The organism is Mesorhizobium humile (assembly GCF_033977215.1).
Lineage (GTDB): Bacteria > Pseudomonadota > Alphaproteobacteria > Rhizobiales > Rhizobiaceae > Mesorhizobium > Mesorhizobium humile.
In genome coordinates, this window is the sequence record NZ_JAVIIV010000007.1 from 1 (window position 1) to 55,817 (window position 55,817).

The window sequence follows — 55,817 nt, forward strand, 5'->3', positions numbered from 1 at the left end:
TTGCCAACGATGCGCTCGAGGTCGGCGAAAACGCGGTAGCGACGCTCGGCGTGGAGCTGGTCGATCGCATCCTCGAAGAACCGCTGGTAATTCATGGTGGACTCCTTGTGCCGGACACCCGCCACCGGTCGCGGCAGGTCTCGTCCCTCGAACGTCACCATACTCGGCTTGCAGGGCTCAGCTTTGAGCCACATCAATTTGCGCCTCGAACTCAGAACGAGCTGTTTTCGCCGCGAATATCCCTGCGAAAACTGATTCAAATCAAAGCGTTCGTCGGCGTCTCGATCCACGATGACCGGATGTGGAATCCAATAGCAAGCGCCCCCTTTGGCCGAAGCCTCGAACTAGCCGTTCTAGATGAGGATGGCCTGCACGCGCTTGTTTTTCCTTGCGAAAGGGGTCGGGAAGGGTGGGTGGACGTCGCTACGCATGTTCGTGTCGACATCAGGCCGACCCACTGGCGAGACTGGAATCCAAGAGAGCGGCGGGCGAGCTTGCTGCGAGACCTGTCCTGAGGGTTGCCTCAAAGCGCAACATCAACCACCAGTGCGACCTACCTTAATGCTTGGGCTCGGCTATCAACGCCATGCGCACAAGGTGCGAGAGGCTGCCGGCACCCATCTTGCTCATGACATTGGCACGATGGATTTCAACCGTGCGCGGGCTGATCCCGAGATCGTAGGCAATCGTCTTGTTCGGTAATCCGGAAACAAGCCCGTCGAGCACCTGGCGCTCGCGCTCCGACAGAGTGGCAAGGTTCTTCCGGATCTCAGTTGATTGCGGGTGCGCGGCGACAGGCTGGCTGCGGTTGTCCAGGGCCGAACGCAGCGCGTCGATGAGAACCTGATCGTCGAAGGGCTTTTCGATGAAGTCGGCGGCGCCCTCCTTCATCGCCTGGACGGCCAGCGCGACATCGGCGTGCCCCGTCATCACAATCACCGGCACGTTCAAACCGCGGGACTTCAGTTGCCGCAGGAACTCGATGCCGTCTATACCAGGCATGCGCACGTCGGTGACGATGCAGCCCTCGACCTCCTTCGGCTCTGTCGCCAGAAATGCGGTTGCCGACTCGTGGAGTCGCACGGCAAAGTCGGCTGTCGCGAGAAGAAAGCCCAGCGATTTGCGGACGTCGACATCGTCGTCGACAACATGCACGACATCACTGGCCACTGGCGACCTCTTCCTTTTCCACCGCGCGCAAAGTGAAGCGGAAGGCGGTTCCGCCGCCTGGCATCGACTCTGCCCAGATATGACCACCGTGCGACTCGACGATAGTGCGACAAATAGACAGCCCCACGCCCATCCCCTGCTTTTTCGTGGTGACGAAGGGCTGGAAAAGCTGGGCCGAAACCTCCGGCGCCAGCCCCGGACCGGTGTCGACCACGCCAACCTCCGCCATCCCGTCATGCCGAGCGGTGGTAGAGACGCGCAGTTCCCGGCGCGACGCGCCCTGCATGGCCTCCACGGCGTTTCTCATAAGGTTCAGCAAAACCTGCTCGATCTGGATTCGATCGGTCAGAACGAGTTCGGCCGCCGGATCGAGATCGTAGGTGACGCGGACATTGGCCTCCCTTGCGCCAACCAGAGCGAGCGATGAAGCGTCTTCGATAAGCGTTGGCAGGCGTTCGACCTGGCGCTCGCTTTCGCCCCTGGCGACGAAATCCCTGAGACGACGAATGACGTCGCCGGCACGCAAGGCCTGCTCTGCAGCCTTTTCGACAGCCTCTCGCAACATTGCGGCGTTCTCGTCGTTGCTCTTCTCGAGCAGACGGCGGCTGCCTTTGAGGTAGTTGGTGATGGCTGTCAGCGGCTGGTTGATCTCATGCGCCAATGTCGAGGCCATTTCGCCGAGCGCCGTGAACCTTGCCATATGAAGCAGTTCCTGCTGTTGTTCCTGCATCCTCGCTTCCGTTCTATGGCGGTCGGTCAGGTCGCGACAGAAGCCCGTAAAGAAACGGCCCGTTCCCGGATGCATTTCGCCGACGGCGAGTTCCATTGGAAAGGTAGATCCGTCCTTGCGCATCCCGGTTACCGTACGGCCGAGTCCGATAATGCGGCGTTCTCCCGTCGTGAGGTAACGCTGCAGGTATGTGTCGTGCTCTTCCCGATATGGTGAGGGCATCAGCATCCTGACGTTTTGACCAATGACCTCGCCGGCCTTGTAGCCAAACAATGTCTCGGCCGCCGTACTGAAGGATTGGATGTTCGCGCTTTCGTCGATGACGATCATTGCATCCGGCACGGTCGCCAGGATCGAGCGCAAGTGGTCCTCACGCAATTGCAGCGAAGCATTGGCGAACGACAGGTCGCTGACGTCGGTGCCTTGAACGAAGATAGCAGTGATCCTGCCATTCTCGGCTCTGATGGGTTGATAGACGAAGTCCAGTATGCGTTCTTCCGCGAGGCCAGTTTCAGCGTTGTGCAGGATGATTTTGGCGTTGCGGCCAACATAAGGCTCGCCGGTGTCGCTCACGCGGTCGAGCAATTCGAAGTAACCCTGACCCTCAAGTTCCGGCAGGGCTTCCCGAACTGGCTTGCCGATAACCTGCCGGTGACCGATCAGGCGCTGGTAAGCGGCATTGGTCAATTGAAAAACATGGTCCGGCTCGCTGAGCAGCGTCATGAAGCCCGGAGCCTGATCGAACATCAGCGCAAGAAGCTCATGCTCCGGCTGATTGTCGTGCTCCAGCGGTTTGCCGTCCGGCGGAGCGGGTTTGGCAGCGGTCTCGGGCGAAGCTTGCCTCTTGTTGCTCACGAAGCAGTCTCCGGATCGAGGAACAGCATCAGCCGCTGATCTAGCACTGATCCGCCGGCCCGCCAAACGATCGCGTGACGATTTGATCGGTATCAAGGCATTGCATCCCCGCAGAGTGCAAATGACGGGACATTACGCGTCTCCAGCGAGGTGCCCGCATGTCCTACAGAACGATCGTCGTCAACTTGGCCGTCGACACGAAACCCGCGCCAATTGTGAAGCTTGCGGCCGAACTGGCGAAGCGTTTCGATGCCCACCTCATCGGCCTGGCGGCAGCGGACGTCCCGCCTTTGGTGGCCACGGGTGAAGGCCTGGTCTACGAAGGCGAGGTCATGCAGATCCAGCGCACCGAGATCGAGAAGCGCCTTGCCGAATTGCGCGACATTTTCGAGGAGCTTGTTCCCTCCTCGATCAACAACGAATGGACGCAACATATTTGCGGTCCGACCCGCGCCCTGGGCGTGGCGGCGCGTTCGGCCGATCTTATCGTGACTGCGAACGGCGGGGAGGATGTCTTCCGCGCCGTCGATATCGGTGGCCTCGTGCTCGGCGTCGGCCGCCCGGTGCTTATCGCCGCTGAGAATGCCGAACACCTCCTTGGAAAGACCGTGCTGGTCGCCTGGAAGGACGGTAGGGAAGCGCGAAGAGCCTTGTCGGACTCCTTGCCATTCCTGGCCACGGCCAATGAAGTGGTTGTCGCCAGCATGGAACCTCACTCGAGCGAGGATGTTCGAAACAGCCTGGCCGACGTCGCGGTATTTTTGGAGCAGCATGGCATCACCGCCCGAACCGAGGTGATCGCAGGGGACGCGGAGGGTGACAGACTGGTCGCATTTGCACGCTCGATCCATGCCGATCTGATCGTTTCCGGCGCCTACGGGCACAGCCGATTGACGGAATGGGCCTTCGGCGGCGTCACGCGCTCGCTGATCGGCCAAAGCGGCATTACTCGCCTGCTGTCGAATTGATGTGCCGGCGATGGCGACCCGTTCGGCAGACGACAAGGACCGGCCGTCAGCCGGGGCAACCGGACAGCAATTGATCGATCGCTGGAGAGCTGGCTGTCGAGCACGCCTACTGGTCGTTCGGGGCAGATCAGTTGGTCGAGCAGTTGGAGACCTCTACCTCTGGTCTTTTGAGCGTCGATGCAGCGACCCGGCTTGCCAAATTCGGGCGAAACGCGCTGACCCAGCGCTCAAGCGGATCTGCATTCACTGTCTTCGTTCGCCAGTTTCGCAGCCCACTGGTCCTTATCCTTGTCTTTGCCGCCGTGGTTTCGGTGTTCGTCGGCGAGGGTCACGAGGCCGCGATCATCGGCGCTATCGTGCTTGCCAGCTGTATTCTCAGCTTCACGCAGGAATATGGCGCTTCCCGCGCCATGGAGGTGCTGCAGCAGCGTATCTCCCGCAAGACCACCGTGCTTCGGGATGGCTTCGAGCGAAGTGTGGATGTCGAGACTATCGTTCCCGGCGACGTCGTCTGCCTGTCAGCCGGCAATCTCATCCCCGTTGACGGTGTGATCCTGGAGTCGCGGGATTTCAATGTCAGCGAATCTGTTCTTACCGGCGAGACCTTTCCCGTTGTGAAGTCCGCTGGCCAGTCGGCGCCCGATGCCGGCATTGCGCAGCGGACAAATGCGGTCTTCACCGGCACGTCGGTCCGCAGTGGAACGGCAAAGGTGCTTGCCGTTGCCACTGGAACCCAGACTGAGTTCGCATCGATCGCCGAGGCCCTGAAGCGACGCATCCCGGAGACCGAATTCGCGCGCGGCATCAGAATGTTCGGATATCTGATGACCGAGATCATGCTTGTGATCGTCGTCCTGGTGTTCTTCGCCAACGTGACGCTCGAGCGGCCGTTGATAGAGTCGCTGCTGTTTTCGCTCGCCCTCGCGGTTGGCCTGACACCCGAACTGCTTCCCGCAATCATCAGCGTCACCCTGGCGAGGGGCGCACGGACCATGGCTGCCAGCGGTGTCATCGTGCGCCGTCTGGATGCGATCGAGAATCTCGGCAGCATGGACTTGCTGTGCACGGACAAGACCGGAACGCTGACGGAAGGCGTCATTCACCTCGACGGATCGTTCGACGTCGAGGGCAATCCTTCGAATGAAGTCCTGCTTTGGGCACGGCTCAACGCTACGCTGCAGACCGGATTGAAGAACCCTTTGGACGAAGCAATAACGACAGCGCAGCCTGGCCAGGAAGATCTGTCCCATTTCACCAAGATCGACGAGATCCCATACGATTTTGTTCGCAAGCGGTTGTCGGTGGCTGTTCGGGACGAGGCGCGCGAACAGACACTCATCACCAAGGGAGCCATCCAGAACGTTCTCGATGCGTGTTCCTTCGTGCAGGGGCCGCACGGTTTGAAATCCCTGGACTTGTCGGAGCGCGAGGCTGTCGATGAGAAATTCCGACGCTGGAGTGCACAAGGATATCGAGTTCTTGGCCTTGCGATCCGACGCTTTCGCAACAAGGCTGGCTTCAGCCGCGACGACGAGACCGAAATGGCGTTCGCGGGGTTCCTGCTCTTTCTCGATCCGCCAAAGGAGGGAGTGCGGGAGACACTGTCGGCGCTCGTCGATCGAGGCATCGGGGTAAAAGTCATTTCCGGCGACAACCGCTACGTGGCGGCGCATCTGGCCGACGCTGTAGGCCTCCGATCCGACAGGATCATGACCGGCGAAGATCTCTCGAAGCTGACGAAAAACGGCCTTCTCGCCGGCGTGCGCAAGACCGATCTTTTCGTCGAGATCGATCCGAACCAGAAGGAGCGCATTGTCGAGGCGCTGCGCCGCAGCGGACACGTCGTCGGCTATCTCGGCGACGGCATCAACGACGCGCCGGCGCTTCATGAAGCCGACATTGGCATCTCGGTCGATACGGCTGTCGACGTGGCCCGCGAGGCCGCGGACATCATCCTGCTCAAACGCGACCTGGGCGTTCTGGTCAAGGGCGTTGACGACGGTCGCAGAACATTCGCCAACACGATGAAATACATCTCCATCACGACCAGCGCGAACTTCGGCAACATGATCAGCATGGCGGCCGCGTCCCTCTACCTGCCGTTTCTGCCGCTGCTGGCCAAGCAGATCCTGCTGAACAACTTTCTGGCGGATATCCCCGCGCTCGCGATCGCGAGTGACAACGTCGATCCGGATCAACTCCGACGCCCCCGTCATTGGGATATTCATTTCGTCAGACGGTTCATGATCAGCTTCGGGCTCGTCAGCTCGCTCTTTGACTTTTTGACGTTTGCCTTCCTCCTATACGTGGTGCACGCAGGGGCCTCGACATTTCAGACCGGCTGGTTTGTGGAATCCCTGCTGACGCAGCTCTTGATCCTGCTCGTCATTCGTACCCGGAAAACCTTCTGGACGAGCCGCCCCAGCCGGTTGCTCGCGGCGCTCGCATTAACGGTCGGCGGTATCGCTATAGCGGTTCCCTACACGCCCGTCGCAAATTGGTTGGCCATGGTGCCTTTGCCCCTGCCTGTGCTTTTGGGGTTGCTCGCGATCACGGCTACATATGTTCTTGTGTCTGAGTTGACCAAGCATTGGCTCTTCGACCGCGGAAACGGCAGCCGGCGCGGACGAGAGAATCCACACCGGGACCGGGCCACAAGCAAATCGGTCCGCTCGGCCGGCTGAACCAGGTGGGAAGCCGGCAAGCAAGGGAGAGCATTACGGTGTCAGCCTCCGATGGCGGTCTTGGTGACGTTCACGCCGAGGTCATAGACAAGCTGGCCCCCATAGTAGCCAGTTATCGTGACCAGGGCCGCGCCGGCTATTTCAACGGCGGGAATGGCGAGAGCCAACGTTCCCAGTTCGCGATTTCGTGCCCACAACGCGAGCCGGATGACGCCCCAGGTCAGAAAGGTGAAGGCGCTGATCGTGCCCAAGCTCTCATGCATCTCCGCTATCTCGCTGCTGAAACCGGCAGCCTCGGCGTAATCGAGGGCCATGCCGCCGAAGAGCCAGGTGGCGATGGCGAACAATCCGGCGGCGACGGCGACAAAGGTGGATATCGTTCCTACGCCTGATCGCATCGTTATGGCATTTCTGCCGCCAAGCGCGGCAAGATCGATGATCACGAGCGTGTAGATGAGCACGATGGGGAAATGCACCAGAATGGGATGGACGTGCTGAATCGCGGGCATCCGAAATGTCTCCGGGGAATGAGGGCAGGTATGGAGTTCAAGTGTCGATCAATCGTCGCTGTCGCCGAATTCCTCGTCTTGGTGACCGGCACGAGCGCCGGACGCGGATTTGCCGCCGTCACACTCGTCATCGCCGACGCCTTCGACGGACTTAGGCCCGGTGGTGCTCATCATGGGGATGGCCTGGAGGTCGATGGTTGTCGCAGTGGTCGACGCGGCCGCGCATGATGTCTGGATGGATTCCGCGGCGGCAGGTAGGGAAAAAGCGGTGAGCCCCCCAAGGGAGACGAGCAGGACAGGGAGATTGCGCATGGTTTTTCGTATCCTTCTTCACACCCGTCATCGGGCGCGATGGCCTTGATAGAGGCCTTGTGCTTGCCGCCGGCTGACGATGACTGACAGCGTTTTGACAGCTTCGGCATGCGACAGCTCTCTTCCATGAAAACCGCTTTGATACGCCTGGCGGCTCTGGGGGTGGCCGCGCTCGTGTTGGCCTCGCCGCTGGTCGTCAGGGCACAGGATGACGATGATGACCACGATCGGGCGCGCGATCTCCATGAGCGCGGCGAGATCGAGGGCCTCGCCGACATCATGGCCATTGTCCGCGCCAAGGCCCCCGGTGAGATCGTCGCGGTCGACCTCATTCGCGCCGGGGACAAGTGGATCTACAGGTTCCAGGTGGTTGCGGCCGATGGCCGGCGCAGGATCGTTGACGTTGATGCCGGCGCCGGCGGCGTCTTGCGCAGTGAAGGTGACCATAAATGAAGATCCTCGTGGCGGAAGACGAACCGCGCATCGCGGCCGATATCGCGGCGGTCCTGAAGGCCTCGGGCATGGCCGTCGATATCGTCGGCGATGGCGAAGCGGCCTGGTTTGCAGGGGATGTCGAGAACTACGATGCCGCGATCCTCGATCTGGGATTGCCGAAGCTTGACGGCCTCACGGTGCTGAAGCGCTGGCGTGCCAATGGCCGGCGCTTTCCGGTCTTGATCCTGACGGCGCGGGGACTGTGGACCGAGCGGGTGGAAGGCATCAATGCCGGCGCCGACGATTACCTTCCGAAGCCCTTTGAAATGGAGGAACTGCTGGCGCGATTGCGCGCCATCCTGCGCCGTTCGAGCGGGCAGGCGGCTCCGGTGCTGAAATCGGGCCCCTTGCTGCTCGACACGCGCCAGATGCGCATCTTGCTCCGCGGCATCCCCGTGGCGCTTTCGCCGCTTGAGTATCGGCTCCTCGCGTTCCTGATGCATCATGCAGGCCGTGTCGTTGCGCCGACTGAACTGGCGGAACATCTTTACAGCTCCGAGCATGATCGCGACCCGAATACGATCGAAGTTATCGTTGCGCGGCTTCGGCGGAAACTCGGCAGCGATATCATCGAAACCCGGCGCGGCTTCGGATATTTCGTGCCGGACGGGCCCGGCTGATGCGCAATTCGATCCGCCTCAGGCTTTGGTCGGCCGCGGCCATATCGATCGTGGTTGCGCTTGCCATCGCTGGCGTCGGCCTGCGCTATCTGTTCGAGCTCAACGTCGAGCGGCGGGTCGTCAGCGAGCTGACCGTCGACCTCAACGAGCTGATCGGCGCGACGAGCTTCGCAGCCGATGGCCGCCTGTTGGTCGCTTCGACGCTGTCGGACCAGCGCTTCGCCAGCCCGCTATCCGGGCACTACTGGCAAGTGGAGGATCTGGCCACGCACAACCTCGTTCGATCGCGTTCGCTATGGGATGCCACGCTTGCCTTGCCTGACCTGGCAGCTGGCGGCGAGCTGCGCAAGGAAGAGCTCAACGGGCCGGGGGGCGAGCTCACCGTTGCCGTTGTGCGCACGATCACCGATGCCGACGGGCGGGCGTTTCGTGCCGTCGTGGCGGAAGACCATCGCAATGTGGAAGTCTCCGTAGGCGAATATGTCCGTGACCTCGCGCCGGCACTCATGGTGCTCGCGCTTGCCCTGATGGGCGCGTTCTTCATCCAGATCACCGTCGGTCTGGCGCCATTGGAAGGCCTGCGGGTCGCCCTCAGAGACGTGATCGCGCTGCGCAAGGCTCGGCTCGACGTGGCCGCGCCAAGCGAAGTGCAGCCACTCGCCGACGAAATCAATCGCTTGCTCGCCGCCCAGGAGAAAGCCCTCTCTCGCGCGCGCTCGCGCGCCACTGACCTGGCGCACGGCCTCAAGACGCCCCTGCAGGTGCTGTCCGCCGATATCCGGGCGCTGCGCAAGAAAGGCGAGACCGAGCTTGCCGACGAGATCGAGAAAAGCGCCGGCGCGATTCGCCGCCACGTCGAGCGGGAATTGGCGCGCGCCCGGTTAGCGCCTGGCGTTTCGGGCGATGCCGCGTGCCTTGTCCGAGAAGTGGCGAAGGGCGTCGTTGCCGTTGTCAAACGTACGCCAAGGGGCAGGCAGCTGTCATTCGCGATCGATGCCGCCGAGGATTTCATGGCGCCGGTCGAAGAGGGCGATCTATCTGAGATTCTCGGCAACCTGGTGGAAAACGCGACGCGCTTCGCGAAATCCCTGGTTCACGTAAGCGCATCCGCGAGCGCTGGCGAGACGATCATCAAGGTCGTCGATAATGGGCCGGGCATTCCCGAGGCCGCCCGGCATGCGGCGTTGTTGCGTGGCGTTCAGCTCGATAGCAAGGGCGGCGGCAGCGGTCTCGGCCTGGCGATCGCCTCGGATATCGTCGAAGCCTATGGCGGCCGCCTCGAAATGGCGAATGCCAGCCCTGGTCTGGCGGTAACGATCTACCTGCCTCGGCATGGTTGAGACCTCAGGCAAAACCGGGAAAATAGTCGACCTTTATCTTCGAACGGCTGACGCCCATGGCCAGGAGCTTCTGGCGCAATGCCTTGACCATCGCCTGTGGGCCGGAAATGTAGAAGGTGCGTTCGAGATAATCGGGCATTGTCAGCCGCACCAGGCGGGCATCGATATAGCCGGGATATTGGCCGCGCTCAGCACCTTTGGCCACGGCATGAAACGTCCTTATCCCCAGTTCGCGTCTCGCCAAGCCAAGCAGGTCGCGATAGGCGATGTCGTCTTGTCCCTCTGTTCCGTAGAGGACGACGATCGGCCGCACTTCCTTGCGATCGACAAGATACTGCAACATCGAGCGGAACGGCGTGATGCCGATGCCGCCCGCCAGGAAAGCGATCTTGGTTTTCGGGTCGGACGGCAACGTGAAATCGCCGGCAAGTTGTGAAGCGTGGATCGTGGCGCCGGGCTTCATGCTGCCAAGCGCCTGCTTGAAGGCGCTCGATTGTGGATAGAACTTGACGCCCAGCCGTACCGATTGCTCGGTAGGCGATGAGGCGACGGTGAAGTAGCGCCGGTTACCGCGATTGTCGGAACGGTCGAGGCCAAGCGTCCATTCAAGGTACTGGCCTGGCTGGAAGGCAAGCTTTCGCGGTGACCTGAAGATGAAGTCGTAGCTGTCGGCGGCGGTTTGCTCGATGCGTTCCAGTGTCAGCACGAAGCGGCCTTTCGGACCGACCGAATAGGCGAAAAGATTGCCTGCTAGAAGCGCAAGTTCGGGCGTGAAATAGAGCGAGCCGACATGAATGTTGGGCGCAAACAGGAACCCGACGATGGCCGCAAAGGCGATCCGCGGCCAGCGCTGTGCGGGCGCCGTCAGTGGCTCGGTCAGCATCACGAAAGCGAAGAACAATAGCGGTGACGAGCTCAACGTTTCCTTGAAGGCAGTGCCATATTGCGCTGGCTGGGTTGTGGCCAGGATGGTCACCAGGGCCACGGCCACAAAAGTCGCGACGAGATCCAGGCGACGCAGCTTTCGGACAATAAGAATGCCGCCGATCACCACCAGGGGAAGCAGCCAGGGGTTGCCACCGACCCACCATGTGGCGGGCTGGTTCAGCAGCAATGCCGACAGCGCCACGCCGACGGCCGCTGGATTGAAAAGGTGCTTTCGACCAACGGCCAGGATGTATTTCGATGAGATCGCCCAAACAGAGGCGAAAGCAACTGCCGCGATACCCTTCAGGTCCGTGACGGCGACCGGATCGAGGATGAGGGCCAGAATGAGCGCGGTGATATAGACGGATTCGCTGTTTGCCGGGACCTCGAAGACCAGCGCGAAAGCCTTGTTGGTGAGCCAGCAGGCGCCGACTGCCAGGGCAGCGCTGAAAGCGAGTGCAAGCGGATCATGCGGCACGGGCTTGACGAAGCCAAAGGCGAAGGCCGTGCCCAGAAGCACCATCAGATAGTAGAGCACCAGCCGGTACATGGTCAGGTGATCGAGGAACCGGTCGACTGCCTTGATCATGGTTCGCAAAGGTCTCCGAAGCCGCTTGTCGGCGTGGCGCGGCCGTTGATGTCGACGAGATATCCCTCCAGCCCCGGAGTCTGCTCGATGAACAGAATGCCGTCCCGGCCCATGGCGAAGGCAGCGGTGGCAAAGCGATCGGCTTCAAGCACGTCGGATCCGACGACCGTCAGGCTGACGATGTCGGACATAGCGTCGGAAGGCTCATGGGGGTTGTAGATATGTTGGCCGCGCGCATAGGTGCCGGAAGTGGCGACGCCGCGACCGCGCGGATAGACGACCTTGATGATCTCATCCGTCTTGAAGGGGTTGCGGATGCCGACGCTCCAGTCTCCGCCGGACGCATTCCTGCCGCAAGATTGAATATCGCCACCTGCCTCGATGAAGAAATCGCCGGTCCCGGCCTTGCGAACGATATCGGCGGCATTGCGGATGGCCCAGCCCTTGACGATCCCGGAAGGATCAAGCGAACCGTCGGCCCTGCGGATGTCGAAATATCCGCCCGTCTCGTTCCTGGTCCGCTCGGCCAGCGCCAGCACTTCCATCATCTCGCCGCTCCAATCCTTGACCGGAACGTCGCCCCGGTTGATGGCGGAAATCTCGCTGTCGGTCCTGTATGTGCTGAAGCGCCGATCGATTTGCTCGAAATAGTCGAAGACGGAATCGACCAGGGCGCCACGCGCGCCACCAATGTCGACCGTGATCGGCATTCCCATCAGGATCCGCGTTTCACGCATGGCGTCAGGAGGAAGCCTTTTTCAGGGCGCCGCCGAGCGACTGGATGAAGGCTTTGCTGGTCAATGTGGCCCCCGAAATGATGTCCACATCGGCGCTTTGCGCGCTGATCGCTTCGTCACGCAGCATGGGCAACGCCTGCCGGTTGATGTTGACGGAGGTACGACGATCATTGGGATACTTGAGTATTTTGAGCGCCGTGACACGGCCGCCCTGAACAAGTGCCTGGATCTGAATGATGCCGTAGTAGGCGTCGGCCGAAGGGCCGGTGTAGACTCCGTCGGTATAGCCGTGTGTCGCGAGCTTCATGCCCGTATGGATGGCGCGCACTGGAGGATAGTCCGGCCGCGGCTTCGGGATGGGAATGTAGACGGCAGGCGTGATGGCGAATGACGGTGTCTGCAGCGGCGCGGCGTTTGCTCTCGGGAGCTCCACTTTTGGCTCCGGCGGCGAAGGCGGTGGCTGTGTGACTTCCGGCTGGCTATCGGCAACGATGGCCTGCGGCACCGTGGCCGCAATCGTCGCGGGGGTATCCTTCCAGGCCTCGACGGTTGTGCGTGGCGCCGGCGCCTTTGGTACGTCCGACTGGGGAATTACCGGCTGGGTCGCCGCCGGCGCCAGGACCGGATCGGCAGTGGGAAGCGGAGTGACCCGCGGCAACGCAGTCTGCTCCGCCGCGTTGGCCCCTTGTGTGTCGATCAGATCGCTGTCGGGAAGCTTGCCCGTCTGATCCCAGACATAAGCCCCGGACGAGGCGATCACGAAGAGAGACAAGGCGATCTGTTTCATAAGTATTGTTCCGGTTTCGAGCGCGCTGCGGCCGAGCCGTTGCGTGCATGTTGGGAACAATATCTCATGGGCTAGCTGACAACTGGCTGTCAGCGCGCCTTGGCTTGCGAGAAATACCCGATCGGCGAACTGGGGGGTCGCTATTTGACTTTGATCAAGGCATTTGCTCGGGTCCAGGGGCAGTGAACGGTTGGACTGCCTTTCTGTGCTTGCCGATATGGACGCCAACCATGACCGAACCGACAATTGTTGCTTTGCTCAGATGAGTCGTCTTCATACCGAAAATCACCTGGTTTCACGCATCGGCTGGTTACGCGCCGCGGTGCTCGGCGCAAACGACGGCATCGTCTCGACCGCCAGCTTGATCATTGGGGTCGCAAGCGCCAATGCCACCACCGCCAGCGTGCTGGTAGCTGGCGTTGCGGGCCTGGTGGCAGGCGCCATGTCGATGGCCGCCGGCGAATATGTATCCGTCAGTTCCCAAGCCGACACCGAGCACGCGGATCTCGCGCGTGAACGGAAGGAACTGGCGAGCCAACCCGAGTTCGAGAGGCAGGAGCTTGCCCAGATCTACATCGATCGCGGTGTGGAACCTCAGTTGGCGTTGCAGGTGGCTGACCAGTTGATGGCCAAGGACGCGCTTGGCGCCCACGCCCGTGATGAGCTTGGTATTTCCGAGACAACCGCGGCACGACCGATCCTGGCCGCGCTGGCGTCGGCAGCGGCGTTTTCAATCGGCGCGATCATGCCGCTGGCGATGGTGCTTCTTTCACCGCCCTCCCAACTTGTTGCCGTCGTTTCGATCGCATCGCTGTTGTTCCTGGCCGTGCTCGGCGCAATCGGCGCGAGGGCTGGCGGCGCCAATGTACTGAAAGCCACTGCTCGCGTCACTTTTTGGGGAGCGCTGGCAATGGCATTGACCGCAGGCATTGGAGCAATATTCGGTACCGTCAGCTAGGCGCGAAGCAATTCCACGAAATGGATAGCGCTCCTTGATCGAGATCAACGTCGCATGCCGCCTGAGATGGCAATGAATTGTCATCTGAGGAGTATGACGACATGAGCTTTCTCGAATATCTGATCGGGGTTGACGCCAGAACTGCCTTGATGGGGCGCATGATGCAGAAGATGGGCGTCGACAGGCAGCTGAAAGTTGTGGCGGATCACGCCGCCGTCACCAGTCGCGCCGTGGATCGGTGCCGGTCTTGCGGCCACCAGGACGAATGCGCGATTTGGCTCGACGAAACCCCGCATGTGGATCATCCGCCGGCCTATTGCCGCAACAGCGACTTGATCGCTCGGCTGCAGTCTGTCCGCTGATCGAGCATCGGCGCTGAGCGCAATGGGGAGCGTGGCGAAGCGCCTGACCGCGCTCTTACCGGCGCGCCATCGTGCGCGGGCAGGGCGCCACCGTCGCCTTTGTCGGGATTACCGCCGCCACGGGGTCGTTTTGGATTCTGCTGGGCAAGCGGCTTCTCGGAGGCAGGAGGATCGCCGATAGGGTGGCGGGCGTGGCGCTTCTTGGATTTGCCCTGCTCCTGCTTCGACCACTGTTAGCCGCGGCCGCGCTCTAACGCCCGACGGGAAAATCCGGGCCATATCTATCTCGGCGCGATGATCGCAGCGGAGCAATAGCCCGAAGGGCAAGGCGCATGGCAGACATCGAGCGATCAGCCTGCTGCCACGCTCGTCAGGAGACGAGCACGACCGAGAACGGTCCGGCACAGAAGAGCTTGTCGGTGACTTTCTTGACCCCGGCAACGTTCTCGGCGGCAACGACTGCGGCCTGTCGCTGGCGCTCGTCGAAAATGGCGCCGTTGAGCTCAACCTCTCCCTCTTTGACGGTAACGCCGATAAGGTCGCCACCGACGCTCCAGGATTGCCCTCTCAGCTCGGCAAGAATGTTCCTGCGTATGACCTCATCATCGATAGTCGCCGCGCCTGATTTGGGCAGAGTGTGAAGGAGGGTCCGCATCAGATCGGAGCGGCTGACGATGCCGACAATGTTGTCCGCATCAACGACGGGCACGTTCTTGATGTCGTGGGTTACCATGAGTTCGACGAGCTCGGCGAGCGAGGCGCCAGGCGCTGCAGAAACGACGCCAGTTGTCATCACCTCGTCCACCCGGCGTCCATTTGAACGAACATACTCGCCGGCCACTTTGCCGGGACCGACAAGAAATTCGAGCCAGCGAGGCCGCGCGCGTCGGGTGCCGAGTTCCCTACGGCGCAGAAAATCGCCTTCGCTGATGACGCCGACCAGCGATCCATCGTCTCCCACGACCGGGAGGCAGCGGATATTCCTGGTCAGCATCAGATCGGCCGCTTCGGCGACCGAGGCAGAGGTGGCGATCGTGATCACCGGCGTCGCCATAATGTCCTGAACTTGCATGGAAATCTCCCGCCTTTCGTCAGTCCTTTTTCCGACGTCGAGAGCATCGGCGCTTTGATCCATATCAGTTTGACGGCCGGCCTTCGCTGTCTCGCCCATCGGGCTCGATCAATATCCGCTCAGCGGCTCCATCGAGATCCTCGTACTGGCCGCTGCGCAAGGCCCACAGGAAGCCGGACAGACCGAGCGCCCCCAGGAACAAGGCTACCGGAATGAGATAGACGAGCGTGGTCACGGATGGGCCGCTCCAACGAGGTCGGTGCGGCGCCTGGCTGGGACCGCTTCAGGTGCCGTCTTCGCCGTTGCCTGAAGCCGCATCGCATTGGCGATCACGATCAACGAGGAAGCGCTCATTGCGATCGCCGCGATGAGCGGCGTCACGTGGCCCAGAACCGCGATCGGAACGGCGAAGGCGTTGTACACGATCGCAATGGCGATGTTCTGGCGAATGAGCCGGCCAGCCCTGCGCGAGACGTCCATCGCCAAGGGGACCGCAAGGAGGCTTTCGCGCAGGAAGACGAAATCCGCGGCCTGGCGGCCAATGTCGGCCGCGGTTGCCGGAGCCATCGAAACATGCGCCGCTCGCAGCGCCGGTGTGTCGTTTAGGCCGTCGCCCACCATCAGTACCTTGTGTCCGGCGCCGGTCAACGACCCGATCCACTCGACCTTCCCGGAGGGCAATAGAGCCGGGACGAAACTCTCGATCCCCAGCGACTTGGCAACCTCGCCGCAGGCGTTGGCGGTATCTCCGGACAACATGTCGACCGACACCCCGGCGTCCTTCAACTCCCGGATCGTTGCCTTGGCGTCTTGCCGAAGGGCGTCCTCGAACGCGAAGCACGCGACGATATTTCCATTCTTGGAGAGCACGGTGCCGCCGTAGCCGCCGAGTTTGCCTTCGCCGCCGGTGCGAGCCTTCCAGCCTGCCCACCCACGCCTTCCGAGGCGCCACGTATTCCCCTCCGTTATGGCTTCGACGCCGAAGCCCGGATGCTCGGTAACGGATTCGACGCTGGGCTGGCCCGAATACCCCGCGTAGCTGGCGATGGCCCTCGAGAACGGGTGGTGGGAATGAACCGCCATGTCTGCCGCGATCGCAAGCATGGTCGGATCGATCGAGGATGCATTCACAAGTTTTGGGCGCCCGAGCGTCAGCGTCCCGGTCTTGTCGAATACCGCCGTGTCGATAGCGGCGAGACGCTCCATCGCCGATCCATCCTTGACCATGACGCCGGCCTCGAAAAGGCGTCTTGCTGCCACGACCTGGACGATCGGCACTGCAAGGCCGAGCGCGCAGGGGCAGGTGATGATCAGCACCGCGATGGCGATGGTGAGAGCCCGGTGCCAGTCGCCGGACGCGACCATCCAGCCAAGGAATGTTACAAAGGCCGCCAGATGGACGACTGGCGCGTAGAGCGCCGATACGCGATCTGCAATGCGACGGTAACGCGAGCGGCCGCCCTCGGCGGCCTCCATCAGCCGAACCATCTCCGCCAGAAAGGAGTCCTTCGCCGCTGCGGTCGCCAGCATCGTTAGCGGACCTGTCAGGTTGAGCGTGCCGGCCTGTACATGGGCGCCGGCACCGACTGCCTTGGGCGCGCTCTCGCCGGAGACGATCGAGCAATCGAGGTCAGAGTTTCCGCTGAGTATGTCGCCGTCGACCGGTATGCGTTCTCCGGCCACGATGAGCAGGCGCAGTCCGGGTGTGAGTTCGGCGACGGGCACATATTCGCGCTTGCCGTCATCGCGCAGGACGAGCGATCCCCGCGACGCCAGCCTCGAGAGGCCATTGACGGCCATTCGCGCCCGCTCCCGCATGACATGGTCGAGTGTGCGGCCGATCAGCAGGAAGAAAAGCAGCGAAACCGAGGCGTCGAAATAGGCGTGTTCACCATGATTGATGGTCTCATAGAGGCTCATCGCGTAAGCGAGCGACACGCCCACCACGATCGGCACGTCCATGTTCATGCGGCCATGGCGCAGCGCGTTCGCGGCTGAGCGGAAGTAGATGCCGCCGGCGAAGGCGAGGGCGGGAATGGCGATCAGCGCCGACAGCCAGTGAAAGAGATCGCGCGTCGCGCCCTCGGCGCCGGACCAGACCGACACCGACAGCAGCATGATGTTGCCGGCCGCAAAGCCTGCTACGGCGACGGCCCGGATCAACTCCGACAGGGTTCTGTCCTTTTCCTGTATTTCCGGGTCGAACAGATGCGCCTGGTAGCCCAGCCTTGAGAGTGCTGCGAAAAACGGCGGGACCTGTTCCCCGCGCCAGCGAACGGATACTCGCTTGGTTGAGAGATTGACGCGGGCGGAATCTATGTTCTCGAGCTTCGCCAGCGCTGCCTCGATCGCTTGGATGCAGCCCGCGCAATGAACAGACGGAACCGACAGGTCCGTCTGGCGACAGCCGCCGTCCAGCGCGCAGCTAGCCAGTTTTATTTCGTCGCTGGACGGCACAGCGGATGCCGCGTTCGCGAACTCCAGAGCCATCTCGGCCCCCGGCGCGCAACAGCTCATTGCATGGCTCCGTTCGCAATCATGACGCGGCGGACATCGCGAAATGGAGTGGCAAGGCCCGCATCGGCATCTATCTCGACGATCCAGACGCCATCCTTTGGCGTGTGCCGCACAGCAAACTCTTGTGCACTCCCCGGAGCAACACCCGCCGGTGCGGCAAGTGTCAGAGCTTCGTCTTCTGCTTCGTAAGCTGGGTGCCGGAACAATATTCTGACGCCACGCAGCGGCAGCGCTTTGCCGTGTGCATCGACAAGGCTGTAGTGGACTTCTCCAGAGGCGACTGTCAGCTTGCCTGTCCAGCCTAGTGCTGCCTGTGCTCTTCCTTTCTTGGCCTCCTCGTTGAACTGCTGGCTCGCAACATAGGTGTTCTCGACCACAAGTCCGGTCCAGCTCGTCTGGGCGAGCGTGGCCATGGTGACGTTCACTCCAATCACCACCGCGAAAAAGGTGACGATCACGATCAACATGTGCCTGCCGGTGAACTCGTTCGGCTTGTGTATGTTGGTGCTCATTTGCCGTTCTCCGGAGCATTGAAACTGGCGGTGTATTTGGCGGATTCGGAGCTTGCCTGGTCCTGGATATGAAATCCGAAACTTTGCGCCGGGCCCTTGATCAGGTTCGCGGGTTGACGAACGAAAACCTTGAGGACCTTTAGCCGGTCGGGTTCGACCGCAACGGAGAATGAGTGGCTCGGGGGCTGGTCGACACCCACGATGCTCATCTCGCCGCCGTCGAGACCCTGCAGCATGACCTCGATCGTCCGCGGCTCAGGTATCATGTTGAGCAGCTTGACGGTGTAGCCGTTGCGGATCGAGCCGTCCGACAGCGTCACGAACTGAGGATTGCGGTCATGCAGGACATTCAGTTCCAGCCGCTCGCGCGTCAGCAGCGAATAGACGAGGACCAACCCGATCGTCGACCATGCGCCGAGATAGATGTAGGTGCGCAACCGGAATATCTTGCTCAGATGGAAATGCGCCAGGCCGTCGACGAAAGCGCCGCTCGTTGTTCTTACCAGCGACGGATTGACTGAACTTGTGCCCCCCGCGGTCGCCACCGCCATGTTGGCATTGTAGTCGGCCAGCGTCGCATAGGAAATCAGTCCGCGCTCGCGACCGAGCTTGTCCATGACACCGTCGCAGGCATCGATACAGAGCGCACAGGTGATGCATTCGAGCTGCTGTCCGTCACGGATGTCGATCCCCATCGGGCAGACGGCAACGCAGGCGTTGCAGTCGACGCAATCGCCAGCCGGCAAACCAGCGGCGAGAGCCTTCTTGGCATGGCGCGAACGCGGTTCGCCGCGCCAGTCGTTGTAGGTCACCGTCAGCGAATTTTCGTCGAGCATGGCGGCCTGGATTCGCGGCCAGGGGCACATGTAGGTGCAGACCTGTTCGCGCATCAGTCCGCCGAACACATAGGTCGTGCCGGTCAGGACGGCGATCGTGACATAGGCGACGGGCGCCGCCGTGCCGGTGACGACTTCGCCGAGCAGCTTCGGCGCGTCGGCGAAGTAGAAAATCCAGGCTCCTCCGGTGGCAACCGCGATGACGAGCCAGATGGCATGCTTGGATACGCGCAAGAACAGCTTGCGGGCGCTCCAAGGGGCGGCTTCCAGCTTGATGCGGGCGTTGCGGTCGCCTTCGATCGCGCGTTCCACGACAAGGAACAGATCTACCCAAACGGTCTGTGGGCAGGCATAGCCGCACCAAGCTCGCCCGACCGTCGATGTGATCAGGAAAAGGCCAACGCCCGCCATCATGAGAAGACCGGCGACGTAGTAGAATTCCTGCGGCCAGATCTCGATGAAGAAGAAATAAAACCGGCGATTGGCCAGGTCGAGGAGAACGGCCTGATCGGGTGCAAACGGGCCACGATCCCATCGCAGCCAGGGAGTCAGGTAGTAGATGCCAAGGGTGATCGCCATCACCAGCCATTTGAACTGGCGGAAGCGGCCGGAGGCCCGCTTCGGAAAAATCTTCCTACGCGCCGCGTAAAGCGGCTGTCGCGTCTTTGCGGAGTTGACCGCTTCGGCCTCGAGCCGTTCTACCTGCGTCTGATCGAGCACGGCGACCTCCAATCGGCGAAAACATTGCCGCCTCTAACGGCCAGTCTTGCAATCGTTCGCGTTGCGTCGCGTTGATGCAGGTCAAATTCAGTTGTCGAAACGAGTCGAGGCCCAGCCACCGCCGGGCCGGGCCTCGTCGCTTGGCGGCCGAGGGCAGAGAACAGCCCCCGCTCCTATTCTCCACCACCAAGCGAATGGACGTAGACGGCCAGTTCCTTGACTGTCGTCTCGCCGAGTCGGCCGACCCATGCGGGCATCACGCCGTTCTTCGGCGTACGCACCTGCGAAGCGATTGCGGCCTCGCCGGAACCGTGCAGCCAGATCGCGTCTGTCAGGTCGGGTGCTCCGAGGTCGCGATTGCCTTTTGCGTTGTCACCGTGGCAGGCGACGCAATTGTCAGCGAAGACCTTCGCGCCGGGCGCGATCAGGCTCTTGTCCCGCACCGGTCCCGAAAGGCTGGCCACGAAGGCGCTGACCTGAGCGATCTGGTCCGGCTTGAGCGCATCGACGAAGGCTGGCATCTCTGACTGGCGGGTATCGGCATCAGCCGCGAACCGGATGCCGTGCGTAATCGTCTGCTGGATCTGTTCCGCCTTGCCGCCCCAAAGCCAATCGTCGTCGTTGAGGTTCGGAAAGTCTGTCGATCCTTGAGCGCCGGAGCCGTGGCACTGGACGCAGTTGACCTTGAATGCAGCACCGCCCGCCGCAACGGCAAATTCGCGCAATGCGTCATCCGCAGCGATCTCCGAGACAGTCTTGGATTGTATTGCCGCGACATACTTGGCCTTGGCTGCCTCCGCTGCGGCCAGTTCATTCTTGACGTCGTTGCGGCTGGAGAAACCCAGAACGCCCCTGGTGGCGGAACTCAGCATCGGCCATGCGGGGTAGGCAATCGTGTAGGCGATCGCCCAGGCGATCGTGATGTAGAAGGTTATCACCCACCAGCGCGGCAGGGGATTGTTCAGCTCCTTGATCCCGTCCCACTCGTGACCGGTGGTCGTGACGCCCGAGATTTCGTCGATATGCTCGTTGCTCATGATCAGTCGTCCTGGAGAGGGATCTTGGCGGCGTGATCGGCATGCGCCTTGCCGCCTGGGCGAAGCGCAAAAGCAATGCAGCCGACAAAGAACAGGGCCATGGCAAGCAAGCCCCAGCTATCGGCGAACTCCCGCATCAAATTGTAGTCCATCGGTTGTTTCTCCTTCAGCGGTAGCCGGCGGCTTCGTCATAGTTCTTGAAATCGACCAGTGTGCCGAGCATCTGGAGGTAAGCCACAAGGGCGTCCATCTCGGTGACCTGCTGAGGGTTGCCGTCGAAGTCGCCGGTCTTGGCCTTCGGGTATCTCTTCTCCAGGCCCGACGTGTCCGCGTTGGGATCGGCCTGCGTCATCAGATCCGCATTGGCGTTGGCGATCATCTCGTCGGAGTAGGGGACGCCGACGCGCCGGTTGGCGACGAGATGCGTCGAGAAATCCTTCACCTCGATCGGTTTGTCTTTCAGGAAGGCATAGCTCGGCATGATCGACTCCGGCACGACGGAGCGCGGATCGCTGAGATGCTGGACGTGCCAGCTGTTGGAGTAGCGGTCGCCGACACGAGCGAGATCGGGTCCGGTCCGCTTGGATCCCCACTGGAAGGGATGGTCGTACATCGATTCAGCCGCCAGGCTGTAGTGACCATAGCGTTCCACCTCGTCCCGGAATGGCCTGATCATCTGACTGTGGCAGAGATAGCAGCCCTCGCGCACGTAGATGTTGCGACCGGCGAGCTCGAGCGGCGAGTAGGGCCGCATGCCATCGACCTTCTCGATCGTGTTGTCGAGGTAGAATAGCGGCGCGATCTCGACGATGCCGCCGACTGTCACGACCAGCAGGGATCCGACGAGAAGAAGCGTTGCATTCTTCTCGATCAGAGCGTGTCTATCTATCAGGCCCATGTCTGGCTCCTCATTCGGCAGGCTGGAGAGCGGGCGCGGAGCCCGGCAGGGGTTGTTCCTCGCGCTGGTAGCCGCGGATGGTCATGGTGACGTTCCAGGCCATGATCAGGGCACCGGCGAGATACATGGCGCCGCCGGCGGCGCGCATGATGTAGTAGGGATGCATGGCGGCGACGGTCTCGGCGAAGGAATAGACGAGGAAGCCCTGTTCGTCGTACTCGCGCCACATCAGGCCCTGCATGATGCCGGAAACCCACATGACCGCCGCGTAGACGACGATTCCAAGCGTCGCCAGCCAGAAGTGCCACGTCACAAGTCGCATCGAGTAGAGCCGCGGACGGTTCCACAGTTTCGGCACCATGTAGTAGATGGCGCCGAACGAGATCAGGCCGACCCAGCCGAGCGCGCCCGAATGGACGTGGCCGATTGTCCAATCCGTGTAGTGGGACAGTGAGTTCACGGTCTTGATCGACATCATTGGACCTTCGAAGGTCGACATGCCGTAGAAGGCGATGGCCGCGACCATCATGCGGACGATCGGATCCGTGCGGATCTTGTCCCAGGCCCCGGAGAGGGTCATGAGGCCGTTGATCATGCCGCCCCAGGAGGGCATCCACAGCATGATCGAGAACACCATGCCCAGCGTCTGCGCCCAATCGGGCAGGGCGGTGTAGTGGAGATGGTGTGGGCCCGCCCAGATGTACAGGAAGATCAGCGCCCAGAAGTGGATGATCGAAAGGCGGTAGGAATAAACCGGCCGGTTCACCTGCTTGGGCACGAAGTAATACATCATGCCCAGGAAGCCCGCGGTGAGGAAAAAGCCGACCGCATTGTGCCCGTACCACCATTGGGTGAGCGCATCCTGGACACCTGAGAAGGCCGAGTAGCTCTTCGACCCTAGAAACGATGCCGGCATCGACAGGTTGTTGACGACGTGCAGCATCGCGATGGTGACGATGAAGGACAGGTAGAACCAGTTGGCGACGTAGATGTGCGGTTCCTTGCGCTTCAGAATGGTGCCAAGGAAAAGGATCAGATACGCGACCCACACGATCGTCAGCCAGATATCGACATACCATTCCGGCTCGGCATATTCGCGGCTCTCGGTGATCCCGAGCAGATAGCCGGTCGCGGCCATGACGATGAAAAGCTGATATCCCCAGAACACGAACCAGGCGAGATTGCCGCCGAAAAGCCGCGCCCGGCAGGTGCGCTGGACGACGTAGAGCGACGTGCAAAGCAGCGCGTTGCCGCCAAAGGCAAAGACGACGCCGGAGGTGTGAACAGGCCGCAGCCGGCCGAAATTGAACCAGGGTTGGATGTTGAGGTCAGGGAAAGCAAGCTGAAGCGCGATAATGACGCCGACCAGCATGCCGACGACGCCCCAGAACATGGTCGCGATGGCACCGTAGCGGATCGGACCGTCCATGTAGGCTTCCGGATCGATCGGCGGCGCTGGCTTGAAATCCGAATTGCGCAACAGGATCGCCGTGAAGCCAGCCACGGCGAAGAACAGAACCCACATATGCTGGCGAAAGGGTTCATCCACGCCGAAGCCGGCGGCCACAACAGCGCCAAACGCAAACAGGCCTAGAAGGACCATCTCCGTGCCATATCTCATCGCAAGTCCCCGTCTCGAAAGTTCTGGCGGAAATGCCCGCTCGCGGCACCATTTCGGGATTTCCCATCCGTTGGCCTTGATTCAAGTCAAACGCGGATGACTTTTGTTTTGGGGATCGTTTGCTGTGACCGCTGAAGCATGTCGCCGGCCGTGACGTAACCAAGCAAGGTGCGTCTAGGAAACGACCCGCGGGCCGAAGTCAGGGGGCGTTGGAGCGTCAAAGCTGAAAGACGATTTGATAGGAGGCGCTGATCAGTCGCCGCAGCGCTCTTCGAGTCGAGCTATGCTTGCAAGGCTGATATGCCGCTTGTTCGCGATCCGGATTGCGCCGTTCGATCGCAGCCTGGAGAATTCCCGGCTTACCGTCTCGATGGTCAGCCCAAGAAAATCGGCGATATCCGCACGTGTCAGCGGCAGGTCGAAACTTATCGAGCTTTGCGGATGGTGAGCGGGATCCATGTTCCTGGCGACCATGAGAAGGAAGCTTGCCACCTTCTCGGAGGCGGTCTTGCGCCCCAGTGCCGCCATCCAGTCGCGTGCGTCATCGAGCTCGCTCAGCGCATGCTTCAGCAGTCGACGCCCAAGCTCCGGCGTCTCGTTGATCATTCGATCGATGACCGTCCCTGGAAATGAGCACAGTGTCACATTCGTCAGGGCTTGCGCCTTGATCGATTTTTTTGCCTTGAACGGTCGGCCCAGAAAATCAGGCGCGAAATGGAACCCGAGAATCTGCTGACGACCGTCGGAAAGATTTCTGGTGAGCTTCACCACGCCCGACAACAGGTTCGAGTAGGTCCCATCGTCGGACAGTTCCGTGCCCGCCAAGATCTCATGCCTGGATGACGCTTTGGCCAGCTCCGCGAGTTGGCGGGCGTTGAACGCACTGCATAATTCGCCCTGCCGCGCTTCGCAGGGTTTGCAAATCGCGGGAACGTCGGCTTCTTGAGCATCCTGTCTGGCGGCCATTGCATCGCCCATGGTCAAATAGGGATGGCAATTTGCGCTGGTTGTGGCCTGGGCCGCCTTGATCGAAATCAAGGTTTAACCGGCGTCCTTCGGGCAGTTTGATCGTCATGACCGCTCCCGCCGCTGCCATCCATTCCCCGCGCCCAACTCAGACCGTGAGCCTCGGCGACAACGTACCGCGTTACACGAGCTATCCCACGGCACCGCACTTTCATCCCGGTGTTGACGCAGTGACGGTTCGCGGGTGGCTGGATGCGCTTGAGGGCGATGACGAGATATCGCTCTATCTGCACATCCCCTATTGCGACCGGTTGTGCTGGTTCTGCGCCTGCCACACCAAGCAGACACGTCACTATGCGCCCGTGGCCACCTTCCTGCGCTCGCTCCACAGGGAGATCGAAACTGTCGGTGGCCTTGTGAACGGCAGGGGCAGGGTCCGCGCTGTTCATTTCGGTGGCGGCTCCCCGACGATGCTGAAGCCTGACGACATCCTCATGCTTGGAAGGGCGTTGCGGGATCGGTTCGACTTCCTCGACGATGCCAGCCTCAGCGTCGAGATCGATCCGAACGACATGGACGAGGGGCGGCTCGATGCCTTCGCGGCGATCGGCATGACGCGAGCGAGCCTTGGTGTCCAGGACTTCGATCCCAAGGTGCAGAAGGCGATCAACCGCGAGCAGAGCTTCGAGCTGACGAAGAGCATCGTCGATGCAGTGCGCGCGCGAGGCGCTCTATCCGTCAACCTGGATCTTTTGTACGGGCTGCCACACCAGACTTGCGAAAGCGTTGCGGCGACGGTCTCCCAGGCGCTGACGCTGGCGCCTGACAGGCTGGCCCTGTTCGGCTATGCGCACGTGCCCTGGTTCAAGAAGCATCAAACGATGATCGATGAGGCGTGGCTGCCCGATTCCGCCGCCCGCCTGGCACAGTCACGGCTTGCCGCCCAAATGATTGTCGATGCCGGCTACGAAGCTCTGGGGCTGGACCACTTCGCCAAGCCGCAGGACGCGTTGGCGATCGCCGCTCGCGCCGGCAAGATCCGGCGCAATTTCCAAGGCTATACCGAAGATCAATGCGAAACGCTTGTCGGTCTTGGCCCGTCCTCGATCAGCCGGTTTCGCCAGGGCTATGCACAAAATATCGTTGCGACCGGTGAGTACGAAAAGGCCGTGGATTCCGGACAACTGGCAATAGCGCGAGGTGTCGAGTTCAGTCTGGATGATCTGGCGCGGGGCTGGATCATCGAGCGTCTGATGTGCAGCTTCGCTTTCTCGGCCGTGGACCTCGTGGAACGATTCGGGGCGGTCGGCCAGACACTGCTCTGTGAGGCGAGCCGCTTGGCCATCAGCGGCGCCGGTCAACTTCTTCGGCTCGATGGTGAAAACTTCGTTGTGCCGGAGGAAAGCCGTCCTCTGGTCAGGACGGTGGCGGCGAAATTTGACAAATATCTTGGCAATGGAATCGGCAGGCATTCGATGGCGGTCTGAGCATGGCTCGGGTCGCAGATCAAAAATGCTCGCCTACCCTGAAAGGGCCGACACGGGTGCCGGCCGCGATCAGATAGGCGGTCGACCAACCAATCAGCAAAAAGCCGTTGATGCCCTCCAGGGCCGCCAACACGCGCCAGCCATGAGCGGGCACCACATCTCCATAGCCGACCGTCGAAAAGGTTATGGTCGAGAAGTAAAGCGCCGTCTCGAAATCGCTCAGGACTCCGAGCAACCGGTAGACGCCGGCCCATAGCCAGACTTCCGCCGTCATCACCGCGAAAAGCCCCATAACCACGGTGATCATGGCCAGAACCCGGCTGCGTCGCCCATGCATGCGGAAGAACGCCACGAGGCGTGCCATCACGTGAGTGATGGCGATCAGGCCGAAAGTGTGGATCAGGACCGTCAGGCTTATGACGATCGTGCCGGTGCAAAGATTGAGGATCATCGGCTGAAACTACGAAGCCGGACCGCCGCGGTCCTTGCGCAAAATCAAGCCTGCTGCCAACTCGACAAATCCCTCGCGCCGGCGGGATTGCACCTAGCCGCCAGCTGCGGCGGCGGAGCCGAGGCGGAAGAACATGGCGAGTTTCAGGCTTGTCGCTATCCGTTCGGCCCGCTCAACGAACACCGCCGCGATGTCGGGGGTGAAGAGCTCGGACGCCGTCTTGCTGAAAAGAGCCAGCCAGATCTCGAAGTCTTCTTCAGTGACATCCTTGAGCTTCAAGTGAGCCGGCACCGGCCGTCCATGATAGTCGCCGCTCTTCAGTATCACGGAGCACCAGAAGTCCGTCATCTTCTCCAGATGAGGCTCCCAATCGCCAGTGATTTCTCGGGCGAAGATGGGTCCAAGTCGCTCATCTTTTCGCACGCTGGAATAGAATTCGCGGACCAGCACTCCTATCGAGGCTCGGTCGACGCCGGGGCGGGCCAGGGGCTGTTCGGCGGCTGGGCGAACCCTGTCCAGAAAGACCGGTTTTGAAGTCATTCTCGTTCCTTTTTCGAGCAGTCAGGTGAGGCCAAGGCGGCGAAGGACCGCCTGCAGGGGGCTACCGCGATCATGGACAAGGCGAAATCCGAGATTGTCCGGCGGGGTGCCGACCGCGCAGCCGCCGCTTTTGCCGTCGCGGATGAAGTTCGACATGTAAGTGCGGTGGAAACCCTCCACAACATGCACGCCGCAATTGCTGAGCGAACCGGTAACACCATCGCTGGACATCGTCACATGGGCATAACAGGTCGATGTCCATTCCCAGACGTTGCCGGCGATGTCCGCAACATCTTTTGAATTGGTTCCAAATGCCCCGGAAGGCCTTGGTTCGGGATCTGCCTTGCGGCCGAGCGCCGACTCGTTGCGATAGTGGGCGAGCCATCGCCTTGCCGGATCGGCCGGGTCGCCTTCACCAGCTTCTATATCGGCCCGAAACCGCTCGGCCGCGGCATAGGCCCACTCGACGTCGCTCGGCAGCCGCCACGTCTCACCTGTCTTGGCCGATAGCCACTTCGCGTAAGCCGCCGCGTCGAGGAAGCTGACGCCCGTCGCCGGAACGTTGCCGACAATGCTCGAATCGGCAGGCTTGCAGGCGCCGTCCGAAACGCAGCGATCATAGTCGGATGCGGTCACCTGGAACTTCATGATTTCCAAAGGCGTGTCGATAGTTTCCGTCGCCACGGGCGCAGGCACGGGATGGTTGTCCCTGAGGAACTCGCCAGGCTGCGGGTGTTCGAATGATCCGGGCGTCAGGGCTACCAGTTCTACCGTAGCAGCTGGAACGCGGGGCAGAGAGGACGTCCCGTCGATCGCGTTGCCGACACCGAGACCGATGAGGGCGGCGGCAGCAATGGTTCCAAATGTGAAGACAGGATCGAAGGACATGTTCAAAGTCCGCCTGCGGGTGCGACCCGTCGCGCCGGCAGGTCGCGGGAGGTCTCTTTCCGATTTACGAGGCAATCGCCTTGGGAGCTTCGATCTGCATCATCAGATCGTCGTCCCAGGTTCCATCGACGGTGAAGTGGGCGGTCGCGCCGAGCTCGACGGCCTCGATCAGGTTGTGATTGACATAGGCATAGACGCCAGGCTGCCGGAAGGTATAGAGCGCCGCGCCTGCCGAACCGCCGCGAATGAACCAGGTTTCCATATCCTTGGCGGGCGGGTTCGCGAACTTGCCGCCTTCCCAGACGAAGTCGCCGTGGCCACCGATCAGGTGCGGACGGGTGTCGCGATTTGCCTGAGAGTGGACGATCAGAACCGTTTCCCCGACTTTGGCCTTCATGGCGTTTTCACCGGTCAGCGATCCGGCCTTGCCGTTGAACACGACATGCGTCGGGATCAGGCCGCGCATCACCTTCACCGTGTCGTCATAGTTGTCGCCGGCCGAGTCGTACTTCTTGAATTTCCCCTGCTCGTCGCGCGGAATGTAGAAGTCGTTCTCGCCGATATAGTAGATGCGGTCGTAGTGGACGGGCGTGCCCTTTTCGTCCTTCAGGCCGTCGCGCGGCAGGACCATCACCGCGCCACTCATCCCCGACACGACATGCCACGGGATCATCGCCCCGCCGGGGGCGCAATGGTAGACGAATGTGCCGGAGCGGGTCGCCTTGAAGCGCAACGTCACCTGCTCGCCCGGGTTGATCAGCGTCAGAGCGCCGCCGCCGAGCCCGCCGGTCGCCGCATGGAAATCGATGTTGTGGGCGAGCGTGTTGGTGTCGGGATTGATCAGCGTGAGTTCGAGGTAGTCGCCCTCATGCATGACCATCAGAGGGCCTGGTATGGAGCCGTTGTAGGTCATGGCGTTGAGCTGCGTGCCGCCAGCATCGATAACCAGCGGCTTTTCCTCGATCTTCATGGTGAACTCGACGACCTTGGGGCCGCCCTTGGCCACCTGATCATGAGCGTGCACGAAAGGCGGCGCGACAAGGGTCACCTTCTCGCGCGGCAGCCCGGCCACATCCTTCGCGGCGGCCATTACCGGCGTCGAGCCGATGGTGGCGACGGCGGCGGCGGTTAGAACAGAACCCAGCAAAGCTTCGCGTCTCGTAAGCATGCTTCATCTCCTCGACTTCAATGGTTTCGATGAAGCCAGGATAGTATCTTTGCGCCACACGTCTTTGCGTTTGCGCAAATCTGAAACAAATGAATTTTCACTTTGGAGGCAATTGCCGACAGCGGTCGTTGCGGCTGCAGCGGCGTGCCAGATCGTAAAATGAAAATGGCCGGGTCAGACCTCTCCCCCAGGTCTGCCCGGCCAGTGCTTCCGGCTCGCCACCGCCGGAGGCAGTCCCCTGTGCTGTCGGATCAGTTCGAAGCGGCTTTGGTCGCCTCGGCGAACAGCTCGGCGAAGGCCGGCTTTGCCTTGCCGACCTGCTTGACGGCCTCCGCCGCGTCCAGGTTGACCGGCTTGCCGACGACGATCAGCGCCACCATGCCCATGCCATAGTGGGGAGCGCACTTCACGCCATAGACACCTTCCTTGGTGAGGGTGACCGCGATCTCCTCGCTCGGCTTGCCTTTGAAGGCTTCCGCGCCGTCCGGGATCATGCCCTTGATGATCTCGGCGTTGTGGGTCTTGTCGGTTGGCACGAACTTGATGGTGTCGCCGGGAGCGGCACGGACGAAGTCGGGCTGGAAGACCATCGAGCCCTTGTCACCCTTGTTCAGCATCTGGACGACATGTTCTTCGGCATTTGCAGCGCCGGCAATTGAGAGCAACGCGATCGCCGCGGCAATGAGGGGCAGTTTCATTGGAATAGTCCTTTCTTTTGGTTCACCACGGCATCAACCGTTGCGCCCTTGTAGATCGCCGGACGACTTGGCGATTTGCGCTGGCGCAAATTGCTCGACGAAAATGGGTGGTGCGGCTTGCAGCGACGCCAATAAGAAGAAGGGCCGGAAGCCGTAGGAGAGTATCGCCGGATAGGCGCTTGGCCGCGTGCGCGGAATTGCCATGACATGCCTCGTTGAAATCCGGGCAAAGCGCCCAAGCGGATCTTCTATCCCGGTTCCAGGGAGAGACATTCGCCTCAGCGCAAACAAGAGAGCGACTGGCTGGCGGCAGCGGGACGAGGCTTCCCTTGCCGATAGCCTATCGGTCGTGACACAGTCTGGTCCGCAACTCGGGGGCTGCGCAGTTGAGTTGGGGAGGGAAGGCAGTTGGCAAGCCTTGATCGGTCATTGATTGCCGGGCTGTCGGTCTTCGAGGGGATCGCTGCGGCGGATCTCGATCGCATAATCGGCCAGGCGAGGTCCATTCGCATCGCCAGGGATCAACCGGTGTTCGAGCAGGAACAGGAGGCGCATTCATTCTTCCTGCTGCTCGACGGCCATGTGCGCGTGGTGAAATCGACTCCGGATGGGCACGAGGTGACCGTGCGCTACATAAGCCCAGGCGAATTGATGGGGATCGCCAGCGCGCTAGGCCGGACGACTTACCCGGCAAATGCCGTAGCGGCCGTCGATTGCGTGGCGCTTGCCTGGCCAAGCCAGCTCTGGCCCACATTCGCGACCAGCTTCCCGAACTTTAGCGCCAATACCTACAAGGCGGTGGGTGCCAGGCTGCAGGATGCCCACGCACGCGTCATCGAGATGTCCACAGAGCAGGTGGAACAGCGCGTCGCGCATGCGTTGCTCAAGCTGATCAAGCAGTCGGGGAAAAAGACCGAGGAAGGAATTCTGATCGACTTTCCGATTTCACGCCAGGACGTCGCGGAAATGACGGGCACCACGCTCCACACGGTGAGCCGGTTGCTTTCTGCCTGGGAAGACCAAGGGCTCGTCAAGAGTGGGCGACAGAGAGTAGTCGTGATTGAGCCGCATCGGCTCCTCGTCATCGCTGAAGGCCGCGCGGCCAAAACCTAGTCCACATCACTTTGGATCGCTGCCTGCAGGTCGCGGCGAAGCTGATCCTCGTCGAGATCATGCTCGCGCGCCGCATCGGAAACGGTGTGGAAGGAAGCGATCGGGCAGCCGACGCACAGCATTCCGTGCTGGAGAACGACGCGGATTGCCGCCGGCGTCTCGCGCATGATCCCGTCCATCGTCGCATCGTCGTTCAACTTGCGTTTCATGCCGATTATCCGCATTTGCACGCAAACCATCCTGACTGAGTTTTATGGCGCGTTCGTTGCTCTGAAACAAACATAGCGCTGTCTTGCCTTGCGCGACGAAACCGCAGCTCGACGTGAGATTTGAAGCTGCAGCCAGCCTGCCTTGGCATTTTGCGATGGATCAAAGCTCGACGTTTCTTCGCCGTATAGATCGAGGACGTCCGGTCTTGACACCGACCGGTCATGAACCGGTGGCAGCGTCGATGCGTTGTGCTTTCAGCCGGATCGGTTTCAAACCAGCGAAGGAGTCGGAAATGAACGAGCGTTCCAGCACCAACCGCTTGTCCGCCCAGGAACTGCATGACATCGATGCCTATTGGCGTGCAGCCAACTACCTGACCATCGGACAGATTTACCTGCTCGACAATCCGCTGCTTCGTGAGCCGCTTCGGCTGGAGCATGTCAAGTCAAGGCTGCTTGGGCATTGGGGAACGTCCCCGGGGCTCAGCTTCATCTACGCGCATCTCAACCGCGCAATCAGACAGCGCGATGCCAATGTCATCTATGTCTGCGGTCCTGGTCATGGGGGCCCGGCGATGGTTGCCAATACCTACCTCGAGGGCACTTACAGCGAGATCAATCCGGACGTCGCGCCGGGCGATGCCGGAATGAAGAAGCTCTTCCGGCAGTTCTCGTTTCCGGGCGGAATCCCAAGCCATGCCGCGCCCGATGTGCCCGGCTCGATCCATGAAGGCGGCGAACTCGGTTACGCGCTGTCGCATGCCTATGGCGCGGCCTTCGACAACCCGGACCTTATCGTCGCCTGCGTCGTCGGCGACGGCGAGGCGGAGACCGGCCCGCTCGCCACGTCCTGGCATTCCAACAAGTTCCTCAACCCGGCGCTTGACGGCGCGGTGCTGCCGATCCTCCACCTCAACGGCTACAAGATCGCCAATCCCACAATTCTGGCTCGCATCCCCGAGGAAGAGCTGCGCGCGCTGTTCGTCGGCTACGGCTACGAGCCGCTGTTTGTCGAGGGTGATGATCCGGCCCTGATGCATGAGCGGATGGCGGTCGTGCTCGACGATGTGCTCGACCGCATCAAGGCTATACAGGACGCCGCTCGCAGCGGCGCGAAGACCGCGCAGCCGCGGCCGAAATGGCCGATGATCGTGCTACGAAGCCCGAAGGGCTGGACCGGTCCCAAGGAGGTCGACGGGCTGAAGACCGAGGGGTTCTGGCGCGCCCACCAGGTTCCGCTCTCCGGCCTCGCTGAAAACCCTGCGCATCTGAGGATGCTCGAGGAGTGGATGAGAAGTTACCGGCCCGAAGAGCTTTTCGATGCCTCCGGCGCGCCTGTGGCTTCGATCCGCTCCACCGTGCCGCAAGGTGATAGGCGCATGAGCGCCAATCCGCATGCCAATGGCGGCCTGCTGCGCCGGTCTCTCGAGTTGCCCGGCCTGCATGAGCACGCCGTCCCGGTCGAGCGGCCCGGCGGCGTCAAGGCGGAGTCTACTCGGGTGATGGGCAGCTTCCTGCGCGACGTCATAACGTTGAACCGGGCCAGCAGGAACTTCCGCATCGTCGGGCCCGACGAGACGGCTTCGAACCGGTGGCAGGATGTCTTCGAGGTGACGGAGCGCGCCTGGATGGAGGAAATCCTTCCGGAGGACGTCCACCTGGCGCGGAAAGGCAGGGTTCTGGAAATTCTGTCCGAGCATACGTGCCAGGGTTGGCTGGAAGGTTACCTGCTTACCGGGCGCCACGGCTTCTTCTCCTGCTACGAGGCCTTCACGCACATTGTCGATTCCATGTTCAACCAGCATGCGAAATGGTTGGACGCCTGCCGCAAGCTCGCTTGGCGGCGACCGATCGCTTCGCTGAACTATCTGTTGTCCAGCCATGTCTGGCAGCAGGAGCACAATGGCTTCAGCCATCAGGATCCAGGCTTCATCGACGTCGCGCTGAACAAGAAAGCGGATGTCGTGCGCGTCTATCTGCCGGCCGATGCCAACAGCCTGCTTTGCGTGACCGATCATGTGCTTAAGACATGGAACCGCATCAACGTCATCGTCGCCGGCAAAGCCAATTCCTGGCAGTGGCTCTCCATGGAAGAGGCGAAAGTCCACTGCAACGCCGGCATCGGCATATGGGAGTGGGCGTCGACCGACGGTGGGGCCGAACCGGATGTGGTGATGGCCTGCGCCGGCGACGTGCCGACGCTCGAGACGCTGGCCGCCGTCCAGATTCTGAAACACCACATTCCCGAGCTCAAGATTCGCGTGGTGAACGTCGTCGACCTGATGACCCTGCAGCCAAAGGAACACCATCCGCACGGCCTGTCGGATCGTGAGTTCGATGCGTTGTTCACCAGTAACAAGCCCGTCATCTTCGCCTACCACGGCTATCCATGGACCATCCATCGCCTGACCTACCGGCGGACCAATCACGACAACATCCATGTCCGCGGTTACAATGAGGAAGGGACGACGACGACGCCGTTCGACATGACCGTTCTGAATGGGCTCGATCGCTACCATCTCGTGCTCGGCGTGCTCGACCGCATCCCCGAGCCGGCCGGCGCGCACATCCACCTGAGACAGGCCATGGAAGGCAAGCTGATCGAACACGCAGCCTATATCCGCAAGCATGGGCAGGACATGCCCGAGATTCTCGGTTGGAAGTGGGAGCAGTAGTCGATGACGAAGTGCCGGGCTGAGAGGATCGCGCTTGCAAAAACGGCTGGGACCGGCCGGCCATGACAGATGCAATTCTCGTTCTCAATGGCGGCTCATCAAGCCTGAAGTTCGCCGTCTTCCAATGGCGCGACGAGCTCCATCTGCTGGTGCGTGGCAGCGTCTCGTCAATCGGCGAGCGGCCCCGGCTTCACGTCGCGCCTACGGCAATGACGCCGCCGTTCGACAGGAGCCTTGGCGAACAGCCGATCTCCATCGGCAAGGCGTTCGAAGCCGTTGCGTCCTATCTTGCGGACCGCGACCTCCTGCGCCGGGTGCGTCGGGTCGGGCATCGCATCGTGCATGGCGGCCGGGAGTTTGCCCGCGCAACGCTGCTCGACCAGCGCACGCTCGGTGCCTTACGCAGGCTCGAGCCGCTCGCCCCGATTCATCAAGCGATCAACCTGGAGCTCGTCGACCTGGCCAGCCGCCTCTTGCCCGGCACCACGCAGCTCGGTTGCTTCGATACGGCCTTCCACGCGGCGCAGCCCGAGCACGCAAGACTGTATGGCCTGCCGCATGAGATGGCGGAGCAAGGCATCATCTCCTACGGTTTCCATGGGCTCTCCTACAGCCATATCGCCAGCGAGCTGCACAACCGTTACGGCGCCACCGCCGGTGGCCGAACGATCGTTGCCCATCTCGGCAGCGGCGCAAGCCTGTGCGCGATGAAGGCAGGCGTAAGCCACGCCACCACCATGGGTTTCTCGACGCTTGACGGCCTCGTCATGAGCACGCGTTGCGGGGCGATCGATCCCGGGGTCCTCCTGCACCTTCTGCAGGACCGGAAGGTGTCCTCGGACGAACTTGCCGACTTGCTCTATCAGCGATCTGGTCTGCTGGGGGTATCCGGCATCTCGGGAAACATGCAGACACTGCTTGCATCGGAAGACCCGGCGGCGATGCGCGCCGTCGCTCTCTTCGTCTATCGTGTTGGGCGCGAGATCGGATCGCTTGCCGCGGCGATAGGCGGGCTCGACACCCTCGTGTTTACGGCGGGCATCGGCGAGCATGCGCCCGCGGTCCGGCAGAGCATCTGCCAAGCCACGGGATGGCTGGGCGTCGCGCTCGACAAGGAGTTGAACGCGCATGGCGAAGAACTGATCAGCGCCCCCGACTCCCTGGTCGACGTGCTTGTCATTCCCGCCGACGAGGAACGTGCGGTGGCCGCTGAGTTGCTCGGCTTCGAAGGCAAAGACTAAAATGATATCGCCCGGAAATGCGCGTCGCTCCCGGGCGATATCATCAAAACGCGTTGGAGCAGTTCAGCGTTTGATAGAACCGCTGAACTTCTCTAACTCTTTGTTTTTACGCAATTCCGGTCGGAAAACCGCCGCGCGCTTTTTCTGGAATTTGCTCTAGCCTGGCAACTTGGCGCCGAGCTTCCGCTGAACCAGGACGAGGGTCGGGTCATCGGGATCCGTCGTGACGATGAAGCCCATCTCGCGCTCGAGTTCGATCGCTGCGCGGTTTTCGCGGCTCTCGATCGATTCGATGGTCTCGATGCCATGATCGTCGGCATAACGCGCGACATAACCGAGAAATTCCCAGCTGACGCCGAGATGCTTGCGATCCTCGCGGATGCAGATGGCGACTTCGCCACGCCGGTCGGCCGGGTCCGCGGCGAGGGTCGCCACCGCAATCAGCATTCCGTCGGTGGAGAAGGCGAGAAAATTATGGACGTGCGGATCGTCGGAGCGGGTCATTGCGACCAGCCGCTCATGCGAGACCTCCTTCACGGCCCCGAGGAAGCGGAAGCGCAGGTCCTCGGGCGTCACGTGCGTGAAGAATTCGGCGACGATCGGCTCATCATCGAGGCGTGCACGACGCACTTCAAAGCGAAATCCAGTGTGGGTAGTAAGCGTGGTTTTCATTGTCGCCCCTTTCAGGATTGATGCGCGGGAATCGGCGCGAATGGCCTCATTCCCCCATAGCCAGCAGCGTATCGCGCTTGAGAATTTCGATGCTGCGCAGGCTGAGCAGGCGAATTACGCCTTTCTCCTTCAGGCGGGTGAGGACACGCGACACGGTTTCGATGGTGAGGCCGAGATAGTCGCCGATGTCGTTTCGCGACATCGGCAATTCCACCTGCTGCAGCCCGCCCTGACGCTCCGACATTTCGACGAGGAATGCCGCGACGCGCTCGATGGCGTTCTGGCGGCCAAGCACCAGAAGATGTTCCTGCGCTCGGGTCAGGCCCTTGAGCGCGAGAGGCAGGAGCTGGCGCGACATGTCCGTGCCCGATGGAGCGCGAAATACCCGGACACCGGTTGCGTTGATGGCTTCAGCGAAGAAGTGGTGAGTGGCGTCGGACTCGAAACCGAACGTTTCTCCCGCCAAATGGAATGCGCTGATCTGCCGGCGGCCGTCGGCGAGCAACCGGTAGATGCGGACCGCGCCGAATTCGACCTGGTAGAGGGCGCCCGCCTTCTCGCCCTGGGCGTAAATTTCGGCGCCTGCCGGGAAGAAGCTAACCGGCGTTGCCGGTCCTTCGAAGAAGGGCGCAGGGTTCTGGGGAAGATAGGACGGCAGTTCGATCTTGGCGGAGGCTTGAGCGTACATGGCTGTGGTCCCGGTGAATTCGTGACAACAGAAATCGCGCAAATCCCGCCACGCCGAAATTCGGTTATGTCCCTACGGGAAACTACCTAGAGCCGAACCCGAAAGCATCCGATCGATCCAGGCCTCGCCGTGCGTGTCGCGCACTATGCGATTGACCGCGATCAAGGTCGGCGCGAATTGGCTGGCCGATTATCCGGTCGGAACCATCCATCCAAGGGAATATGGCCATGACCTCCGATGCCGTTGAAATCTAGGCTGGGATACTCGGCCTCGCCTATCTTGCCGCCTTAGGCCTTTATTTCGAAATGCTTTCCGCTCGGAAGCGCAGTCACGTTGCAGCGAGCCATGGCTTCGGTCGCCACGCGCGGTCGCAGGCGGTAAAGAGCAGGCAACAGCAATAGAACCGTTCCACGTCAGGCAGTGTCTTTCCGAGTTTGTTGCCGGGCGCGGCAAGACTCCGTCCCAATCATTTCCGGACCGTGGTGTGTCATGAAGGCAATGGTGCTGGAGAGGCTCGGCACTCCTTTGAAGGCTATCGATCGCCCCGATCCTACGCCGAGACCGGGCGAAATAAGGCTCAGGGTCGAAGCCTGCGCCGTCTGCCGGACCGACCTGCATGTCGTCGACGGCGATCTGCCGCGGCCGAAGTTGCCGCTTGTCCCCGGCCACGAAATCGTCGGTATCGTGGACCTGGTGGGCGAGGGCGTGTCACGATCTCGGCTTGGCCAGAGAGTAGGCGTCCCTTGGCTGGGACATACTTGCGGGCACTGCCCTTATTGCGTCGCCGGCGCAGAGAACCTTTGCGATCTGCCTCTGTTCACCGGCTACACGCGAGATGGCGGCTTCGCCAGTCATGTGGTTGCCGACGAGCGCTTCGCCTTCGATCTCGATGCCACGGCGGATCCAGTGTCGCTGGCGCCGCTCCTGTGCGCAGGGCTGATCGGCTGGCGCTGCCTCAAGAAGGCGGGCGGCGGCAGGCGGCTAGGGATCTACGGCTTCGGCGCCGCGGCGCATATCATCACACAGGTAGCGGTCTGGCAGGGGCGCCAGATCTTCGCCTTCACCCGGCCTGGCGATGTTCAGGCACAGGAATTTGCGCGCTCGTTGGGCGTTGCCTGGGCCGGAGCGTCCCATGAACTGCCTGCCGCCGAGCTTGACGCGGCGATCATTTTCGCACCGGTCGGCGACCTGGTGCCAGCGGCGTTGCGGGCTGTACGCAAAGGTGGCCGTGTGGTCTGCGGCGGTATCCATATGAGCGACATCCCGCCGATGCCCTACCGACTTCTCTGGGAAGAACGAGAGTTGGTTTCAGTCGCCAATCTTACTCGCCGTGACGCGGAGGAGTTCTTTCCGATAGCAAAGCGCGCTCAGGTGCGCACGCACACAAAGGTCTATCCGCTGGAGCAGGCCAACCAGGCGCTGGACGATTTGCGCATGGGCAGGCTGAGCGGCGCCGCGGTTCTGGTGCCGTGACACCGCCGATGAGTTGGCGTCTGCCAGTTTGATTTGGCGCAAGGACATAGGGCGACGGCGCGAGCAATATTCATCGGAAATATAACGCTTGCGCTGTCACGCTGATGGAGGATCACTATGAATACCATTTCCAAGCTGGGAATTGGCACCGCCATGCTCATCGCCGCCAGTACCGGTTCTCTCTGGGCGGCTTCGCTTGTCCAGGTCTCCCTTTGGGACAAAGGGGCGAGTACGGAGATGCCGATGGGCCTTGCCTATGCAGCGCCAGGACTGGACATGACAAAAGCCACCATGGGCATGAAGGTTTCCCCTGGTGCGGTGAAAGCGGGAAAGGTCACCTTCAAGGTGAAGAACGATTCCAATGATACCGTTCACGAAATGATCGTGATGTTTCTTGCCGATCCGAAGAAGCCCCTTCCTTACATCGATGCGGAGAACCGGGTCGACGAAGACAAGGCTGGCGACAAGGGCGAGGTTTCGGAGCTGGATCCTGGCAAATCCGGTTCGTTGACCGTTGATCTGAAGGCAGGCAAATACCTGCTGGTCTGTAACGTGCCAGGCCACTACGGCGCCGGCATGTGGGCCGAATTTACAGTCAAACCATAGGCTCGTGGCTCTCGGTTGGCTCCGGCGTTTGTCAGCCGGAGCCAGCACTCCTGATTGCCCTCACGATTGTTCCGGTTAACGGCCTCAAAGCCCCCGCTCACCGAGCACACGCATCTGCCCGATCCACTTCGCCCGTTTCGCCTCGCTGGCGTTCGCGACCGCGCCGAACAAGGTTTCCCTCACCGGCCTAATCCCGACAAAGTTGAGAATGCCGCGGCGAACGCCGGCTATTCCGTGGCTGAGGAACCAGATCCTGTAGACGGTCGCGGGCATCCCCATCGTCACCACGAGCCGAGCTGAGCGGCCGCGTAGCAGAGATTTGGCGAAACCTTCGCCCTTGGCAGCGTAGGCGAACGCCGTTCCCGGTCGCATCACCTGCTCGAGGAACGCTTTGAGCAGAGCCGGCACAGTGCCCAGCCAACGCGGGAAGACAAAAACGAAATGCTCCGCCCAGACGACCGCCTCGGTGGCTTCCTTAAGACTGTCGGGGATCGCTCCGTGCTCGAATTCCTGCATCGTCCGAAGGAGCGGAATGTCCAGCAATGCCAGATCGATCTTGCGCACGATATGACCAGCGCGTTCAGCGCCTTCGGCGTATGCGGAAGCCAAGGCCCGGCCGAGCCGCTCCGGAGACGGATCGGGGTGGCCGATGACGATCAGGATACGGCGTTGCACCACCTGGCTACCACCAACCGAAGGACTGCTAAGGCCGTTCCACGCGGGCGACCTGGTAAGTGTGCATGGAACCGTTGCGAGCGATCGAGACGTACTCTCCGGTCACGAAGCGTTCCTCGCCGAGGTGAAAGCCGACCTCGTCGTCGCGGTCGCCCTCGGCATAGTCAAAATACCATTGCCCGCCAGGTTTGCGGCGCAAGCGGCCGATGAGATCGTCTTCACCCGTACGGAACCGACGGACACGACAGAAACCCTTGTGCGATTTCCATTCGTCGGCATTCAACCGTCCCTCATCGGTAAGCGGGGCCAGTACGTCGTAGCCTTCCTCGCGCTCGCCCTCCGGATGGCCCTTTTCGCGAGCCAGAAGCAAGCGAATGGTCCTGAAGTTCGGGGTAAGATCCTGCAAAGTGGTCATGGCATCTCCTTTACGCAATTCCTATCGCAGCGCCCGGACGCCACCTTGACTAGGATCAAACGGGCCTCGGTTGTCGGTTAAGAGCTCAGTTGCCAGCCGGAATGTGGTTGCGGACCCAATTGACAATCTGGCTGGTGCCCATCGCGCCCGAGATACGGGCGACCTCATGCTGATGGTGAAAAAGGATCAGGGTGGGGATGCCGCGAATACCCAGCCTCGCCGCGATGGCTTGCTCCTTGTCGGAATTCAGCTTGATCAGCCGCATATGAGGCTCCAGAGCCTTTGCGGCGGCTTCATAGGCGGGCGCCATCATCTTGCAGGGGCCGCACCATGGAGCCCAGACGTCGACGACGACAGGCAGACTGCCGCGACCGATCTGACGATCGAAGTTTGCCGCGTCGACATCCTGCGGTAGTCCGGAAAACAGCAGAGCGCCGCACTTTCCGCATTTGGCGTCGGCACCGTTGCGGCTGAACGGCAGGCGATTGACCACGCCGCATTTGGTGCAAACCACCAGGTTCTCCTGCGTCATGACCTTTCAGTGCTCCTATTTTCGACTGTGATCCAAACGTCCCTCGCCAAGCGCACGCAGCGCATTGAGGATCACTGCGACGTCGATACCCTCTTGAAGCAATGCGCCTGCCACGGGCGTCAAATGCCCCATGGCGGCCGCGATCATCGCCGCGCCTGAGAGCGCCAGTCCGACGATGATGCTCTGCAGGGCGATCGCGCGCGTGCGCGTGGCGATCCGCAGTGCCTCCACAACTGGCCGCAGGCTATCCGTCAGCACGACAACATCGGCGGCTTCCGATGAAGCCGTACCGCCTCGGGCTCCCAACGCGATGCCAACGGTTGCCGCGGCGAGCGCAGGAGCATCGTTGATGCCGTCGCCGACCATCATGGTCGGCGCCGTCGCTTTCTCGGCCTCGACCGTTCCGACCTTGTCTGCAGGCGTGGCATCGGCAAATACGGCGTCGAGTTTGAGCGAAGCGGAAACCTTTTCGGCGGCCCTGCCATCGTCGCCGGTGAGCATGACTATCCGGGTGACGCCTGCCGAACGCAAAGCGCGAACTGTGTCGACAGCATCCTCGCGTACGGCGTCTCCGAATGTAAGAATACCTGCTAGCCGGTCATCGATAGTCAGAAACACCCTCAGCACTTGTGCGTCAAGATACCGGTTCTCTCCACTTTCCGCCCATCTAGGCAGTGGCTCGTTCCCAAGAACGAGCTGCCTTGATCCGGCCGCGACCGACATGTGATCAACCTGACCCTTGAGACCTTCTCCACGATGTTCGCGGACATCACGAGGCTGGGAGAGCATCAGCGTTTTATGGCGGGCGATGCGGACAATCGAATCCGCAAGAACATGATGCGAGGCCAGTTCGAGCGAGGCCAGCAGCCGCAGCAACTCATCGGCTTGCCTGCCCGGAGCGACCTCGATCTCGAGCAGTTCGGCGCCGCCGAGCGTCAAGGTCCCGGTCTTGTCGAAGATTGCGGTGCGTATCTGGGCCAGCGCCTCCAGTGCCGCGCTGCCCTTCATGAGGATGCCGGCGCGCGCAGCGCGTGATACGCCGCCGATGAATGCGACGGGAGCCGCGAGGATCAGCGGACAGGGCGTCGCGACCACCAAAACCGCCAGGGCGCGGATCGGATCTTCAGAAAGATACCAGGCGATGCCAGCGAGCAGCAGCGTGATCGGAAGCAGCAGCAGCGCGAAGCGATCAGCAATGCGGATGAACGGGGCTTTGGCCGTTTGCGCGGCCGCGACCATGCGCACGATCGCGGCATAGGTGCTGTTGTCGGCGATAGCCGAGGCCCGCATGACAAAGGCCTCGCCGGCGTTGACTGTGCCGCTGCGCAAAGCGTCGCCGGCGCCGCGACGCTTCGGCAGGGGCTCGCCGGTGACGGTCGATTCATCCAACACGGCTGAAGCGTCGATCAGGATCCCGTCGACCGGCAGCAATTCGCCGGCGCGGACCAGAAGCTCGTCGCCGACCGCCACTTGCTCGATCGGAACCGTCTCGGTGCTCTGGGCGGATGTACGATGCGCCACGCGCGGTGCCCTGTCGGTCAGCGCTCTGAGATTGCGTTCCGCCCTGCCGCGCGCAAAGTCTTCCAGCACCGTGCCGCCGGCATACATGATCGCGACAACCACGGCCGCCAAAGCCTGCCCAAGCAGCAGTGCCGCCGACATCGAAACCAGCGCGATCGCATCGACGCCGATCCGGCCGATCCAGAAATCCCGCAGGATGGAGACGGCAAGCGTCGCTAAGACAGGCAAGGTTGCCGCCGTCCAGATTGCATCGGGCGAGGCGATGTCGATACCATTTCGCCAAACACCCAGCCCAAGTGCCAAGCCGAGGACGGCTATGATCATCAACGCACGCCGCAGCACGGATTCGTTCATGGCGGTCGTCAAAGTTCGCCGATCATTTCGTGTAGCAACAGCCCGACGTCCTTTGCCATGGCGGCAAGTTGCGGGTTGTCGATCGCTCCCATCGCTGCTATCGGATCGACAGCCGCTACCTCGACCTGTCCGGGGGCGATCTCGGTCACAATGACATTGCAAGGCAGCATGGCGCCGATCTTGTCCTCGGCTTGTAGCGCTCGCCATGCAAAATGCGGATTGCAGGCGCCGAGGATCATGTATGGCTTGAAGTCCACGCCCAGCTTGACCTTCATGGTTTGCTGGACATCGATCCTCGTCAGGATGCCGAAGCCCTTGCCTGCAAGCTTCTTGGTGACATGTTCGATCGCCGCGTCGAACGGCATGTCGAGGCTTTTGCTGAAATAGTAGCTCATCTGCTTCTCCTTCGACTGCGATCCTCGTCAGCAGAGACGGTTTGGGACAGCGTCGCCGTAGCTAACCGCCAGGGGCCGGATGACGCTTTGATCCAGCGCAATGATTGCCCGGCGCCTTCGGTGAATGTGGCGGCAGGGAGTTTTCCAGAATGACAATCCGAAATCTTGAGTACGCGGTCTCACCGAAATCCGTCGCTGTCGTCGGCGCCAGCGAGCGCGTTGGCTCGGTCGGTCGCGTTATCTTCGACAACATCGTCAGCGGCGGATTCGAGGGGGAAATCTGGCCGGTTAATCCCAAATACTCGCAGGTGGTCGGCCATCAATGCTATGGGAGGATTGCCGATTTGCCGGGCGTTCCCGATCTGGCCGTGATCGTGACACCTCCAGAAACCGTTCCCGGCATCGTGCCAGACTTGGCTGGGAAGGGGACCCGCGCCGCGGTCGTCATCACCGCGGGGCTTAATCACAAAAACGGTCTGCGCCAGGCGATGCTCGAAGCGGCCAAACCCTCGCTCATGCGCATCATCGGACCGAATACGGTCGGGCTGATGATCCCTCCAGCCAAACTCAACGCGAGTTTTGCCCACATGGCGGCTCGACCCGGGAACATTGCCCTGATTTCGCAGTCAGGTGCGATTGCTACGTCCCTGATCGATTGGGCGGCTGAAAACGATGTCGGCTTTTCGAGGATCATGTCCCTGGGCGACATGGCCGATGTCGACGTCGGCGACTGCCTCGACATGTTGGCAGGCGATTTTCACACACGAGCCATCGTGATGTATCTCGAAACCATACCTAATCCGCGCAAGTTCATGTCGGCGGCTCGGGCGGCGGCGCGGCTCAAGCCGGTCATCGCGATCAAGCCTGGCCGCCACGAACAAGCAGCCAGGGCGGCGGCGACCCATACCGGCGCGCTTTCGGGCGCGGACAGGGTGGTGGACGCCGCCTTGCGCAGGGCAGGGGTGCTGCGTGTGGATGACCTGGCCGAATTGTTCGATGCCGCTGAAACGATCGCACGGTATTCTCCGCTCGAGCGAGCGCGCGTCGGCATCGTCACCAATGGCGGCGGCGCAGGCGTCCTCGCGGTCGACAAGCTGATCGATCGTGGAGGTGAGTTGGCCGCGCTTGCGCCATCGACGATAGAGCAGCTCAACCGCGTGCTGCCGTCGACCTGGTCGCATGCAAACCCCGTCGACATTGTGGGTGACGCCGCCCCGGCACGATATGGGAAAGCGCTCGAGGCCATCGCGGCAGATCCGGAAACGGATGTCATCCTTGTCATGAATTGCCCGACGGGGCTCGGTTCCTCGTCCGACGCCGCCAGGAAGGTGGCAGAGCTTGGGGATGGAGGCGAGATCGGAAGCAAACCCCTCCTGGCGTGCTGGCTCGGCGAGCGCACCGCGAACGAAGGCAGGCGCATCCTCACGGAAGCCGGCATTGCGAGCTTCGAAACGCCGGAGGATGCGGCGATCGCCGCATCCTATCTCAGCGAATGGTCGCGAGCCCAGCGGGCGCTCCTGCGTACGCCCGCGAGCCGGGCTGAAGACCAGGCTGCCGGCAAGGCATCGGCGCTTGCCATCTTCCGGCAGGTGGCCAGCGAAGGGCGGCGCATGCTGACGGAGCCGGAAGCAAAAGCGGCAATTGCCGCTTACGGCATCGCTGTGCCGAGAACCATTGTTGCAGAATCTGTCTCTGAAGTGGCGCAGGCAGCCGGCCAGCTTCTCGAAAACTCCGAAAGGGTGGTCGTCAAATTGCTGTCGAAGGTGGTCTCACACAAGTCGGACGTCGGCGGCGTAGTCCTCGACATTGCGACCGCCGACCAGGCCGCAGAGGCCGCCCTGTCGATCGCGAGACGCCTGCGCACGCAGTCGCCAGGGACGAAGGTGGACGGCTACACCGTGCAAGCCATGGTCGTGCGCAAGCATGCACAGGAACTCATCTTGGGCGTGAACCTGGACCCGATGTTTGGCCCGGTCATTCTGTTCGGCGCCGGCGGCACAGCGGTCGAGATTGTGAACGATACCGCGATCGCCCTGCCGCCGCTTGACGACGTGCTGGCCGGAGACGTGATCGACGCGACCAGAATAAGCCGCCTGCTTATCGGCTATCGCGATCGCAGGCCAGCCAATCGAGGCGCGATTGTCGCCGCGCTGAACGGCCTGTCGCAAATGATCGTCGACTTCCCTTGCCTGGTTTCCCTCGACATTAACCCGCTGCTGGCCGACGCCGAAGGCGCGATTGCGCTCGATGCCCGCATCGAAATCGACCCCCGACGGGTGGATGAACCGGCGCCGAACCCGGCGCTCGCCATAAGGCCCTGTCCGTCGGGATGGAGCCGCGATCTTCTGGCGGATGGTATGACCTTTCACATCCGGCCAATCATCCCGGCGGATGTAGCGCTTTACCCTGCTTTCCTGGCAAAGATTTCACCCGACGACCTGAGGTTGCGGTTCCTGTCACTGCGGAAGAACTTCCCGGACCAGATGCTGAAGCGGCTCACCCAGCTGGACTACGATCGCGACATCGCCTTTGTCGCGCTTGAAAAGGACACGGGAGCGCTGGCGGGAATCGGTCGGCTTTCCTGCGATCCCGATCACAGAAGCGGCGAATATGCGCTGCTGGTACGATCGGACCTGCAGGGCCATGGCCTGGGATGGGGTCTGCTGAAGCAGGTCATCGACTATGCAAGAGTTGAGCGCGTCGATCGCATCGAGGGCACAATCCTCAACGAAAACCGCAAGATGCTCACAATGTGCCGGGAGTTTGGATTCTCGATCGCCCACCACCCCGACGAGCCGGGTCTGTCCGTAGCAACCCTGGAGATCAGTTATGTTCCGGTCAGCTCTAAGATCCCGTCTTCCTGAGGCTGGCTACGGATGAGGCGGTGCCCTCAACCAAGGCCATCATCTCCGCGGTGATTTGGCCCACCTTACGGTCCGCCTCGATCTTGTGCCAGGTCAACGGACCGGCATTACGCTGTAATTGGCGCGACAGGATATCGACCGTGGCATCGGAGGGGCCGCCCTTGCGCTCGCTGACCCGGCGCCAAAGTACCGACGGATCGGCAACCAGCCAAAATCCCGCAAACGGGACATTCGCCTCACTCGAGGCGCGCTCGATCCTGTCGCGGTCCTCCGGTTTGTCGAATACGGCGTCGGCGACGGCGGAGCCGCCTTCGGCAAGGATCAACTGCGCGAGCCAGGCGATCTGGCGATAGACGCGTTCGGACACGCCGGGACGGTAGGCCTTGTCCGGCAGCTTGGTCTCGGCAGGGACGCCATGCATGGCCTTGCGGATGCGATCGCTCTCGACGATCCGCGCACCGGGCGGCGCTCCGATTTGGGTAGCGATCGCTTCGGCTATCGTCGTCTTGCCCGAGCCGCTCAAACCGCCGATTGCAACGAGCCGAGGCGGCGTTTCGGTCAGCAGGGCTTGCGCGAGTTGGAAATAGGATCGCGCTTCGGCAATCAGCTTTGCAGAGTCCTGGCTGCCCTCCTCGACCTGCGTCGCTGTCACGTGAGCGCGCACCGCCGCCCGCACCGCCATGAAGAACGGCAGCAGGATGAAGCCGTCTTCGTCATCGGCGTCGTCGAGATAGCGATTCATCATCAGGTTGGCGAATTGTGGAAAACCGCGATGCCATAGATCCACCAGCAGGAATGCGAGATCGTAGAGGACATCGACGGTAGCGATCTGATCATTGAACTCGATGCAATCGAACAGGCGAGGCTCGCCATCGAAGACGCAGATGTTGCGCAGATGCAAGTCGCCATGGCAGCGGCGGACCCGGCCTGACGCCTCGCGCCGGTCAAGCAGGCTGGCATGGCGGGCGAGGGCGTCGCGAAACGCCGCGGTGAGCGTTTCGATTTCCTGTCCATCGAACACGTGGCTTGTCGCAAAGCCGGCAGAATTGATTTCAAGCACGCCGCCGATATTCGCCGACCCGCTGCCGGCATGGATCACGTCGGCACTGCGGTGGTATTGCGCAATCATGCGCGCCACGCCCCTCATCAGTGCGGCTGTCAACTTCCCCGCGGCAGCCATGCGATCGAGGAGGTTCGATTGATTGAAGCGAACCATCTCAATAACGGCGTCAACCAGTTCGCCCGATCCATTCAAGGCAAGCCTGTCTCCTGCGCGTGTGATGCGGTGGACATCGAGATAGAGACCGGGCGCCGTTCTTGAGTTCAACTCCACTTCCTTTTCGCACGCCATGAGCCGCAACTGCGGCGTCGAAAAGTCGACATAGGGCAGCTTGACCGCCCGCTTCGTCTTGAATGCGCGTTGGCCGACAAGGAATATCCGGGAAATGTGGGTTTCGATCGCCTCGACGGGACCAGCCTCGCCATAGGTGGCGGGGTCCTTCAGCATGTCGATCACGACGTCTTGGTTCTGAACGATCATCGCATGCGCCTTGACTTTGGTTGCATCGTCCTTCGGCTTGCCTGCTAGCGCTGAAGCGTCTGGACGTAACCTGCGAGGTTTTGAATGCGTTCCGTGGTTACGGCCTCCCCGCCATAGGGCCCGTACTTCTTCACATCGTCAGGCAGGAACTGATTGCCCCAGACCGGCATGTCGCGCTCGCCATGCTCGGGCACGAGGCCGCGGCCGTCGATCGTCGCGTAGACCCGCCAGTAGGGAAATTCACCGCCATTGCGCGTTGTCAGCGTCGTCAAATTCGCCGGGCGCTTCCGCAATACGTCGGCCATTGGTCCGTCGCCCCTGCCGTCCACGCCGTGGCACACGGCGCAGGAGTTCAGATATTCCTGCTCTCCATTGCTCATCTGCTGTGCCGCCGCGGCGCTCAGCGTCAGCGCCAAGAAACCCATCGTCGTCCCGAATCTCATTTGATCCGCCTCCAACCATCAGGTCAGGCTAAGGCCTGTCGCGCGCGCATACGTTGACCGGGATCAAACTTGAGAAGCGATCGGTTTGATTCAGCGCAAGGACGGTTTCCGACCACCTGGCTACGGCTACGTCCTCCATCAAGCTTCCCGGACAAGGAGACGCCGCCATGCCATTCAAGACATTGCTCACGGTTACAGGGGCCAATCAGGGAGACGATGATCTGAAGCTCGCCACGGGCCTGTGCGAAGAAATCAATGCCCATCTCTCGGTGCTTGTTCTGGTGATCGCGGCGCCTCCCTCTGGCGGAGCATATGCCGAGGTGGTTTCGCCGGTTTGGCTCGCGGAGCGAGAAGCCGAAATGGAAATGCTTCAGAAGCGGAATTCGGCTGTCTCCAAAATGCTGTCGGCTAGCCCGGTATCGACGGACCTAAGTGATGACTACCCGGACCATGCCTGGGCAGATGAGGTCGTTGGCCGGCGCGCGCGTTACGCCGATATAACCGTCCTTGGCCCAGACTTGCTAGCGAGCCAGACGCTCAAGGAGAAAGTCATCGAAGGCGCGCTGTTTTCGTCTGGGAAGCCAATTCTGCTCGTCCCCAAAGGAGCGTCCGCGACGTTGAAACCCAAACGCGTCCTCGTCGCATGGGACGCCAGCCTGGAAGCGTCGCGCGCCGTGCGAGAAGCGCTCGACATCCTTTCAGGTGCCGAGGAGGTGCGGATCGTCATGGTCGACCCGTGCCGAGGAGGTGCGGATCGTCATGGTCGACCCGATCGAGGACGAACGGCACCATGGCGCGGAACCCGGGGCGGACGTGGCAACCTACCTGTCCCGCCATGCCGTGAAAGTCGCGGTGGATCGTCTGCCAAGTTCGAACCGTTCCATCGCCGAGGTTCTTCGCCAGCACGCCGTTGACACTGGCGCCGAGCTCATGGTCATGGGCGCCTACGGCCATTCCCGGCTGCGGGAGAGGATTTTCGGCGGCGTGACCAGGTCTGTGATCGAGGGCCCAAGGCTTCCGGTTCTTATGGCTCGTTGAAAAGATTCTTCACCAGAACCGGTGAGTTCTCCCGGGCGGATTCGTCGTTCGAAAACCGCCTCGGGTGTTGAGCCGACGACCCTGGTGTGTATCCCCGGGCCAGTTGCCCCTTCGCATCCGAGCAGCAGGACCCGGCTCGACGTGTCGAGCCCTCGCGGCCAGGCCCAGCAGCATGCCAACAGCTCTGCCAGGATGTGCCTTGAGGGCGCGCCGGGTCAAGGGCGCATCGGCAATTCAATTGGTCTTCAGCGGACCCGCCCGGTTTTCGGCGATCCACCTTGCAGCCAGCACCAGCGCTCCCATGCTGAAATCCTTGCCATGCTTGGCCACCATCTCTTGCGACAACTTGGCAAGGCGTTCGAAAAATTCATCCTTGCTCTTTTCCTCTGCAGTGAGCTCGGTTTGCATTCCATCCTCCTGTTGTCGGGTTTCGCCCTGGCTATTTGAACAGCATTGCCGGGAAGGTGACGATCGCGGCCGTTCCATCCACCATGCCCACAGCCAGGTGCTGTCCATCGCCGGACCAGGCCAGCGCCGTGATCGCGCTGCCTGAAAATTTCACGACGAGCTCGTCACGCGAGCCGATCTGGGCGACCGTGATCCGGCCGTTGGCGTAGCCGGCGGCGATAAGGTTCCTCACCGGATGCGCCGCCATTGTCTCAACAGGAACAGCTGCCGCACGACCCGTTTCCAGCGCGCCGGAAGCTGCATGCTCAAATGGCGGGGCAGCCATTGACCAGCCGGCAATACGGAAGGCGCCCGATGCAAACAGCGTGTTCTCTTGCGCGCTCCAGCACACCGTGCGCACGAGCTCGGGAAAGCCGCCGACCACGCCCGATCGGCCATCTGCCAGGCGCACAAGGCCAAAGCCTCCTGTCTCAAGTCCGCAGGCCAGCCATGAGCCGTCGTGGCTCCAGCGGATGGAAGCTGGGCGTGAGGGCGTGGAAAATTCGTTTGTCAGCTCGGGACCGCCGTCGACCGCCCAGATCGACAGGCCATTGCCGGAATCGAACGCGAGCCGTTTCGCGTCCGGCGAGAACGCGATTGCGTGTGTCGATGAGGGCACAGCCTGGCGCAGCCTTACCACTTCATCATTGGCGCGCGACAGGAACACATCATGTCCATCGCTGACGGCTGTCATGGCTTTCGGGGCACTATGGGCGATGGCGAGGATCGGCCCGTCGATCTTGATCGGCGTTGGCGCAATCTCGCCGTCGGATGCCAAATGCGAGGCTTGCCCGGCACTCGTACCGACGAGGAAGCCGGAACCGTGACAAGCGACGATGGGGACATCGCCGTCCCCAAGCGCTGCGGAGGCGATCAAAGGTGCCGGCGGCTTCTCGCGGGGCCGGATCGTCGTCTGTCCGAGATCGCCGCTGACCCGGATCCTCGACTCCGGCGGTTCCTGATCCGCCACCTGGCCGATTGCGACGGATCCGTCCACGGAGGTGAATGCAACGGCGGAGCCATCGGCGCTGAAGCACACATCGGCAACCGCGGCCGGGCGCCGCCAGCTTCGCGCCAGCAGGTCGAACAGCGCCAGGTTCTGCGTCGTTTGCTGGTTCACGGCTTGCCTCCCCTAATGTCGCTCGTTGCTTCGGCGAGCGCGCGGTCGACATCCGCGACCTTGCCCTCGATTGCCACGATGCGTTCCTCGCTTTCGATGCATGCCATGCCTCATGGCCTCGGCACTCTCTTCGGCGTCATGCAAATCCCGCACCAGTTCAGCGCTGCCGCCGTGCCTGCCGATTTCGAGCTCCAGGCGCAGCACCTCCATCTGGATGCCGGAGAGCTTTTGATTGAGCCGCTGTGTTTCGGCGGTGAGCGCCGAGATTTCGGCGACGAGAGCCAATCGTCGAGCGACCAGCGTGGCCAGTCCAGCATCGTGTCTCGTGCCGCCGCTCATCACTTTTTCTCGGCTGGTTTTTCGAAAGCGGACAGCAATACCGGCAGACCGCCTACCTGTGTCTGGAACTGCTTTTCGGCGGTTTCGATATGGCTCTTGAGTTGATCCCATATGTCGACGCGGATCATGGACGTGGTGTCGCCGGTAAGATGCTCGATCTCGGCGATGCGAAACTGGCGCGATAGCGATACCCCGGAAAACACGAAGTCGCGCAACAGGATCGCGTGGCTTTCAATGAACAGATGGATCATTGGATGCGTCTCCGTGGTGACGCCGCTGGCGGCAAGCTCGGCCCGGATGAAATCCTGGAAATGGCATTGCAGACGGTGCTGGCTCTCACCCATGAATCGCATGACGAAAACGAGGTCGCTCGGCATCAGCCTGACGAGCTCGGCGGTCACGTCGTCCGGTTGGCTTGGCCGGGGAAGGCCGGGGCTGTCATTGTGGCTTGGCATCGTCTTTCCCGGCATTGCCTCCCGTCCGAGATCGGTCATCAAATCGAGATCGATATCAAATAGTGTATGAAATAGTCGAAATGAATAGACGCTGATTATTTTATTTATACCGCGTTTGCTAAGAGTATATATTGCAACGCACAATGCTGTACAAATATTACATATGTAATATACAACTGTAAAATATCGTTACAGTCATCCGGATGTTTGCTGGGGAGGGCCAGGGCGGTCTCCGCCCAGGCGCTGCTCATAGGCCCGATTTTCAAACTGGCACGGCGCTTGCTTTACCCATTTGCATAAGAAGCCCATCGCGTTCCGACGCGGTGCCAAAAGAACGAAGGACCGGAGGAAGCCGCAGCACACGCGCTTCGACACGCCCATCGCAAGATGCGACTGGGGTGTCGCAGCGCCTCCGCAGCCCACCTCGAGAACCTTTGCCGCGATCCACTTGAATGGCTGGACCCTGTGTCGCGCCTGAAGGCGCAACCCTTTGTCATGCCGTTCGCAAACTCACTGGCGGCGTTGTGTGCCGTCTCATGCCCTGGATCGAGGGATCCATGGCTCAACCTGGTGGAGGCTTATGACGATGTCGTCGTTGACACTTAACAAGATTACCTCGCAGCGCGGTATTTCCGTGGGCGAGGCGACCAAGAAGATTTCCGACCTCGGTTGGAACCCGACCTATGTCCAGGAAGCGATGACGTTTCCGACCGACTACAAGATCGCCAAGGCGCCGCGCGATCCGATGAAGCAGGTGCTGCGCTCCTATTTCCCCATGCAGGAGGAAAAGGACAATCGCGTCTACGGCGCGCTCGACGCCGCGCTTCGCGGCGACATGTTCCGCAATGTCGAGCCGCGCTGGGTGGAGTGGATGAAGCTCTTCCTCGCCATCATTCCCTTCCCGGAAATTTCCGCCGCCCGCTCGATGGCGATGGTGGCGCGGCTGGCGCCCGGCGAGGACCTCAGAACCGGCTTCACCATGCAGATGGTCGACGAGTTCCGCCACTCCACCATCCAGATGAATCTGAAGAAGTGGTACATGGAGAACTACATCGATCCGGCGGGGTTCGATATCACCGAGGAAGCCTTCGGCAAGTGCTACGCGACCACGATCGGCCGCCAGTTCGGTGAAGGCTTCATCACCGGCGACACCATGACGGCCGCGTGCATGTACCTGACCGTCGTCGCCGAGACGGCGTTCACCAACACGCTCTTCGTCGCCATGCCTTCGGAAGCCGCGCGCAACGGCGACTATGCGCTGCCGACCGTGTTCCTGTCGGTGCAGTCCGACGAGAGCCGCCACATCGGCAACGGCCACTCGCTGCTGATGGCCGCGCTGAAGGAGCCGGAGAACCACCTGCTGCTGGAGCGCGACATGCGCTACGCCTTCTGGCAGAACCACGCCATCGTCGACGCCGCGATCGGCACCTTCATCGAATACGGCACCACCAACCGCGACAAGAACAAGGAGTCCTACGCGGAGATGTGGCACCGCTGGATCTACGAGGACTACTACCGCACCTACATGCTGCCGCTCGAGAAATACGGCATCAAGATCCATCACGACGATGTCCAGGCGGCCTGGGAGCGCATCACCAAGAAGAACTACGTCCACAAGGTCGGACAGTTCTTCGCCGTCGGCTGGCCGGTCAACTTCTGGCGCATCGAGGCGCAGACCGACAAGGACTTCGAGTGGTTCGAGCACAAATACCCAGGCTGGTATGCCGAGTTCGGCGACTTCTGGAAATGGTACGCCAAGCTCAGCCACAAGGGCGAGAAGGTGCTGCTGTTCAACAGCGACGTCGGCTACGTCTATCCGCATCGCTGCTGGTCCTGCCTGGTGCCTTGCCTGATCCGCGAGGACATGGTGGTCGACGAGATCGACGGGCAGTTGCACACCTTCGCCCACGAGCTCGACCGCTGGACCGCCGTCGAAGCCTTCGCCGACGAGTATCAGGGCCGTCCGACGCCCGCGATGGGCCGCTTCAGCGGCAAGCGCGAATGGGAGACGCTCTATGACGGCTGGGATCTCGCCGACGCGATCAAGGATCTCAACTTCGTCCGTTCCGACGGCAAGACGCTGATCCCGCAACCGCACCTGCGCTTCGGCGCCGACGAGCAGTGGACCCTCGACGACGTGCGCGGCAACATCCTCGGCTCGCCGCTCAAGGCACTCCGCGGCATGTCGCCGGCGGACCGCGAGAAGCATCTGGCCGAATATCGGGCGGGCTTCACCATCACGCCCATCAACTGACCATCCGAGCGCGGGGGCCGGGTTCCGGCTCCCGCGACATTCCAGAAGAAGACCATCTCCTGTCCTGCGGACGGGCCGGAGAGGAATTGGGAGGTTATCGATGACTGGTGCTCACACGGTGCGCCTGGAGCCGGTCGGCGTCGAGTTCGAGGTCGAAAACGGCGAAACGGTCCTGAACGCGGCTTTCCGCCAGGGCATCGCGCTGCCGCATGGCTGCAAGGAAGGGCAATGCTCGGCCTGCAAATGCGTGCTGCTCGAAGGCGAAGTCGACATGCTGAAATACTCGACCTTCGCGCTCAACGACACGGAGAAGGAGAGCGGCCACGTCCTGCTGTGCCGGTCGATCGCCTATTCCGACATGCAGGTCGAGCTCCTCAACTACGACGAGGAGGTTCTGGCGAAATCAATCGCGGTGAAGACGTTCAAGGGCCGGATCTCGAAGTTCGAGCATCTGACCCACGACATCCGAGGCATCGAGATCGAGCTCGCGTCGCCGATAAAATTCTGGGCTGGCCAATATGTCGACATCACGGTCACCACGCAAAAAGGGGAGACGATTACGCGCTCGTTCTCCATGGCAAATACGCCGGACGAAACCCAAAAGCTCTCCTTCATCATCAAGAAATATCCCGAAGGAAAGTTCTCCGGAGAGCTCGATTCCGGAGGCATCCGCGTCGGAGCCGAGGTCACCGTCGTCGGACCCTATGGCACCTGCTTCCGGCGGGAAGAACGGCAAGGTCCCCTGATCCTGGTCGGCGCCGGTTCCGGCATGTCGCCGGTATGGTCGATCCTCAACGATCACCTGAAGAGCGGCGAGAAGCGGGACGTCTATTTCTTCTATGGCGCGCGGACGCCCGGCGACCTGTTCTATCTCGACAGGATCGCCGAGCTTGCCGGCCGCCACCCGGAACTGAACTTCATTCCCGTTCTCTCGCACGTCAACGGCGAGGCCTGGGACGGTGAGCGCGGCTTCGTGCACCAGAGCGTCGACGCCAAGCTCAAGCAGCTCGCGGTCGACGGGCAGGGCGACGTCTATGCCTGTGGCCCGCCGCCCATGATCGATGCGCTGCAGCCCGTCCTGTTCATGAACGGCTTCGAGACCGAACGCATCTTCTTCGACCGGTTCACCACATCGTCCAACGCCGCCCCGGCCCATTGAGGCGGGCCGGAGCGACAACATCAGAGCAACTGCAACAAAGGGAGTGAAGACAATGGTAGCAACGTCGAGTTCAGTAGGATCGGGAGCCGCGGGAGCCGCGATCTTCGCCGATTCGGACAGCCGCAAATATCGGTACTTCCAGCCGAGAGGCCAGCGCGCCACACACTATGAGGATGTCACGGTCGACGTGCAGCCCGATCCCGAGCGCTACTTGATCCAGGACTGGATCATCTCGTTCTCGAACGGCAAGGGCGCCTACATCAAGGACAATACGGCCGCCAAGAGCTCGAACTGGCATGCCTTCCGGGCTCCCGACCAGGAGTGGGAACGCACGCACTACCAGCGCCAGTCGAAGATCGAGACGATGGTGCAGAGCGTCATCACCAATGCCCGCCGCGCCGGCGCGCCGAAGACCTTCGACAAGGTCTGGGCCAAGCTTCTGCAGGCGCATCTCGGAGCATGGAAGCACGCCGAGTTCGGCCTGGGCACGTCGCTCATGCAGGCGCAGCGCTACGGCTACACGCAGATGATCAACAATGCGACGCTGACCAACTCCTCCTACAAGCTGCGGCTCGCCCAGGACATCACGCTCTACCTTGCCGAGATCGGCATGGACATCCCCGGCTGGGACGACGAGCTCGGCAAGAAGCATTGGCTCGAGGACGGCGTGTGGCAGGGCACCCGCGAGGCGGTCGAGACCATCATGGGCACGGCCGACTATCTCGAGCAGTATTTCGCCATCAACATCGTGTTCGAGCCCCTGGTCGGCGAGTTGTTCCGCTCCGGCTTCCTCATGCAGGCGGCGGCGGCCAACCACGACTTCATCACGCCGCCGGTGATTTCGGCGGCCGAAGCCGACTACGAGCGCAACCTCGCCAACACCATCGACCTGATCTACCTGCTCGCCAACGACGAGAAGCACGGCGCGGCCAACAGGAAGCTGTTCCAGGGCTGGGCGAACAAGCACGGCGCGCTCGCCGACAAGGCAGCCACCGGCCTCCAGCCGATCTGGTCGATGCCGCATTCCAAGCCGGTTTCCTTCACCGACGTTCGCGCCCAATCCGAGGAACGGATCGGCCGGATCCTCGGCGAACTCGGCCTCAAGCGCTGAACAGGGGAGAAAAGATCATGTCAGTAGCAGCACGCGACGCCTCGCAGTCCAACATCTTCAAGGCGATGAAGGACATCACCTTCGAACAGACGATCTCGCACCAGTGCGGCGTCACCATGAACGACTCGGTCGAGGCCCGCGCCATCGCCGAATTCATGGGCAAGAAGCCGGGGGTCACCGTCACCTATCAGCCGGCCATGATCCGCATCGACGGCAACGGCAAGCTGATCTTCAAGATGGACGAAATCAGCGAGTATCTCGGCCGCGATATGACCGCCGAGATCTTCGAGGTCAACACCTCCACCCACTACGGCCGCATGGTGCGCATCGACGACAACACCGTGATCCTGTTCGGGAACATGGACGAGGTCTTCGAATACATCTGAGGAAGCCCCGGCGCGCTGCCTGGCGGCGCGCCGGCACCCGTCAACACGACGCCCCATCAACATGACGACTGCGGAGGCAAAAAATGTACAGGACACCTGAAGGCAAGGACATCTTCGTGGTCGACGGCCACACCCATTTCTGGGACGGCAGCCCGGAAAACCAGAAGAACATCCACGGCAAGCAGTTCATCGACTGCTTCTATGCCTATCACACGGGCCTGAGCCCGAAGGAACAGCTCTGGGAGAAGGGCAAGTTCGAGAAATACAGCGCCGACGATCTCTATCGCGACCTGTTCATCGACGGCCCGGACGACGTGGCGATCGTCCAGTCGACCTATCTGAAGGATTTCTACAAGAACGGCTTCAACACGATCGAGCGCAATGCCGAGGTCGCCAAGCGCTATCCGGAGCGCTTCATCGTCAACGGCGCCTTCGATCCGCGCGATGGCGAGAAGGCGCTTGAGTACATCCACTTCCTCAAGGAGACCTACAACGTCAAGGGCGTGAAGATGTACACGGCCGAATGGAATGGCGCCTCCAAGGGCTGGAAGCTCACCGATCCCGATGCCTACAAGTGCTTCGAGCTGTGCGAGAAGCTCGGCATCAAGAACATCCACGTCCACAAGGGCCCTACGATC

56 protein-coding genes and 1 pseudogene (1 of these 57 running past the window's edge) are annotated in these 55,817 nt (G+C 61.6%); 20 read left to right on the forward strand and 37 right to left on the reverse strand.

From position 1 onward, the window contains the following. Positions 1–558 precede the first annotated feature (558 nt). Complete coding sequence (gene fixJ / locus RFM52_RS12725) at positions 559–1,170, reverse strand: response regulator FixJ (RefSeq protein WP_320297234.1); 612 nt, start codon at positions 1,168–1,170, stop codon at positions 559–561. After that, complete coding sequence (locus RFM52_RS12730) at positions 1,160–2,647, reverse strand: PAS domain S-box protein (protein ID WP_320297249.1); 1,488 nt, start codon at positions 2,645–2,647, stop codon at positions 1,160–1,162. The genes fixJ and RFM52_RS12730 overlap by 11 nt, the downstream gene beginning before the upstream one ends. 266 nt (positions 2,648–2,913) lie before the next feature. Between RFM52_RS12730 and RFM52_RS12735 the strand changes: the two genes are divergently transcribed. Together RFM52_RS12735 and mgtA are read left to right on the forward strand one after the other, a co-directional pair. Then, on the forward strand, positions 2,914–3,723 hold the full coding sequence (locus tag RFM52_RS12735) for a universal stress protein (RefSeq protein ID WP_320297233.1): 810 nt from the start codon (positions 2,914–2,916) through the stop codon (positions 3,721–3,723). A gap of 131 nt (positions 3,724–3,854) precedes the next feature. After that, positions 3,855–6,407: a magnesium-translocating P-type ATPase gene (mgtA, locus tag RFM52_RS12740; RefSeq protein WP_320297232.1), complete on the forward strand. Its 2,553-nt coding sequence runs from the start codon at positions 3,855–3,857 to the stop codon at positions 6,405–6,407. A 41-nt stretch (positions 6,408–6,448) separates the two neighbouring features. On the opposite strand, the gene RFM52_RS12745 is transcribed toward mgtA, so the two are convergent. Both RFM52_RS12745 and RFM52_RS12750 read right to left on the reverse strand, forming a co-directional pair. Further along, positions 6,449–6,916: a DUF2231 domain-containing protein gene (locus RFM52_RS12745; protein WP_320297231.1), complete on the reverse strand. Its 468-nt coding sequence runs from the start codon at positions 6,914–6,916 to the stop codon at positions 6,449–6,451. 48 nt (positions 6,917–6,964) lie between these two features. Next, positions 6,965–7,228, reverse strand: coding sequence for a hypothetical protein (locus RFM52_RS12750; protein ID WP_320297230.1), 264 nt, complete (start codon positions 7,226–7,228; stop codon positions 6,965–6,967). Between the two features lie 279 nt (positions 7,229–7,507). Here RFM52_RS12750 and RFM52_RS32775 point away from each other — a divergent pair, with 279 nt between their 5' ends. From RFM52_RS32775 to RFM52_RS12765, 3 genes are read left to right on the forward strand one after another with little or no spacing between them, the layout of a single operon-like run. Then, positions 7,508–7,681, forward strand: a complete 174-nt coding sequence (locus RFM52_RS32775) for a PepSY domain-containing protein (protein ID WP_347349924.1) — start codon at positions 7,508–7,510, stop codon at positions 7,679–7,681. Beyond that, positions 7,678–8,343 (forward strand): response regulator transcription factor, encoded by a 666-nt coding sequence (locus RFM52_RS12760; protein ID WP_320297228.1) that lies wholly within the window; start codon positions 7,678–7,680, stop codon positions 8,341–8,343. The genes RFM52_RS32775 and RFM52_RS12760 overlap by 4 nt, the downstream gene beginning before the upstream one ends. Next, positions 8,343–9,683 carry a sensor histidine kinase gene (locus RFM52_RS12765; RefSeq protein WP_320297227.1) on the forward strand — a complete coding sequence of 447 codons (1,341 nt, stop codon included), beginning with the start codon at positions 8,343–8,345 and terminating at the stop codon, positions 9,681–9,683. The genes RFM52_RS12760 and RFM52_RS12765 overlap by 1 nt, the downstream gene beginning before the upstream one ends. A gap of 4 nt (positions 9,684–9,687) precedes the next feature. On the opposite strand, the gene RFM52_RS12770 is transcribed toward RFM52_RS12765, so the two are convergent. From RFM52_RS12770 to RFM52_RS12780, 3 genes are read right to left on the reverse strand one after another with little or no spacing between them, the layout of a single operon-like run. Next, positions 9,688–11,199: an RnfABCDGE type electron transport complex subunit D gene (locus RFM52_RS12770; RefSeq protein ID WP_320297226.1), complete on the reverse strand. Its 1,512-nt coding sequence runs from the start codon at positions 11,197–11,199 to the stop codon at positions 9,688–9,690. Then, the gene (locus RFM52_RS12775; protein ID WP_320327848.1) at positions 11,196–11,909 is read right to left on the reverse strand and encodes an FAD:protein FMN transferase; all 714 of its coding nucleotides are present in this window, start codon (positions 11,907–11,909) and stop codon (positions 11,196–11,198) included. The genes RFM52_RS12770 and RFM52_RS12775 overlap by 4 nt, the downstream gene beginning before the upstream one ends. A gap of 31 nt (positions 11,910–11,940) precedes the next feature. After that, a complete protein-coding gene (locus RFM52_RS12780) occupies positions 11,941–12,723 on the reverse strand; it encodes an FMN-binding protein (protein WP_320297224.1) in 783 nt (260 codons plus the stop codon). A gap of 262 nt (positions 12,724–12,985) precedes the next feature. Between RFM52_RS12780 and RFM52_RS12785 the strand changes: the two genes are divergently transcribed. Then, the gene (locus tag RFM52_RS12785) at positions 12,986–13,681 is read left to right on the forward strand and encodes a VIT1/CCC1 transporter family protein (protein ID WP_320297248.1); all 696 of its coding nucleotides are present in this window, start codon (positions 12,986–12,988) and stop codon (positions 13,679–13,681) included. 101 nt (positions 13,682–13,782) lie between these two features. Further along, positions 13,783–14,043: a DUF6455 family protein gene (locus tag RFM52_RS12790; RefSeq protein ID WP_320297223.1), complete on the forward strand. Its 261-nt coding sequence runs from the start codon at positions 13,783–13,785 to the stop codon at positions 14,041–14,043. Positions 14,044–14,413: 370 nt separating this feature from the next. On the opposite strand, the gene RFM52_RS12795 is transcribed toward RFM52_RS12790, so the two are convergent. The 10 genes from RFM52_RS12795 to RFM52_RS12840 all read right to left on the reverse strand — a co-directional run bounded on the left by RFM52_RS12795 (position 14,414) and on the right by RFM52_RS12840 (position 24,222). Then, complete coding sequence (locus RFM52_RS12795; protein WP_320297222.1) at positions 14,414–15,115, reverse strand: CBS domain-containing protein; 702 nt, start codon at positions 15,113–15,115, stop codon at positions 14,414–14,416. 64 nt (positions 15,116–15,179) lie between these two features. Continuing rightward, the gene (gene ccoS / locus RFM52_RS12800) at positions 15,180–15,350 is read right to left on the reverse strand and encodes a cbb3-type cytochrome oxidase assembly protein CcoS (protein WP_320297221.1); all 171 of its coding nucleotides are present in this window, start codon (positions 15,348–15,350) and stop codon (positions 15,180–15,182) included. Further along, positions 15,347–17,632 carry a cation-translocating P-type ATPase gene (locus RFM52_RS12805; RefSeq protein ID WP_320297220.1) on the reverse strand — a complete coding sequence of 762 codons (2,286 nt, stop codon included), beginning with the start codon at positions 17,630–17,632 and terminating at the stop codon, positions 15,347–15,349. Before RFM52_RS12805 ends, ccoS begins: the two co-directional genes overlap by 4 nt. Further along, positions 17,629–18,144, reverse strand: a complete 516-nt coding sequence (locus RFM52_RS12810; RefSeq protein ID WP_320297219.1) for a FixH family protein — start codon at positions 18,142–18,144, stop codon at positions 17,629–17,631. Before RFM52_RS12810 ends, RFM52_RS12805 begins: the two co-directional genes overlap by 4 nt. Further along, complete coding sequence (ccoG, locus tag RFM52_RS12815; protein ID WP_320297218.1) at positions 18,141–19,700, reverse strand: cytochrome c oxidase accessory protein CcoG; 1,560 nt, start codon at positions 19,698–19,700, stop codon at positions 18,141–18,143. The genes RFM52_RS12810 and ccoG overlap by 4 nt, the downstream gene beginning before the upstream one ends. Positions 19,701–19,873: 173 nt before the next feature. Next, on the reverse strand, positions 19,874–20,737 hold the full coding sequence (gene ccoP / locus RFM52_RS12820) for a cytochrome-c oxidase, cbb3-type subunit III (RefSeq protein ID WP_320297217.1): 864 nt from the start codon (positions 20,735–20,737) through the stop codon (positions 19,874–19,876). Between the two features lie 2 nt (positions 20,738–20,739). Continuing rightward, positions 20,740–20,889 carry a cbb3-type cytochrome c oxidase subunit 3 gene (locus RFM52_RS12825; protein ID WP_278206792.1) on the reverse strand — a complete coding sequence of 50 codons (150 nt, stop codon included), beginning with the start codon at positions 20,887–20,889 and terminating at the stop codon, positions 20,740–20,742. Between the two features lie 14 nt (positions 20,890–20,903). Further along, positions 20,904–21,635, reverse strand: coding sequence for a cytochrome-c oxidase, cbb3-type subunit II (ccoO, locus tag RFM52_RS12830; protein ID WP_320297216.1), 732 nt, complete (start codon positions 21,633–21,635; stop codon positions 20,904–20,906). A gap of 10 nt (positions 21,636–21,645) precedes the next feature. Then, positions 21,646–23,256 (reverse strand): cytochrome-c oxidase, cbb3-type subunit I, encoded by a 1,611-nt coding sequence (gene ccoN / locus RFM52_RS12835; RefSeq protein WP_320297215.1) that lies wholly within the window; start codon positions 23,254–23,256, stop codon positions 21,646–21,648. A gap of 252 nt (positions 23,257–23,508) precedes the next feature. After that, positions 23,509–24,222: a Crp/Fnr family transcriptional regulator gene (locus RFM52_RS12840; RefSeq protein ID WP_320297247.1), complete on the reverse strand. Its 714-nt coding sequence runs from the start codon at positions 24,220–24,222 to the stop codon at positions 23,509–23,511. A gap of 107 nt (positions 24,223–24,329) precedes the next feature. Here RFM52_RS12840 and hemN point away from each other — a divergent pair, with 107 nt between their 5' ends. Next, positions 24,330–25,709: an oxygen-independent coproporphyrinogen III oxidase gene (hemN, locus tag RFM52_RS12845; protein ID WP_320297214.1), complete on the forward strand. Its 1,380-nt coding sequence runs from the start codon at positions 24,330–24,332 to the stop codon at positions 25,707–25,709. 19 nt (positions 25,710–25,728) lie between these two features. Here hemN and RFM52_RS12850 read toward each other — a convergent pair whose 3' ends face one another. The 6 genes from RFM52_RS12850 to RFM52_RS12875 all read right to left on the reverse strand — a co-directional run bounded on the left by RFM52_RS12850 (position 25,729) and on the right by RFM52_RS12875 (position 29,658). Continuing rightward, on the reverse strand, positions 25,729–26,160 hold the full coding sequence (locus tag RFM52_RS12850; protein WP_320297213.1) for a potassium channel family protein: 432 nt from the start codon (positions 26,158–26,160) through the stop codon (positions 25,729–25,731). 93 nt (positions 26,161–26,253) lie between these two features. Next, the gene (locus tag RFM52_RS12855; RefSeq protein WP_320297212.1) at positions 26,254–26,700 is read right to left on the reverse strand and encodes a group III truncated hemoglobin; all 447 of its coding nucleotides are present in this window, start codon (positions 26,698–26,700) and stop codon (positions 26,254–26,256) included. Positions 26,701–26,721: 21 nt separating this feature from the next. Further along, on the reverse strand, positions 26,722–27,588 hold the full coding sequence (locus tag RFM52_RS12860) for an SUMF1/EgtB/PvdO family nonheme iron enzyme (protein WP_320297211.1): 867 nt from the start codon (positions 27,586–27,588) through the stop codon (positions 26,722–26,724). 64 nt (positions 27,589–27,652) lie between these two features. Then, positions 27,653–28,756 carry a copper-containing nitrite reductase gene (nirK, locus tag RFM52_RS12865; protein ID WP_320297210.1) on the reverse strand — a complete coding sequence of 368 codons (1,104 nt, stop codon included), beginning with the start codon at positions 28,754–28,756 and terminating at the stop codon, positions 27,653–27,655. A 251-nt stretch (positions 28,757–29,007) separates the two neighbouring features. After that, positions 29,008–29,454, reverse strand: coding sequence for a pseudoazurin (locus RFM52_RS12870; RefSeq protein ID WP_320297209.1), 447 nt, complete (start codon positions 29,452–29,454; stop codon positions 29,008–29,010). A gap of 33 nt (positions 29,455–29,487) precedes the next feature. Then, the gene (locus tag RFM52_RS12875) at positions 29,488–29,658 is read right to left on the reverse strand and encodes a hypothetical protein (RefSeq protein WP_320297251.1); all 171 of its coding nucleotides are present in this window, start codon (positions 29,656–29,658) and stop codon (positions 29,488–29,490) included. Between the two features lie 204 nt (positions 29,659–29,862). Here RFM52_RS12875 and RFM52_RS12880 point away from each other — a divergent pair, with 204 nt between their 5' ends. Further along, positions 29,863–30,567 (forward strand): Crp/Fnr family transcriptional regulator, encoded by a 705-nt coding sequence (locus tag RFM52_RS12880; protein WP_320297208.1) that lies wholly within the window; start codon positions 29,863–29,865, stop codon positions 30,565–30,567. Here the strand turns inward: RFM52_RS12880 and RFM52_RS12885 are convergent. Next, positions 30,564–30,776, reverse strand: coding sequence for a DUF1858 domain-containing protein (locus RFM52_RS12885; RefSeq protein WP_320297207.1), 213 nt, complete (start codon positions 30,774–30,776; stop codon positions 30,564–30,566). The two genes, RFM52_RS12880 and RFM52_RS12885, sit on opposite strands and share 4 nt — an antisense overlap. A gap of 293 nt (positions 30,777–31,069) precedes the next feature. Here RFM52_RS12885 and RFM52_RS12890 point away from each other — a divergent pair, with 293 nt between their 5' ends. Continuing rightward, positions 31,070–33,451 carry a phosphoketolase family protein gene (locus RFM52_RS12890; protein ID WP_320297206.1) on the forward strand — a complete coding sequence of 794 codons (2,382 nt, stop codon included), beginning with the start codon at positions 31,070–31,072 and terminating at the stop codon, positions 33,449–33,451. A gap of 62 nt (positions 33,452–33,513) precedes the next feature. After that, positions 33,514–34,692 carry an acetate/propionate family kinase gene (locus RFM52_RS12895; RefSeq protein WP_320297205.1) on the forward strand — a complete coding sequence of 393 codons (1,179 nt, stop codon included), beginning with the start codon at positions 33,514–33,516 and terminating at the stop codon, positions 34,690–34,692. A gap of 156 nt (positions 34,693–34,848) precedes the next feature. Here RFM52_RS12895 and RFM52_RS12900 read toward each other — a convergent pair whose 3' ends face one another. Further along, positions 34,849–35,364 carry a GNAT family N-acetyltransferase gene (locus tag RFM52_RS12900; RefSeq protein ID WP_430699277.1) on the reverse strand — a complete coding sequence of 172 codons (516 nt, stop codon included), beginning with the start codon at positions 35,362–35,364 and terminating at the stop codon, positions 34,849–34,851. Positions 35,365–35,410: 46 nt separating this feature from the next. Continuing rightward, positions 35,411–36,052, reverse strand: coding sequence for a helix-turn-helix domain-containing protein (locus RFM52_RS12905; protein WP_320297203.1), 642 nt, complete (start codon positions 36,050–36,052; stop codon positions 35,411–35,413). Between the two features lie 489 nt (positions 36,053–36,541). Between RFM52_RS12905 and RFM52_RS12910 the strand changes: the two genes are divergently transcribed. Then, positions 36,542–37,525, forward strand: a complete 984-nt coding sequence (locus RFM52_RS12910) for a zinc-dependent alcohol dehydrogenase family protein (protein WP_320297202.1) — start codon at positions 36,542–36,544, stop codon at positions 37,523–37,525. 117 nt (positions 37,526–37,642) lie between these two features. Then, positions 37,643–38,131 (forward strand): plastocyanin/azurin family copper-binding protein, encoded by a 489-nt coding sequence (locus tag RFM52_RS12915; RefSeq protein ID WP_320297201.1) that lies wholly within the window; start codon positions 37,643–37,645, stop codon positions 38,129–38,131. 84 nt (positions 38,132–38,215) lie between these two features. Here the strand turns inward: RFM52_RS12915 and RFM52_RS12920 are convergent, their stop codons facing one another. The 5 genes from RFM52_RS12920 to RFM52_RS12940 form a co-directional block, all read right to left on the reverse strand. Next, positions 38,216–38,806 carry an NAD(P)H-dependent oxidoreductase gene (locus tag RFM52_RS12920; protein ID WP_320297200.1) on the reverse strand — a complete coding sequence of 197 codons (591 nt, stop codon included), beginning with the start codon at positions 38,804–38,806 and terminating at the stop codon, positions 38,216–38,218. A 28-nt stretch (positions 38,807–38,834) separates the two neighbouring features. Beyond that, entirely contained in the window at positions 38,835–39,221 is a 387-nt protein-coding gene (locus tag RFM52_RS12925; RefSeq protein ID WP_320297199.1) for a hypothetical protein, read from the reverse strand. Between the two features lie 85 nt (positions 39,222–39,306). Then, a complete protein-coding gene (trxC, locus tag RFM52_RS12930) occupies positions 39,307–39,753 on the reverse strand; it encodes a thioredoxin TrxC (RefSeq protein ID WP_320297198.1) in 447 nt (148 codons plus the stop codon). 15 nt (positions 39,754–39,768) lie between these two features. Beyond that, on the reverse strand, positions 39,769–41,628 hold the full coding sequence (locus tag RFM52_RS12935) for a heavy metal translocating P-type ATPase (protein WP_320297197.1): 1,860 nt from the start codon (positions 41,626–41,628) through the stop codon (positions 39,769–39,771). A gap of 8 nt (positions 41,629–41,636) precedes the next feature. Continuing rightward, complete coding sequence (locus RFM52_RS12940; protein WP_320297196.1) at positions 41,637–42,023, reverse strand: DUF302 domain-containing protein; 387 nt, start codon at positions 42,021–42,023, stop codon at positions 41,637–41,639. A gap of 149 nt (positions 42,024–42,172) precedes the next feature. On the opposite strand from RFM52_RS12940, the gene RFM52_RS12945 reads away from it, so the two are divergent. Next, a complete protein-coding gene (locus RFM52_RS12945; protein WP_320297195.1) occupies positions 42,173–44,887 on the forward strand; it encodes a bifunctional acetate--CoA ligase family protein/GNAT family N-acetyltransferase in 2,715 nt (904 codons plus the stop codon). Here RFM52_RS12945 and RFM52_RS12950 read toward each other — a convergent pair. Next, entirely contained in the window at positions 44,868–46,427 is a 1,560-nt protein-coding gene (locus RFM52_RS12950) for a bifunctional aminoglycoside phosphotransferase/ATP-binding protein (protein ID WP_320297194.1), read from the reverse strand. The genes RFM52_RS12945 and RFM52_RS12950 overlap by 20 nt on opposite strands. 44 nt (positions 46,428–46,471) lie before the next feature. After that, on the reverse strand, positions 46,472–46,852 hold the full coding sequence (locus tag RFM52_RS12955) for a c-type cytochrome (RefSeq protein WP_320297246.1): 381 nt from the start codon (positions 46,850–46,852) through the stop codon (positions 46,472–46,474). A 185-nt stretch (positions 46,853–47,037) separates the two neighbouring features. Between RFM52_RS12955 and RFM52_RS12960 the strand changes: the two are divergent. Next, positions 47,038–47,908, forward strand: a pseudogene (locus RFM52_RS12960) (universal stress protein). A gap of 234 nt (positions 47,909–48,142) precedes the next feature. On the opposite strand, the gene RFM52_RS12970 reads toward RFM52_RS12960, so the two are convergent. From RFM52_RS12970 to RFM52_RS12985, 4 genes are read right to left on the reverse strand one after another with little or no spacing between them, the layout of a single operon-like run. Then, a complete protein-coding gene (locus tag RFM52_RS12970) occupies positions 48,143–48,316 on the reverse strand; it encodes a hypothetical protein (protein ID WP_320297193.1) in 174 nt (57 codons plus the stop codon). 31 nt (positions 48,317–48,347) lie between these two features. Continuing rightward, entirely contained in the window at positions 48,348–49,475 is a 1,128-nt protein-coding gene (locus tag RFM52_RS12975) for a WD40 repeat domain-containing protein (RefSeq protein ID WP_320297192.1), read from the reverse strand. Positions 49,476–49,487: 12 nt separating this feature from the next. Continuing rightward, on the reverse strand, positions 49,488–49,814 hold the full coding sequence (locus tag RFM52_RS12980; protein WP_320297191.1) for a hypothetical protein: 327 nt from the start codon (positions 49,812–49,814) through the stop codon (positions 49,488–49,490). Then, positions 49,814–50,269 (reverse strand): hypothetical protein, encoded by a 456-nt coding sequence (locus RFM52_RS12985; protein WP_320297190.1) that lies wholly within the window; start codon positions 50,267–50,269, stop codon positions 49,814–49,816. Before RFM52_RS12985 ends, RFM52_RS12980 begins: the two co-directional genes overlap by 1 nt. A 580-nt stretch (positions 50,270–50,849) precedes the next feature. Here RFM52_RS12985 and RFM52_RS12990 point away from each other — a divergent pair. From RFM52_RS12990 to RFM52_RS13010, 5 genes are all read left to right on the forward strand, one after another. Continuing rightward, a complete protein-coding gene (locus tag RFM52_RS12990; protein ID WP_320297189.1) occupies positions 50,850–52,523 on the forward strand; it encodes an aromatic/alkene/methane monooxygenase hydroxylase/oxygenase subunit alpha in 1,674 nt (557 codons plus the stop codon). Positions 52,524–52,623: 100 nt separating this feature from the next. Continuing rightward, complete coding sequence (locus tag RFM52_RS12995) at positions 52,624–53,682, forward strand: NADH:ubiquinone reductase (Na(+)-transporting) subunit F (RefSeq protein WP_320297188.1); 1,059 nt, start codon at positions 52,624–52,626, stop codon at positions 53,680–53,682. A 52-nt stretch (positions 53,683–53,734) separates the two neighbouring features. Next, complete coding sequence (locus RFM52_RS13000; RefSeq protein WP_320297187.1) at positions 53,735–54,793, forward strand: aromatic/alkene monooxygenase hydroxylase subunit beta; 1,059 nt, start codon at positions 53,735–53,737, stop codon at positions 54,791–54,793. Between the two features lie 17 nt (positions 54,794–54,810). Then, entirely contained in the window at positions 54,811–55,179 is a 369-nt protein-coding gene (locus RFM52_RS13005; protein WP_320297186.1) for an MmoB/DmpM family protein, read from the forward strand. Positions 55,180–55,262: 83 nt separating this feature from the next. Then, positions 55,263–55,817, forward strand: the 5' portion of a protein-coding gene (locus RFM52_RS13010; RefSeq protein WP_320297185.1) for an amidohydrolase family protein. It continues 468 nt past the right edge of the window; the window shows 555 of its 1,023 coding nt (coding positions 1–555); it begins with the start codon at positions 55,263–55,265; its stop codon lies beyond the right edge, outside the window.

Excerpts from the sequence above, each read along its gene's own strand:
- RFM52_RS12790 (WP_320297223.1), top strand. The coding sequence starts at position 13,783 with ATGAGCTTTCTCGAATATCTGATCGGGGTTGACGCCAGAACTGCCTTG.
- RFM52_RS12900 (WP_430699277.1), bottom strand. The coding sequence starts at position 35,364 with ATGAAAACCACGCTTACTACCCACACTGGATTTCGCTTTGAAGTGCGT.
- RFM52_RS12915 (WP_320297201.1), top strand. The coding sequence starts at position 37,643 with ATGAATACCATTTCCAAGCTGGGAATTGGCACCGCCATGCTCATCGCC.
- RFM52_RS12905 (WP_320297203.1), bottom strand. The coding sequence starts at position 36,052 with ATGTACGCTCAAGCCTCCGCCAAGATCGAACTGCCGTCCTATCTTCCC.
- ccoP (WP_320297217.1), bottom strand. The coding sequence starts at position 20,737 with ATGAGCAACGAGCATATCGACGAAATCTCGGGCGTCACGACCACCGGT.
- RFM52_RS13005 (WP_320297186.1), top strand. The coding sequence starts at position 54,811 with ATGTCAGTAGCAGCACGCGACGCCTCGCAGTCCAACATCTTCAAGGCG.
- RFM52_RS12795 (WP_320297222.1), bottom strand. The coding sequence starts at position 15,115 with ATGCAAGTTCAGGACATTATGGCGACGCCGGTGATCACGATCGCCACC.
- RFM52_RS12995 (WP_320297188.1), top strand. The coding sequence starts at position 52,624 with ATGACTGGTGCTCACACGGTGCGCCTGGAGCCGGTCGGCGTCGAGTTC.
- RFM52_RS12970 (WP_320297193.1), bottom strand. The coding sequence starts at position 48,316 with ATGCAAACCGAGCTCACTGCAGAGGAAAAGAGCAAGGATGAATTTTTC.
- RFM52_RS12745 (WP_320297231.1), bottom strand. The coding sequence starts at position 6,916 with ATGCCCGCGATTCAGCACGTCCATCCCATTCTGGTGCATTTCCCCATC.
- ccoN (WP_320297215.1), bottom strand. The coding sequence starts at position 23,256 with ATGAGATATGGCACGGAGATGGTCCTTCTAGGCCTGTTTGCGTTTGGC.
- RFM52_RS12980 (WP_320297191.1), bottom strand. The coding sequence starts at position 49,814 with ATGAGCGGCGGCACGAGACACGATGCTGGACTGGCCACGCTGGTCGCT.
- RFM52_RS12955 (WP_320297246.1), bottom strand. The coding sequence starts at position 46,852 with ATGGGTTTCTTGGCGCTGACGCTGAGCGCCGCGGCGGCACAGCAGATG.
- RFM52_RS12910 (WP_320297202.1), top strand. The coding sequence starts at position 36,542 with ATGAAGGCAATGGTGCTGGAGAGGCTCGGCACTCCTTTGAAGGCTATC.
- RFM52_RS12925 (WP_320297199.1), bottom strand. The coding sequence starts at position 39,221 with ATGACCACTTTGCAGGATCTTACCCCGAACTTCAGGACCATTCGCTTG.
- RFM52_RS13000 (WP_320297187.1), top strand. The coding sequence starts at position 53,735 with ATGGTAGCAACGTCGAGTTCAGTAGGATCGGGAGCCGCGGGAGCCGCG.
- RFM52_RS12735 (WP_320297233.1), top strand. The coding sequence starts at position 2,914 with ATGTCCTACAGAACGATCGTCGTCAACTTGGCCGTCGACACGAAACCC.
- RFM52_RS12935 (WP_320297197.1), bottom strand. The coding sequence starts at position 41,628 with ATGAACGAATCCGTGCTGCGGCGTGCGTTGATGATCATAGCCGTCCTC.
- RFM52_RS32775 (WP_347349924.1), top strand. The coding sequence starts at position 7,508 with ATGGCCATTGTCCGCGCCAAGGCCCCCGGTGAGATCGTCGCGGTCGAC.
- RFM52_RS12950 (WP_320297194.1), bottom strand. The coding sequence starts at position 46,427 with ATGATCGTTCAGAACCAAGACGTCGTGATCGACATGCTGAAGGACCCC.
- RFM52_RS12870 (WP_320297209.1), bottom strand. The coding sequence starts at position 29,454 with ATGAAACTGCCCCTCATTGCCGCGGCGATCGCGTTGCTCTCAATTGCC.
- RFM52_RS12945 (WP_320297195.1), top strand. The coding sequence starts at position 42,173 with ATGACAATCCGAAATCTTGAGTACGCGGTCTCACCGAAATCCGTCGCT.
- RFM52_RS12860 (WP_320297211.1), bottom strand. The coding sequence starts at position 27,588 with ATGTCCTTCGATCCTGTCTTCACATTTGGAACCATTGCTGCCGCCGCC.
- RFM52_RS12895 (WP_320297205.1), top strand. The coding sequence starts at position 33,514 with ATGACAGATGCAATTCTCGTTCTCAATGGCGGCTCATCAAGCCTGAAG.
- RFM52_RS12990 (WP_320297189.1), top strand. The coding sequence starts at position 50,850 with ATGACGATGTCGTCGTTGACACTTAACAAGATTACCTCGCAGCGCGGT.
- RFM52_RS12890 (WP_320297206.1), top strand. The coding sequence starts at position 31,070 with ATGAACGAGCGTTCCAGCACCAACCGCTTGTCCGCCCAGGAACTGCAT.
- RFM52_RS12780 (WP_320297224.1), bottom strand. The coding sequence starts at position 12,723 with ATGAAACAGATCGCCTTGTCTCTCTTCGTGATCGCCTCGTCCGGGGCT.
- RFM52_RS12850 (WP_320297213.1), bottom strand. The coding sequence starts at position 26,160 with ATGATCCTCAATCTTTGCACCGGCACGATCGTCATAAGCCTGACGGTC.
- RFM52_RS12840 (WP_320297247.1), bottom strand. The coding sequence starts at position 24,222 with ATGGCCGCCAGACAGGATGCTCAAGAAGCCGACGTTCCCGCGATTTGC.
- RFM52_RS12730 (WP_320297249.1), bottom strand. The coding sequence starts at position 2,647 with ATGTTCGATCAGGCTCCGGGCTTCATGACGCTGCTCAGCGAGCCGGAC.
- RFM52_RS12985 (WP_320297190.1), bottom strand. The coding sequence starts at position 50,269 with ATGCCAAGCCACAATGACAGCCCCGGCCTTCCCCGGCCAAGCCAACCG.
- hemN (WP_320297214.1), top strand. The coding sequence starts at position 24,330 with ATGACCGCTCCCGCCGCTGCCATCCATTCCCCGCGCCCAACTCAGACC.
- RFM52_RS12770 (WP_320297226.1), bottom strand. The coding sequence starts at position 11,199 with ATGATCAAGGCAGTCGACCGGTTCCTCGATCACCTGACCATGTACCGG.
- trxC (WP_320297198.1), bottom strand. The coding sequence starts at position 39,753 with ATGACGCAGGAGAACCTGGTGGTTTGCACCAAATGCGGCGTGGTCAAT.
- RFM52_RS12875 (WP_320297251.1), bottom strand. The coding sequence starts at position 29,658 with ATGGCAATTCCGCGCACGCGGCCAAGCGCCTATCCGGCGATACTCTCC.
- RFM52_RS12805 (WP_320297220.1), bottom strand. The coding sequence starts at position 17,632 with ATGAGCTGTTGCGCGCCGGGGGCCGAGATGGCTCTGGAGTTCGCGAAC.
- RFM52_RS12885 (WP_320297207.1), bottom strand. The coding sequence starts at position 30,776 with ATGAAACGCAAGTTGAACGACGATGCGACGATGGACGGGATCATGCGC.
- nirK (WP_320297210.1), bottom strand. The coding sequence starts at position 28,756 with ATGCTTACGAGACGCGAAGCTTTGCTGGGTTCTGTTCTAACCGCCGCC.
- RFM52_RS12750 (WP_320297230.1), bottom strand. The coding sequence starts at position 7,228 with ATGCGCAATCTCCCTGTCCTGCTCGTCTCCCTTGGGGGGCTCACCGCT.
- RFM52_RS12825 (WP_278206792.1), bottom strand. The coding sequence starts at position 20,889 with ATGGACTACAATTTGATGCGGGAGTTCGCCGATAGCTGGGGCTTGCTT.
- RFM52_RS12785 (WP_320297248.1), top strand. The coding sequence starts at position 12,986 with ATGAGTCGTCTTCATACCGAAAATCACCTGGTTTCACGCATCGGCTGG.
- RFM52_RS12775 (WP_320327848.1), bottom strand. The coding sequence starts at position 11,909 with ATGCCGATCACGGTCGACATTGGTGGCGCGCGTGGCGCCCTGGTCGAT.
- RFM52_RS12810 (WP_320297219.1), bottom strand. The coding sequence starts at position 18,144 with ATGAGCACCAACATACACAAGCCGAACGAGTTCACCGGCAGGCACATG.
- RFM52_RS12940 (WP_320297196.1), bottom strand. The coding sequence starts at position 42,023 with ATGAGCTACTATTTCAGCAAAAGCCTCGACATGCCGTTCGACGCGGCG.
- ccoO (WP_320297216.1), bottom strand. The coding sequence starts at position 21,635 with ATGGGCCTGATAGATAGACACGCTCTGATCGAGAAGAATGCAACGCTT.
- RFM52_RS12765 (WP_320297227.1), top strand. The coding sequence starts at position 8,343 with ATGCGCAATTCGATCCGCCTCAGGCTTTGGTCGGCCGCGGCCATATCG.
- RFM52_RS12855 (WP_320297212.1), bottom strand. The coding sequence starts at position 26,700 with ATGACTTCAAAACCGGTCTTTCTGGACAGGGTTCGCCCAGCCGCCGAA.
- RFM52_RS12760 (WP_320297228.1), top strand. The coding sequence starts at position 7,678 with ATGAAGATCCTCGTGGCGGAAGACGAACCGCGCATCGCGGCCGATATC.